The sequence below is a fragment of the Flammeovirga sp. EKP202 genome, assembly GCF_014534745.1.
Taxonomy (GTDB): Bacteria; Bacteroidota; Bacteroidia; order Cytophagales; family Flammeovirgaceae; genus Flammeovirga.
Genome location: NZ_JACVVP010000006.1, coordinates 57,672 through 115,342 on the forward strand (window position 1 = coordinate 57,672; position 57,671 = coordinate 115,342).

General features: G+C 33.9%; 43 protein-coding genes (1 of these 43 only partly in view). 14 read left to right on the plus strand and 29 right to left on the minus strand.

Annotated elements, in window-relative coordinates:
* Positions 1 to 449: 449 nt before the first annotated feature.
* A complete protein-coding gene (locus tag IC221_RS05000) occupies positions 450 to 1,424 on the minus strand; it encodes an AraC family transcriptional regulator (protein ID WP_188167915.1) in 975 nt (324 codons plus the stop codon).
* 305 nt (positions 1,425 to 1,729) lie between these two features.
* Here IC221_RS05000 and IC221_RS05005 point away from each other — a divergent pair, with 305 nt between their 5' ends.
* On the plus strand, positions 1,730 to 2,509 hold the full coding sequence (locus IC221_RS05005) for a DUF481 domain-containing protein (RefSeq protein WP_188167916.1): 780 nt from the start codon (positions 1,730 to 1,732) through the stop codon (positions 2,507 to 2,509).
* 88 nt (positions 2,510 to 2,597) lie between these two features.
* Here the strand turns inward: IC221_RS05005 and IC221_RS05010 are convergent, their stop codons facing one another.
* The 3 genes from IC221_RS05010 to IC221_RS05020 form a co-directional block, all read right to left on the minus strand.
* Complete coding sequence (locus tag IC221_RS05010) at positions 2,598 to 3,143, minus strand: hypothetical protein (protein WP_188167917.1); 546 nt, start codon at positions 3,141 to 3,143, stop codon at positions 2,598 to 2,600.
* A 68-nt stretch (positions 3,144 to 3,211) separates the two neighbouring features.
* A complete protein-coding gene (locus IC221_RS05015; RefSeq protein WP_188167918.1) occupies positions 3,212 to 3,601 on the minus strand; it encodes a hypothetical protein in 390 nt (129 codons plus the stop codon).
* Positions 3,602 to 3,687: 86 nt separating this feature from the next.
* Positions 3,688 to 4,731, minus strand: a complete 1,044-nt coding sequence (locus IC221_RS05020; RefSeq protein WP_188167919.1) for a LacI family DNA-binding transcriptional regulator — start codon at positions 4,729 to 4,731, stop codon at positions 3,688 to 3,690.
* Positions 4,732 to 4,905: 174 nt separating this feature from the next.
* Between IC221_RS05020 and galK the strand changes: the two genes are divergently transcribed.
* From galK to IC221_RS05040, 4 genes are all read left to right on the plus strand, one after another.
* On the plus strand, positions 4,906 to 6,066 hold the full coding sequence (gene galK, locus IC221_RS05025; protein ID WP_188167920.1) for a galactokinase: 1,161 nt from the start codon (positions 4,906 to 4,908) through the stop codon (positions 6,064 to 6,066).
* An 81-nt stretch (positions 6,067 to 6,147) separates the two neighbouring features.
* Positions 6,148 to 7,212 carry a UDP-glucose--hexose-1-phosphate uridylyltransferase gene (locus IC221_RS05030; RefSeq protein ID WP_044208907.1) on the plus strand — a complete coding sequence of 355 codons (1,065 nt, stop codon included), beginning with the start codon at positions 6,148 to 6,150 and terminating at the stop codon, positions 7,210 to 7,212.
* A gap of 82 nt (positions 7,213 to 7,294) precedes the next feature.
* Positions 7,295 to 8,326: a UDP-glucose 4-epimerase GalE gene (gene galE, locus IC221_RS05035; RefSeq protein ID WP_062616521.1), complete on the plus strand. Its 1,032-nt coding sequence runs from the start codon at positions 7,295 to 7,297 to the stop codon at positions 8,324 to 8,326.
* A 219-nt stretch (positions 8,327 to 8,545) separates the two neighbouring features.
* Positions 8,546 to 9,607, plus strand: a complete 1,062-nt coding sequence (locus tag IC221_RS05040; protein ID WP_188167921.1) for an aldose epimerase family protein — start codon at positions 8,546 to 8,548, stop codon at positions 9,605 to 9,607.
* 81 nt (positions 9,608 to 9,688) lie between these two features.
* On the opposite strand, the gene IC221_RS05045 is transcribed toward IC221_RS05040, so the two are convergent.
* On the minus strand, positions 9,689 to 10,225 hold the full coding sequence (locus IC221_RS05045) for a hypothetical protein (RefSeq protein WP_188167922.1): 537 nt from the start codon (positions 10,223 to 10,225) through the stop codon (positions 9,689 to 9,691).
* 140 nt (positions 10,226 to 10,365) lie between these two features.
* On the opposite strand from IC221_RS05045, the gene IC221_RS05050 reads away from it, so the two are divergent.
* From IC221_RS05050 to IC221_RS05060, 3 genes are all read left to right on the plus strand, one after another.
* Positions 10,366 to 10,755 (plus strand): hypothetical protein, encoded by a 390-nt coding sequence (locus IC221_RS05050; protein WP_188167923.1) that lies wholly within the window; start codon positions 10,366 to 10,368, stop codon positions 10,753 to 10,755.
* A gap of 169 nt (positions 10,756 to 10,924) precedes the next feature.
* On the plus strand, positions 10,925 to 11,482 hold the full coding sequence (locus IC221_RS05055) for a sigma-70 family RNA polymerase sigma factor (protein ID WP_044208914.1): 558 nt from the start codon (positions 10,925 to 10,927) through the stop codon (positions 11,480 to 11,482).
* A 9-nt stretch (positions 11,483 to 11,491) separates the two neighbouring features.
* Positions 11,492 to 13,777 (plus strand): serine/threonine-protein kinase, encoded by a 2,286-nt coding sequence (locus tag IC221_RS05060; RefSeq protein WP_188167924.1) that lies wholly within the window; start codon positions 11,492 to 11,494, stop codon positions 13,775 to 13,777.
* On the opposite strand, the gene IC221_RS05065 is transcribed toward IC221_RS05060, so the two are convergent.
* The gene (locus IC221_RS05065; RefSeq protein WP_188167925.1) at positions 13,772 to 14,161 is read right to left on the minus strand and encodes a DUF3037 domain-containing protein; all 390 of its coding nucleotides are present in this window, start codon (positions 14,159 to 14,161) and stop codon (positions 13,772 to 13,774) included. The two genes, IC221_RS05060 and IC221_RS05065, sit on opposite strands and share 6 nt — an antisense overlap.
* Positions 14,151 to 14,930: a HipA family kinase gene (locus IC221_RS05070; protein ID WP_188167926.1), complete on the minus strand. Its 780-nt coding sequence runs from the start codon at positions 14,928 to 14,930 to the stop codon at positions 14,151 to 14,153. The genes IC221_RS05065 and IC221_RS05070 overlap by 11 nt, the downstream gene beginning before the upstream one ends.
* 399 nt (positions 14,931 to 15,329) lie before the next feature.
* Here IC221_RS05070 and IC221_RS05075 point away from each other — a divergent pair, with 399 nt between their 5' ends.
* Positions 15,330 to 15,851, plus strand: coding sequence for a hypothetical protein (locus IC221_RS05075; protein ID WP_188167927.1), 522 nt, complete (start codon positions 15,330 to 15,332; stop codon positions 15,849 to 15,851).
* A gap of 79 nt (positions 15,852 to 15,930) precedes the next feature.
* Here IC221_RS05075 and IC221_RS05080 read toward each other — a convergent pair whose 3' ends face one another.
* From IC221_RS05080 to IC221_RS05125, 11 genes are all read right to left on the minus strand, one after another.
* Entirely contained in the window at positions 15,931 to 25,050 is a 9,120-nt protein-coding gene (locus tag IC221_RS05080) for a T9SS type A sorting domain-containing protein (RefSeq protein ID WP_188167928.1), read from the minus strand.
* A 973-nt stretch (positions 25,051 to 26,023) separates the two neighbouring features.
* Positions 26,024 to 26,227 carry a hypothetical protein gene (locus IC221_RS05085; RefSeq protein ID WP_188167929.1) on the minus strand — a complete coding sequence of 68 codons (204 nt, stop codon included), beginning with the start codon at positions 26,225 to 26,227 and terminating at the stop codon, positions 26,024 to 26,026.
* 257 nt (positions 26,228 to 26,484) lie between these two features.
* Positions 26,485 to 26,619 (minus strand): hypothetical protein, encoded by a 135-nt coding sequence (locus tag IC221_RS29735; RefSeq protein ID WP_255516012.1) that lies wholly within the window; start codon positions 26,617 to 26,619, stop codon positions 26,485 to 26,487.
* Between the two features lie 293 nt (positions 26,620 to 26,912).
* Positions 26,913 to 36,095, minus strand: a complete 9,183-nt coding sequence (locus IC221_RS05090; RefSeq protein WP_188167930.1) for a T9SS type A sorting domain-containing protein — start codon at positions 36,093 to 36,095, stop codon at positions 26,913 to 26,915.
* Positions 36,096 to 36,347: 252 nt separating this feature from the next.
* Positions 36,348 to 38,096, minus strand: a complete 1,749-nt coding sequence (arsA, locus tag IC221_RS05095; RefSeq protein WP_188167931.1) for an arsenical pump-driving ATPase — start codon at positions 38,094 to 38,096, stop codon at positions 36,348 to 36,350.
* A 94-nt stretch (positions 38,097 to 38,190) separates the two neighbouring features.
* Positions 38,191 to 39,276, minus strand: coding sequence for an ACR3 family arsenite efflux transporter (arsB, locus tag IC221_RS05100; RefSeq protein WP_188167932.1), 1,086 nt, complete (start codon positions 39,274 to 39,276; stop codon positions 38,191 to 38,193).
* A 30-nt stretch (positions 39,277 to 39,306) separates the two neighbouring features.
* Positions 39,307 to 39,927 carry a protein-tyrosine-phosphatase gene (locus IC221_RS05105; RefSeq protein WP_188167933.1) on the minus strand — a complete coding sequence of 207 codons (621 nt, stop codon included), beginning with the start codon at positions 39,925 to 39,927 and terminating at the stop codon, positions 39,307 to 39,309.
* A 31-nt stretch (positions 39,928 to 39,958) separates the two neighbouring features.
* Entirely contained in the window at positions 39,959 to 40,291 is a 333-nt protein-coding gene (locus IC221_RS05110) for a helix-turn-helix transcriptional regulator (RefSeq protein WP_188167934.1), read from the minus strand.
* 82 nt (positions 40,292 to 40,373) lie between these two features.
* The gene (locus IC221_RS05115; RefSeq protein ID WP_188167935.1) at positions 40,374 to 40,874 is read right to left on the minus strand and encodes a hypothetical protein; all 501 of its coding nucleotides are present in this window, start codon (positions 40,872 to 40,874) and stop codon (positions 40,374 to 40,376) included.
* A gap of 65 nt (positions 40,875 to 40,939) precedes the next feature.
* A complete protein-coding gene (locus IC221_RS05120; protein WP_188167936.1) occupies positions 40,940 to 41,452 on the minus strand; it encodes a transporter suffix domain-containing protein in 513 nt (170 codons plus the stop codon).
* Positions 41,453 to 41,492: 40 nt separating this feature from the next.
* Positions 41,493 to 41,990, minus strand: a complete 498-nt coding sequence (locus IC221_RS05125; protein ID WP_188167937.1) for a DUF1648 domain-containing protein — start codon at positions 41,988 to 41,990, stop codon at positions 41,493 to 41,495.
* A 198-nt stretch (positions 41,991 to 42,188) separates the two neighbouring features.
* On the opposite strand from IC221_RS05125, the gene IC221_RS05130 reads away from it, so the two are divergent.
* Positions 42,189 to 42,836: a peroxiredoxin gene (locus tag IC221_RS05130; RefSeq protein WP_188167938.1), complete on the plus strand. Its 648-nt coding sequence runs from the start codon at positions 42,189 to 42,191 to the stop codon at positions 42,834 to 42,836.
* A gap of 117 nt (positions 42,837 to 42,953) precedes the next feature.
* Here the strand turns inward: IC221_RS05130 and IC221_RS05135 are convergent, their stop codons facing one another.
* The 6 genes from IC221_RS05135 to IC221_RS05160 all read right to left on the minus strand — a co-directional run bounded on the left by IC221_RS05135 (position 42,954) and on the right by IC221_RS05160 (position 48,704).
* Positions 42,954 to 43,418, minus strand: coding sequence for a hypothetical protein (locus tag IC221_RS05135; RefSeq protein ID WP_188167939.1), 465 nt, complete (start codon positions 43,416 to 43,418; stop codon positions 42,954 to 42,956).
* Between the two features lie 334 nt (positions 43,419 to 43,752).
* Positions 43,753 to 44,067 carry a hypothetical protein gene (locus IC221_RS05140; RefSeq protein WP_188167940.1) on the minus strand — a complete coding sequence of 105 codons (315 nt, stop codon included), beginning with the start codon at positions 44,065 to 44,067 and terminating at the stop codon, positions 43,753 to 43,755.
* Positions 44,068 to 44,339: 272 nt separating this feature from the next.
* On the minus strand, positions 44,340 to 45,635 hold the full coding sequence (locus IC221_RS05145; protein WP_188167941.1) for an NCS2 family permease: 1,296 nt from the start codon (positions 45,633 to 45,635) through the stop codon (positions 44,340 to 44,342).
* Between the two features lie 102 nt (positions 45,636 to 45,737).
* On the minus strand, positions 45,738 to 46,562 hold the full coding sequence (locus tag IC221_RS05150) for a hypothetical protein (protein WP_188167942.1): 825 nt from the start codon (positions 46,560 to 46,562) through the stop codon (positions 45,738 to 45,740).
* Between the two features lie 282 nt (positions 46,563 to 46,844).
* Positions 46,845 to 47,153, minus strand: coding sequence for a DUF6150 family protein (locus IC221_RS05155; protein WP_188167943.1), 309 nt, complete (start codon positions 47,151 to 47,153; stop codon positions 46,845 to 46,847).
* Positions 47,154 to 47,318: 165 nt separating this feature from the next.
* Entirely contained in the window at positions 47,319 to 48,704 is a 1,386-nt protein-coding gene (locus IC221_RS05160) for a cation:dicarboxylase symporter family transporter (RefSeq protein ID WP_188167944.1), read from the minus strand.
* Between the two features lie 321 nt (positions 48,705 to 49,025).
* On the opposite strand from IC221_RS05160, the gene IC221_RS05165 reads away from it, so the two are divergent.
* From IC221_RS05165 to IC221_RS05180, 4 genes are all read left to right on the plus strand, one after another.
* Complete coding sequence (locus IC221_RS05165; RefSeq protein WP_188167945.1) at positions 49,026 to 49,517, plus strand: sigma-70 family RNA polymerase sigma factor; 492 nt, start codon at positions 49,026 to 49,028, stop codon at positions 49,515 to 49,517.
* Entirely contained in the window at positions 49,501 to 50,136 is a 636-nt protein-coding gene (locus tag IC221_RS05170) for a hypothetical protein (RefSeq protein ID WP_188167946.1), read from the plus strand. The genes IC221_RS05165 and IC221_RS05170 overlap by 17 nt, the downstream gene beginning before the upstream one ends.
* A gap of 42 nt (positions 50,137 to 50,178) precedes the next feature.
* Positions 50,179 to 50,751, plus strand: coding sequence for a trans-aconitate 2-methyltransferase (locus IC221_RS05175; protein WP_188167947.1), 573 nt, complete (start codon positions 50,179 to 50,181; stop codon positions 50,749 to 50,751).
* A 147-nt stretch (positions 50,752 to 50,898) separates the two neighbouring features.
* Positions 50,899 to 51,603 carry an AAA family ATPase gene (locus IC221_RS05180; RefSeq protein ID WP_188167948.1) on the plus strand — a complete coding sequence of 235 codons (705 nt, stop codon included), beginning with the start codon at positions 50,899 to 50,901 and terminating at the stop codon, positions 51,601 to 51,603.
* 73 nt (positions 51,604 to 51,676) lie between these two features.
* Here IC221_RS05180 and IC221_RS05185 read toward each other — a convergent pair whose 3' ends face one another.
* From IC221_RS05185 to IC221_RS05205, 5 genes are all read right to left on the minus strand, one after another.
* On the minus strand, positions 51,677 to 53,362 hold the full coding sequence (locus tag IC221_RS05185) for a glycoside hydrolase family 3 protein (protein ID WP_188167949.1): 1,686 nt from the start codon (positions 53,360 to 53,362) through the stop codon (positions 51,677 to 51,679).
* A 10-nt stretch (positions 53,363 to 53,372) separates the two neighbouring features.
* Entirely contained in the window at positions 53,373 to 53,651 is a 279-nt protein-coding gene (locus IC221_RS05190) for a hypothetical protein (protein WP_188167950.1), read from the minus strand.
* A gap of 539 nt (positions 53,652 to 54,190) precedes the next feature.
* Positions 54,191 to 55,282: a DUF2652 domain-containing protein gene (locus tag IC221_RS05195; RefSeq protein WP_188167951.1), complete on the minus strand. Its 1,092-nt coding sequence runs from the start codon at positions 55,280 to 55,282 to the stop codon at positions 54,191 to 54,193.
* Between the two features lie 138 nt (positions 55,283 to 55,420).
* Complete coding sequence (locus tag IC221_RS05200; protein WP_188167952.1) at positions 55,421 to 57,001, minus strand: sulfatase-like hydrolase/transferase; 1,581 nt, start codon at positions 56,999 to 57,001, stop codon at positions 55,421 to 55,423.
* A gap of 232 nt (positions 57,002 to 57,233) precedes the next feature.
* A protein-coding gene (locus IC221_RS05205) for a S9 family peptidase (protein WP_188167953.1) crosses the window boundary here: on the minus strand, positions 57,234 to 57,671 show its end. It continues 1,539 nt past the right edge of the window; only the last 438 of its 1,977 coding nucleotides appear in the window; its start codon lies beyond the right edge, outside the window — the gene reads right to left on this strand; the stop codon is at positions 57,234 to 57,236.

Genomic DNA, 57,671 nt, shown 5'->3' on the forward strand with positions numbered 1-57,671 from the left:
TAACAATAGTACTATGATCACTACATAATAACCTTTTATCTAATCTCCTTTTTTGCTTTAAAAATGGAGAAAGTCATACAATAAAATGAATGAGGAGGATTAGTCAAGATTCGCACATGAAGGTGCATATGTATAGCATAAAAAAATCATAAGGTAATAAAAAAATTCCAGCGTATTTGATGCTTAGAAGATTATGACTGAAACGGTGTCCTCTTCTTCAGCATTAATGTACCACTAATGTAAAAGATATTTTATTGTCCACAAAAATGTGTGGAATATTACATTCGTATTTTTAACATATTTTTTAATTTAATCGTATTTTATATTTAATTTTAAAAAACATAACCTTTAAAAACACATTTCACCATCACCTATACTCTAAAAAAAGTGAAAAGTTCAACAAAGTAAAATACTCTATTGAACTTAAGATAAGAAGTAAATAGTTGATTCTAGGCTAACATATATTCTGGATCTCTTTTATATTCTTTAGGAGAAATATTAAACCTTTTCTTAAAAACCATTGAAAAATGACTCGAACTAGAATACCCTAAATCTGATGCGATCATTGACATCGTTTTATTACTTTTCAATAACAATTCTCTTGATTTATTTAACCTAATATCTTGGTGATATTGATGGATAGTTGTTCCAAATACTTCTTTAAACAATACTCTTAATCGACTTTCACTCAATCCTACCTCTTTCGTGAGGTCATCAATTAACACAGGTTTATCGATCACTTTCTCCAAAATTTCTTTAGTTTTCATTACAGGCTGAACATTCAAATCCATTTCACGTACTTGTTGAGCCTCTTCCCTTTCATTTATTTTCATGAAAAACTCTGATATCAAATATTTCGCATAGACTTCAGACATTTCAAGGGCAAATAGATCTGTCTTATTGATTGAAAAGAAACGATCAAAAATTTCGATCATGCGAGGTGTAAAACGTTCCTGCAAGTAAAAGGAAGTATGAAAACTGTATTTCTTTGTCAGCTTCTCCGATTTTTTTATGTACTGCTCAAACTTGTCTTTTTTAATACGGATAATTATCATTTTCCTTGCCTTGCCTTTACTTACTTTCCATTCTAAATTGGACTGGTAATTCACACAAAATGCACCTAAAGCATTGAACTCAAAAGCCGATTCATCCTGTACTGCTGAAGGGTTAAGCATTCCTGAAATTGGGTTACCTAACGCTAATGCTATGTATTCCTTATTTTGAGTCTTAGGAGAAGCTTCAAAAATAAGATCTGAATACAAATCAAAATCAAACTTTAGCATCTCAAGATAATCTGTACTTTTATAGCCTTGAATTGTTCCTTTTGCCTTTTCATTGTTAAAATGAACAGTAGTATTGATCACTTTTCCATTAAAGACTGTAGCCCATTGATTTAAAACAGTAGAAAGTGTAGAGGTTTCCATATTTTTTTAAATGATAATTGTTTTTGAATTAGAATTTCACACATCTTGAACCACCTTGAGTGAGAAAATTATTTCATCACTATTACAGGTAGCATTATTAGTAACGGTAAATAACATTGTTACTTTTTGCAGAATTTGATCATCTTCTATCAAATAATGATTATCATCACCGGTTTAACAATTGTTTAAAGAACGTCACACTCTTTTTTAAACAATTGACCTACATCTACTTAAAAATTCTGTTTTTTAATTTGTAAAATACTTCTCTACTTTTGATGTATAATCTAATCTGAACATTCACTTCAATGCGATATTTACTGCTCTTCATTACTTTTTTAATTTCCTATTCTCTTCAAGGTCAAATCTTAAACATCGAAAAAACACGACTCGATGAGGGAGACTCTGTTCGCTGGGTGGGCAACATTTCTTTGAATTATAGATTAATCAATCAGCAAATAACCACACAAGGCGGAGGATTGAAAACGAACTTTGCAAGAGTAGGAAAAGTCAATGATTTAATCTTGATTACAGACCTCTCATTTCTGAACTCTGAAGGCTTTGATCTTCTTCAAAACGGATTCTTACATGGTAGAATGGAATTTCTAAAAAATAGAAGATTATCTTATGAGGTATTTACGCAACTTCAATTCGATCAGGTGAAAGGGATGAACGAACGCTTTTTACTAGGCGGAAATTTTAGGTACAGTCCCATTAAAAGTAAAAAAAGCTTTTTGGCAATTGGTGTGGGTACTTTTTATGAAAATGAGGACTGGCATTGGGAGTCAGAACAAGATGGAGAAACTATTGTTACTAAAGCAAGGCCTTCTATTGCTCGATGGAATACTTATATAACCTATAGGGCAGATTTTTCTGATAATGTATTCTTTAATATAATGTCCTACTTCCAAACAAAATATAGTAATGTTAGAGAGTACAGAATTAGTGTTTTAGCCAATCTCAATATCAAAATATCAAAGAAATTATACTTCAATAATAACTTTACGTTGTGGTATGAGAATCACCCCTATGTGCCCATCGATAAACTGAATTATAGCATTAAAAATGGGATTGGATACAATTTCTAAACCCTCTCATTCTTATAAAGAAAAAAGAAAAGCCTCTTCAATCTTAAATGAGTTGAAGAGGCTTTTTACTTTACAATATCTATTGCTTTTAATTCTCTTGAATATAAAAACGTACAACTTCACGTTGACGATTGATGTTTGTTGTCCCACCTGAAAGGCTATGCGACTCATATCTTAAGAGTAACCCCTCTTTTGAAACAATAAACTCAATCCATTTATTTGTTCCTTTAATATCCGTGGCGCCCTGTAAAAGTACTTTCACTTTGTAAGAAGACAAACCCAAGTAGCTGATCTCGTTAGCCTCTACTTTATTTGATGTATCCTCTAAATAGCCTAAAATATCTCTTCTGATTTTACTCTTGAAATACGGTAGTCCTAAATAATCAGAGTTAGCATTGTATACTTGCATGTCCCAATCTTGATTAATGAATTCTATCGCATAGAAATCATCTTTTGCGTGTACAATACGAGCCTCGATGTTGACATAATCTTGGGAACCAAAAGCTGTTGAAAGTACATCAACGTTATAAGGTAAGCCATCTGAAGAAGATTGTTGCAGTGTTTCTTTGATATCTTTTACTGGAGGTTCTACGAAGTAATTAAAAAGAAATGTAAGTAAAAATAATAGTTTCATCTGTTAATAATTTGAATGAAATTGACTTAAATAATATGTTTGTGATTAAAAATTATGCCTTTTTTGACTTAGTTTGTCTTGTACATGGCACCATTCCACATAAAGGTCAAACTACCAGCCTTTTCTATAACCACAATTTCTAAATTTTTATTTTTTTTATTTCTCCAAACAAGCTGAGTTTTCCCTTTTACAGTATAACCTTCCAATTCTTCTATCCTCTCCTCATAGCTTCTTAGGTTTTCATCAACAAAGTTAAGCGTCATGCTCTCTTCACTTTTTTTGTAATGTAAAACCACTTGTCGTGCAGAGATATTGATGCCATCATTGATCACTTCTACTATTTTTTCATTCATCTGACACCTTCCCCCTTCAAAATAAAAGTCCAAGAGCTTTTGTTGTGCATGTGAATTGAATGATATAAATAGAAAAAAGAATAGAATTATAGTGTGCTTATTCATACGTGTTATTTTTGATCCTACCAAATCTAAAAAAATCTTAAATGAAATAAAAGCAGTCACCCAATTCAAAAACTATTGAATCTGTATCAAGTACTTTCTCTCTCAATCAAAGAAATGGGTAGTTTTTTTAATATAGCCATAGGGATAAATATTTTACCTTGATTTTTTGCATCCTTCATTGCGTTCATTCGGTCAATCAAAAGGTTGGCAGCCACAAAGCCCATTTCTTGTGCTGGCTGATTAATAGTGGTCAATGATGGATTAAATAATTCTCCCATATCATCACCGGAAATTCCCATAACGGCAATTTTTTGAGGAATTTCAATCCCCCTTTTTTGTAAAAGGCGTATTACCCTAAAGGCAATTGGGTCATTCAAAGCCACAATAGCATCTGGCTTTTCTTTCAATACCATCAACTTATCCAATGCTTGCCCAACTGAACGGCGCAAATCCAAAGTAGGTACTATCAAATCTGCCGACGTCCCAAAGCCATTCCTTTCCATGGCTGTTCTATATCCTTTTAATCGTTGTTGAGAAATGTACAAATCCTCCGGTCCTGCTATAAATGCTATTCTTTTATACCCCTTATTGATAAGATGGTTCGTCGCTTGATAACCCGCCTCAAAATCATCTACAATAACTCTCGGAATAGGCAACTCTGATTTCGGTAAAATTCGATCAAAAACAACAATAGGCACCTCCTCTTCCATGGCTTTTTTAAGGTGTAGATCACTTTTCGTATTGAATGACAAAGAAATAAGAATACCATCCACTTGTCTATCCAATAAAATATCTATGCACTCTTTCTCTTTCTGCTCTTGTTCATCACTATGTACAATGATCAGATCATACCCCAAAGGTTTTAAGAATTGCTCAATCCCCAGAATAACTCTTCCAAAAAAAGGAACCGTTAATTCAGGTATAATCACTCCGATCAAATACGATTTCTTACTCGCTAACCCTGCCGCTAATACACTTTTTTTATAACCGATTTTTTCGGCAAGCTCCAAAACCTTCTTTTTGGTCATGGGATTTACGTCCTCCGCTCCTCTTATTGCTCTTGAAACTGTAGAGACAGAAATGTCTAATCTCCTAGCAATATCCTTTATGGTTGGCTTTCTTTTTTTCATACCCAAAATTACAAAAATCTCGAAAATAAACACGTCAAAAATTACCGAGAACGTTACCGGTAACGCTATTTTCGAAATTCATTAAGTGTTTATTTGTCCTTTAAAATAAAACCCATCATGTTTGAACCATCGAAATGAAATAAACGATATTTTTAAACTAAAAAATAAAGCAACATGAACGCTAAAGCTGTAGTAGCAAAATTCGAAGAATTATTTAATAAAGAACCAATGGTATCAAGAGCTCCTGGTAGAGTGAATATCATCGGTGAGCACACTGACTACAACGACGGTTTTGTATTACCCGCATCAATCGACAAAGAAATGGTTTTCGCATTAGCTTTAAACGGTACTGATACTGTTAATGCTTATGCATTGGACTTAGAAGAGTCTGGTTCTTTCGAATTATCAAACATTGTTCCTTCAGAAGGTTGGATCAACTACATCAAAGGTGTTGTTGCTGAAACAGCTGTAAAAGGTTTAGAACCAAAGGGTTTTGATGTTGTTTTTGCTGGCGATGTGCCTCTAGGAGCTGGTATGTCTTCATCTGCTGCTTTAGAGTGTGCATTGGCAACAGGTTTAAATAAATTATTCGAAGGTGATTTATCGAAGTTAGATATCGTGTTGGCTTCACAAATGTCAGAGCATAACTATGCTGGCGTAAAGTGTGGTATCATGGACCAATTCGCTTCTACTTTCGGTCAAGCCAACAAAGTAATCAAGTTAGACTGCCGTACAAAAGAGTATGAGTACCATAACTTAGATATCACTGGTCACAAATTGGTATTATGTAACACTAACGTGACACACTCATTAGCTTCTTCTGAGTACAACACAAGAAGAGAGCAATGTGAAGCAGGTGTTGAAGTAATCAAAGAAACTTATCCTGATATCATCAACTTACGTGACGTAACAGTTGATCAGATCCATGAGTTTGAAGGTAAAATGGATCCGGTAATTTATGACAGATGTTCGTATGTGGTTGAAGAAAACGACCGTTTAACGAAAGCATGTGAATTTATGGATAACGGAGACTTAGTGAACTTAGGTAAAATGATCTATGGTTCTCACGAAGGTCTTTCTAAGAAATATGCAGTATCATGTCCAGAGTTAGACTTCTTGGTGGAGCAAACTTTAGAAGATGACAATGTACTTGGTGCGAGAATGATGGGTGGCGGCTTCGGTGGCTGTACAATCAACCTTGTAAAAGAGGAAGCTGTAGACGCGTTTGTTGAAAGAATGACTAAAGCATACAAAGAAGGTATGGGTAAAGATCTTTCTGCTTACGTTGTTGTTATCGGTGACGGTGCAAGAGTTGAAGAGTCAGTTGAAGCTTAATTTATACTTATGAAAAGCATGTTTAGTCAAACTAAACATGCTTTAAAGAATTTTTTTTGACTAGGAAAACAAAAATCGAAAATGGAATTTAATTTTGAGGATCATCCTCACCGTCGATACAACCCACTTACAAACGAATGGGTACAAGTTTCTCCTCATAGAGCGAAGAGACCTTGGCAAGGACAAGTAGAAAAGATTGAGGAAGAGAAACGTCCTGAACATGATCCTTCGTGTTACTTATGTCCGGGTAATACTCGTGTCAATGGCGAAGTGAACCCTCAGTATACTGATACTTATGTATTCCAAAATGATTTCGCTGCTTTGTTGGAAGATGTTCCTACAGGCGAAATGAATGAAGGCAATGGTCTTTTCAGAGCAAAAAGTGAAAGAGGTTTGTGTAAAGTAATTTGCTTCTCTCCTCGTCACGATTTGACTATTCCTGAAATGGAAACAGAAGGAATCAGAAAAGTAGTTGACCTTTGGGCAAAAGAATATACTGAGCTAGGTGCTAGAGATTACATCAACCACGTACAGATTTTTGAAAATAAAGGTTCAGTGATGGGATGTTCAAACCCTCACCCTCACGGTCAAATCTGGGCTCAAGAATCTATTCCTCAAGAGCCAGCAAAGAAGCAAGTAAATCAAAAAGCGTACTATGACAAAAATGGTACAACTTTACTTTCTGATTACATTGCTCAAGAAATCAAGCAACAAACAAGAGTTGTTTATGAAAATGAGCACTTTGTTGCCATCGTTCCTTTCTGGGCAGTATGGCCATTTGAAACGATGATCGTTCCGAAAAGAGCAGTAAGCAGAATTACTGATCTTTCTGACGAAGAAAAAGATGCTTTCGCGGATGCATACAGAGCTTTAACGATCAAGTATGACAACATCTTCGAAGTTTCTTTCCCTTACTCTGCGGGTATCCACCAAGCTCCAACTGATGGAGAGGATCACCCAGAGTGGCACATGCACATGTGTTTCTACCCTCCTTTACTTCGCTCTGCTACAGTGAAGAAGTTTATGGTAGGTTATGAAATGCTTGCTAATGCTCAAAGAGATATCACTGCTGAAACAGCGGCTGCACGTATTAGAGAGCAATCTTTAGTACACTATAAAAGTGCTGTTTTAGAAGAAGAAAAATAACATTAGATAATTTATAGACTAGTAATGAACGATAATTGCTAGTCTATAATTTTATCATTAATAGAGTTAACAAATAAACAAAATGAAGATTTTAGTAACAGGAGGTTTAGGTTACATTGGTTCACATACCTCAGTGGAATTAATCAATAAAGGATTTGAAGTGGTTATCGTTGACAACTTATCAAATTCTGAAATTGGTGCATTGGAAGGTATTGAAAAAATCACTGGAACAAAGCCTAAGTTCTATGAGTTTGATCTTTTAGATTTTGATAAATTAGATCAATTATTCCAAGAGGAGAAGATTGATGGTATTATTCACTTTGCAGCTTCAAAAGCAGTAGGTGAGTCTGTAAATAAGCCAAGCCTTTACTACAGAAATAACCTTCAATCGTTATTAAACATCTTAGACCTAATGGTAAAACATGAGGTTAGCAACTTTGTTTTCTCTTCATCTTGTACAGTTTATGGTCAGCCAGATGTGTTGCCTGTAACTGAACAAACGCCAGTTCAACCTGCTTTATCTCCTTACGGAAATACAAAACAAGTAGGTGAAGAGATCATTAGAGATATCGTAAAAGCTGAAAGCGGATTAAAAGCTATCGCTCTACGTTATTTCAACCCTGTTGGTGCTCATGATTCAGCATTGATTGGTGAATTACCTTTGGGTGTTCCTCAAAACTTAATGCCATTTATCACACAAACAGGTGTGGGTATGAGAGCTGAATTGAGTGTATTTGGTGATGATTACAATACTAAAGATGGTACTTGTATTCGTGATTACATCCACGTAGTAGATTTAGCACAAGCTCATATTGTTGCATTAAACAGAATGATCGAGAGCAAGCAGAAAGAAGATTACGAATTCTTCAACGTAGGAACAGGTACTGGTTCTACTGTTTTAGAAGTAATCCAATCATTCGAAAAAATGTCAGGTGTAAAACTGAACTACAAATTGGTAGAACGTCGTGAAGGTGACATCGAAAAGATCTATGCTGACACTACTTTCGGTAACCAAGAGTTAGGGTGGCAATCTGAAAAGACATTGGATGACATGACAGGTTCTGCTTGGAAATGGCAACAACAATTGCAAGAAAAAGCTTTATCAAAGGCTTAGTAAAATAGTGTGTACGGCAAAAAAACTAAACATTTTTTTGACTTAATACTTGAAGCATTTTATTGTACAGGTAATTTCAGATGAATAGATGCTCTAAATACTTCTCTTAAATACTAAGAGAAGTGTTAGAGCCTATTCCTATTTAAAAACTCACATTTTAAAAGGGTCAATTCACTGATTTCTATATTACTACTAGCAAACCTTAAAAGTTTTAATGAAATGATAGACATAAAACAAATCGAAAAAGTCTCTTGGGGCAAAGTCAATGATAAAGAGGTATTCTTATATACACTTACAAATCAATTAGGCTCCCAATTAAAAGTGTCAACTTATGGTGGCATTTTAGTTAGCTTTTTAACCGCTGATAAAAACGGTGAAATGGCAGATGTTCTTCTTGGAAAAGATTCTTTAGAAGACTATTTAGATAACAGCTGCTACCTTGGTGCAACTGTTGGACAGTTTGCAAATAGAATTGCAAAAGGTAATATCTCTATTGATGGAGTTGAATATCAATTGGCAACAAACAATGGTCCTAACTTCTTACACGGAGGTGATGTAGGATTTGACCGCCAAGTTTTTGATATCGTAGAAGAAATTTCAGAAGGTAGTGTAAACTCAGTTGTCTTATCACATACAAGTCCTGATGGTTTTGAAAACCTTCCTGGTAATGTGACATTGACACTAAAAATCTCATTGACTGACGAAAATGAAGTGATATTGGATTACAGTGCAACTACTGATAAAAAGACAATCGTAAACTTCACTTCTCACCCTTATTTCAACCTTAAAGGTGAAGGAGAAATTTCAGATCACACTTTAAAACTAAACTGTAATTTCTATACTCCTATTGATGAAACTTGTATTCCTACAGGTGAAATTGCTACGGTAAAAGGAACTCCTTTTGATTTTACAGAAGAAAAAGTAATCGGTAACGAGATTGATGCTGATCACGATCAAACAAAAATCGGTATTGGTTACGACCACAACTTGGTAATTAATAAGCCACTTAATGAGTACGGATTAGTAGGTGTTGCTTACGAAGCTACTACTGGCCGTGCAATGGAGGTTTATACTACTGAACCAGGAGTGCAATTCTATACTGGTAACTGGCTTGAAGGTGAGCTTGGTAAAAACCAAACGCCACTTATCAAACGTCAAGGTTTCTGTCTGGAAGCACAACACTACCCAGACTCTCCAAACCAACCACACTTCCCTTCAGTGATTTTAAATCCTGGTGAAGAGTACACTCAAAAAACAGTGTATAAGTTTGTAGTAAAGTAGTTTTTACTTTTCAGATAAAAAGAAAGTCCTGATTCTAATCTAACAGAATCAGGACTTTTATATTTATCTAAACTACTGACCTTAACCTTTGTGGAGTTTTGGTCTTCTTTGAATGGTTTCCAAATAAGAAGACACATTTAATACACTAGAATTAAGTTTATTTTTAGTTGAAGCATAAAGGTTAAGCACCTGTAATTTTGCCTCTTCAATTTTTTGTTCTTTTGTTTTCATTTTTTTTAGCTGTTCATAATCTTCAAAAAATCTTTCTTCCTCAATTTCAAGGATTGTATTAAAAAGAGTTTGTCCTTGTAATATGTTATTATAACCACTGATTAGGTTTGAAACTTCTCTCTTCTTTAATTTAATTCCATATTTACTTTTTAATATTTCAGCTGACTGTTCTACAAAATCCTCAGCTGTCATATTAAACTCTACACCTTTTAAATTTCTCAAATCCTTCATAAACCAATAAAATGGTAACAACGCCCATTGCGGTTCAAATAATCTTCTTGTTAACCTACCAGTATTAAATTCTAACATAGAATTTAATTCTTTGATATATTGACTATGGATTAATTTATAAGTTATTGTTTCTTGATTTATGTTTTGATTTTTCATAGCAACCCCTTTTTAAGTTAGAAAAATACACTTATTTGTATTTACTTTTTATATTGAACGAAAGGTCAAAATAAAGGGTTGAAGAAAGAAATATAATAATCCTTAAAGATAGTTAAGCACCAAATTATAATTGAACTAAAATGAAAATCACCGCAGATCATACCTATATTATTGTCCATTTTGATATTCATCAAAGTTGGGATTTTTTCCAAATCATAGGTTTAAATGAAGACGAGTCTAATGCTCTTCATCAACAAATTGATCACCTCCTATATCAAGCAACATTAAATGAGCAGGAAAATGACTTCTTGGCCATTGAATATATCATAGCTTATGCATTTGAGAAGAAGTTCTCTTTATTTAAAAATTATCCAAAAGAATTTTTTGATAATATGACTGTAGAATGTGATGGGGAGACACTCGACTTTATTATTGATCTCTCTGAAACCATTGTGAAAGAAGCTGCAGTACATTTATTGAAGAATCTACTCAAATATGATTTATTTGAATACCAACTGCTTACATCATAATTGTATTACATTAATCTGTATTTAATGATTTTGTAAAAGAATTAACGGTTATCAAATTTCTCCTATTAGAGAAAAAAATAATTTCGTAATGTTATAAACCTAAAAATAATTATATTATGGCTAAGGTTTATCTCTGTCTTAGTTTTTCATTCTATTATAATACTTACACATGAACAAAAGAGAAGTTTCACAATTACTCAACCAGCTTGATTTACCAAAATCAAAAGAACAACTTTATCCTATTGTCTATGATAATCTTCATGATATTGCTGAAAAACTATTTCATAGAGAAAGAGCTGATCATACTTTACAACCTACTCTTCTTGTCAATGAAGCTTACCTGAATTTAGTGGATCAAGAACACATCAACTGGCAAGGGAGAACACATTTTTTTGCGGTAGGAGCTCAGGCAATTCGTAGAATTTTGGTGCATCATGCAAGAACAAAAAATGCTCAAAAAAGAGGTGGTGGAGAACATCTTTTAGAACTCGAAGAAGGTATTGCATTTACACCTGAGAAAGAGGGTATGGTACTTGATATTCATGAAGGCTTAGAGCAACTTTCTAAAATTCATGAAAGACAAGCAACTGTTGTTGAGTTGAAGTTCTTCGGAGGTTTGAAAATGCAAGAAATTGCTGATGAATTAGGTGTTTCCATCAAAACAGTTGAAGTAGACTGGAAAGTCGCAAAAGCGTGGCTGAAGAAATTTATGAAAAGCGATCTATAAAACTACTCTATGTCACAATCTCTGCACGAAAAAGCATCTAATATTCTAGCAATGGTAATGGAGCTAGAAAAGGAAGAAGCAGTAAAGGTTATTCATGAACAGTGTCAAGATGATCAAGAGCTTCTGCAGGAAGTCATAAGTCTCTATCAGGAATTTACCACTTATACACCCCAAAAGAAGGAATCATCTCATCAGTCACATATACAACCCAATAAAGAGGATCAAACCACATCTCTGTACGGGAAAATTTCTAATCACTTACTGAAGAATAAGAACTCCCGTTTGATTGTAATCTTATGTGGCCTTGTTATATTACTGGTTGTCGGTTTTTGGGTTAGAAAATCTATTTATTATGGTGTTTTTAATCAAGAAATTGAAGAAAAAACGGCACAAATCAATGCTACTTCTACCATTATCAATGATTGGGTGGAGAACGAAAAACGAAAAGTAAAAGAGATTGCGACTACAAAAATATTAAAGGATTTTGCTATTGAAATTGATAGTCTTCAAAGACTCGAAATTCCAGATAACGAGTATTTAGAAAAAATTAAACCTTATAATATTACCATTAATAAATTGAAAGAGATTATGGGGTTTGACTTTATTTGTCTTCTCCATAAAAATGAATTGAAGATTACCTATAATACTTGGAATTCAAGCACTAATGAACTTTCCCCATTGATCAATAAGTATTTGAGCAAAAAAGTTTTTGATTACCATAATGAATTAAAGAAAGGGAATACGATTTTCATACCTCCTATTCATGTCACCGAATCATTACTTGAAGAAGATTCCGTTATCAATCGTGACTCTGATTGCGCTACAGGTACACCAATCTATAACTATAAAAATGAAATTGTAGGTTATGTCTTAACAGTTACCTTAGCAAAAAATCAATTTTCAAACCTCTTTAAATCTACTGTTTACGGGCAATCATCAGAGGCATATGCGCTAAATCAAGAAGGATTTATCATCTCTGAAAGCAGATTTACAAAAGTACTACAAGAAAAAGGATTCTTAAACTATGGCTCTTCTATCTATCACCTTCAAGGATTAAACCCAGGGGTGAATGTAATGGAAGGTGAAATACCCGAAATCGAAGTTATCAATTGGCCTTTGACTGCTACATCTTTGAAGTTTTATGAATACTATAACGGTATTATTCAACAAAACAGTGGTAGTATACATCATATTTATAAAGATTACCGTGGTGTGGATGTTATTGGTGTATGGAAATGGCTTGATGATTTAGGGTTTGGTATCGTTTTGAAGGAAGATGCTGCTGATGCTTTAGTGATGATACAGAAAATGGATTGGGTACTTGGGGTATTGTATTTTATTATCTGTCTTTTGTGTTTTCTGTTGTACCATTCAAATATTAGAATTTTACGTTTTAATTCTAAAATCAAAAAACTTGGTCAGTTTGCTATCGTAGAAAAAATTGGTGAAGGTGGATTTGGGGTAGTGTATAAGGCGGAACATGCATTGATAAAAATGCCCGTTGCGATTAAACTATTAAAAAAAGAATTCAATACAGACGATAATATAAAACGGTTTGAAAGAGAGGTTAGGGCTACTTCCACCCTTAAACACCCTAATACAATTAAAATTTATGATTATGGAATTTCTAATGAAGGAAATTTCTATTATGTAATGGAATTCATAGAGGGCATAACACTTGGTAAAATTATAGATAGAGATGAGCAGTTCCCGATTAATAGAGCCGTTTATATATTACTCGAAGTGGCTTATAGTCTCAGAGAAGCTCATCATAAAAATCTAGTGCACCGAGATATTAAACCCATGAATATTTTATTATCCAAACAAGGTGAAGCTTATGATCAGGTAAAACTTTTGGATTTTGGGTTAGTAAAAGAACTTACTCCGGATAGTGAACAAACGGCCTTTCATAAAGTAGGAGGAACACCGCTTTATATGGCACCAGAACGTTTGAGAGATCCAAAAAATAGTGACAGTAAAGTAGATATCTATTCTCTGGGCATTCTTGGCTTTTATATGCTTAATGGCCGATTAATGATCGAAATCCTTTCTCAAAAGGTATTATCAGGTCAAGAAATAATTGAGGCTAGAGAAATTCAAAAATTAATTGACCGTGAAGATATACCTGAAGATTTATATTCGCTCCTAGTGCAATGCATTCAATTTAATCCTGAAAAAAGAATACAGAACATTGATACTTTGATACAACATCTTGAGAAAATTGCTGCTCAAACCCCTTGGAATAAAAAACAAGCTTATGATTGGTGGAAAACCTATGATATCTACATATCATAAGACATATTTTTCAAAGAGTCTTTCCAGAATGACCTGAGGCTCTTCAACACATAAACCAGGATGTACTTTTGAAGATTGAATTAAAGTAGACCTTGTAGCGGTTAACCATCGGAATCGACTTGGTAAATCTTGCTCACCAATTACACCTCCCTTTGATCCTCCTTCACAAATCAATTTCCAAGTGTTTAGGTAAGCTTCTATCTCTTGTTTTTCAATATCAATTAAGTCAAAAGCATTGAGTCTCTTTTCATTTACTTGGTATTTGAGATCAAGAAACTTTAACGGTTTACTAAACAGTATAACACCAACATTAATAAACTCCTCTCTTTCAACTTTTGGCATAAAACGGATGACCGCATATTCATACACTTGTTTATCTTGCATTCTTCGCTTCTTTTGTTAGTTGATCTAAATTTGAAATTCTTGTATTCAATAAAGTAGTGTAAACTTTTTTACGTTCTTCAATACTTGCATCAATACTTGGATCTGACAACCAATCATCGGGCAACAAAGATACTATTCCTTCTATAATATCAGGTGTCAATAATTCTTTTAATTTTTCATTTGCCTCATCTAATTTCGTTGCTTTTGAAAGCAATACATGATCTTTAATCATTGGAAATGTTCTTTTCGCATGATCTTCCCAACCATTCCAGGAGTGATGAAAATAAAGACTTGCCCCATGATCAATCAACCATAACGCTTTGTTCCAATTCAATAAATTAGTGTTTCTATGTGTTCGATCAATATTAGTGATAATACTGTCTAGCAACACGACTTTTGATGCAGCTAAAGGATCAGCAATTGAGACCAAAGGATCATAAGTAATGGCTCCGCTTAAATAACTCATACCCAAATTGAGTCCTTCACTAAATTTTAATAGATCTTGAATTTCCTCGTCTCCTTCCGACTTACTAAATGTATCTACAAGATGGATAAAAACCAATTCTGGCATATTCAAACCAATTTGACGAGCCATCTCACCACCAATGAGTTCTGCAATTAATGCCTTGACACCCTGCCCTGCTCCTCTGAATTTTATCACATAATCAAATCCATCATCAGCTTCTACAATCGCTGGAAGAGATCCTCCTTCTCTCAAGGGAGTGACATACCTCGTCATATTGACGGTTCTTATTTCATTATTATACATAGAATATTATAATGGGTTTATTCTCATAAAATTGATGAATAAATATAAGTAACAAAGTTGATAAAATAGTGAATAAAATACTTCTTGTATAAAGACAAAAAAGGTTGAATAAGTAAGATTTTTAGAAATCAAGAAAGTACGCAACTCCGATTACAAAATTGTTTCATTACTATCAATAAAGTTTAATAGAGCCAGCTTCATATGATTTTAAAAAAATAACATTTATCATTTATAAAAATGAATCATGCATTCTATATTTGCACTCAGAAAGCAAACATAAATTAAGGTTAGTATAAATTATTCACTTCAAAACTGCAATCTATTTAATTGTAATACATTTTATTACTAATCAAAATTAATGCTCTTTATTCTTTAAGTTTAAAACTAATTAAGCAAATTATGAAAAATCTATTTTTAACAATTTCACTTCTTCTTGTAACTATTGTATCATTTGCACAAGATGGCAGAAGTACAGGATTCATCAAAGTAACTGGCATTCTGCCGACGGAATCGGAATATCAGAACTTAGGTTTTGGTGTTGGTGCATCATATGCTCAACACTTATCAAAAGCAAATTATCTATACTTTGGACTTGATGTAAAGTATTTCACAGAAGATTTTGAAGGACAAGCCAAAAGTAAGAATTATATTATTCCTGTTACTGCTGGGTATATGTTTCAAGTCTTAGAAGGTGCTTATGTTCGTGCTGGTGTTGGATATTCTTACCTAAGTTTCAAAATTGAAAGTGATTTTGGTGATTTCAGTGGCTCTGATTCTTTTGCTTGTTTAGATTTAGCAGCAGGATATCAGTTTGCAAATGGGATGGTTGTACATGGTTCGTTTATGCCAATCTTTGGAGAAGAAACTCTTAATGTTTTTGAGTTAGGTCTTGCCATTAACTTAAGTCCTAAATCAATATAATTGAAGTCTTATAAACACAAAACACCTTGTTCGTCATCTATGTTGAACAAGGTGTTTTTTATTTAATTGAAGTAAAAATTTATTCTATGATTACTCTTTTTGAAATGATTGTTTCCCCAGATTTCAACCTCAATAGATAGACGCCTCTTGGTATATCATTGATTTGGATCTCTTTTAACTGATTCTCACCAAAGGTCCATGTGTCTTCTAACACTTTATAACCTAATGTATTAAACAATCCAATCTCAACATCTCCTTTCCACGACTTCAATATTAAGTTGACTTTTTCTCCTTGAGTTGGGTTAGGATATACAGTCAAAGCAGCTACGGCATTGCCATCCTCCATATAAACTTGTTCGGGATCAAAAACTGTTTCTGTTCCATCAAAGTCTCTTTGGATAAGTCTGTAAAATGACAACTGATTCATCACTGGGTTCGTATCAATATATTCATAATCTAAACGAACACTTGAATTTCCTGCTCCTTCAATTGTAGCCAATGTACTCCAATTTTTTCCATCAATAGAACGTTGTATCTCAAAATGATCGTTGTTGACTTCAGAAGCTGTAGCCCAATCCAATATTACTTGCTGCTCCTCTGATATTGCATCAAATGAAATCAACTCAACTGGCAAGTCCGTCGCATCATCAATGGTGGCAATGGCAAGAAATTTCTCACTGAATGATACCGTTTCCGTTTCAAAATAAGTTTCTGTATTATGTAATGGATCACCCGCCTTTTTCCATTTTGGAACACCTAAATCCAAGTCATTCCAAATTGCTAAAATATAATTAGGGCTTCTTGTTAAAGCACTGTAGTAAGCAAAAATCTCTGCCTCACTTTCCTTCGAAAAAGGAGCATCTCCTTCATCTAAATCCGTTACTCTCCATTGGAACTCAGAAGATACATTAGCGATGCCAGTGTCAGTGTCAACGCTATCTTCTACAACAGGTTTAAGTAACTGACCATATTCCACGGTCCATGTTTTTTCAGCTGCACCCGTCACATTATTAGTATAAATAAGAGCTAAAGTTCGTAAGTCACCTTCTCCTCCTACAGGGAAAACAAAACTATCTCCCACATTTAGTTTTTTCGAGAAAGGGCCAGTGATGTAAGAGTTTCCTGTAACATCGCTTGAATTACCTAAGAACAACAATGATCCATCATCATTTCCCATATTATTTAATACGGAATTTAACACTAAACTCGATACCTCTTTGGTATTACTTCCTGCTAAAATTACCTGTCCACTAGATTTATTAATTTCTAAATTATCAAGTGCTCTTCCGGAAGTATAGTCACCTGTAAATGTTTGGTCACCTGAAGTACCATTAAACGTTAATGTTGAACCCGAGAAAGATGCCGTTGAGGTACCATTATCGGTGAAGTTACCTCCTATTGATAATGATGCACCTGTAGATATTGCTATTTCTGAACCAGTATTAAGAGTAATATTATTTTCGACATTCAAGCTCGAGTTTGTTACCGTTAAAATTCCCTCGGTATCAACAGTTAAGTCTCCTTTTATTATCAAACTACTTGAAGCTATATTTAATGAAGCTCCTGTACCGTTGTTTATATCACCAACATCAACTGTAACATTACCATTTGCTGTTGTTGGTGTATTGATGGTCAATTTACCATCACTATCAACATTAATATCATTCAGAATTGAAGATGTTGTGAGGTCAAACTCTACATTACTAATCGATAATTCTCCTGTAGAAATATTCAAACCATTACCTCCTGGAATCTCCCACTCTTGTCCTGTGCCTGTTCCAATCAATGTTAAACTACCAATTGTCAATTTATTATTATTGACCGGTGCATTCAGATTAAGAACCGGTGAATCTGCATTACCTTCTACAATTATTCCACCACCAGAAGTAAAGAATGGTTCCCAATTTGCATTTGGCATTTGACCAACTTTGTCAGAATTCACAAAGAATTTTACTTTACCACCACCTTCAACAGCATCAAAATTGATTTGTCTATCATCAACATGAATTACCAAAGTACCTTCAATGATTGCCTTATAATAGGTCTTAAATCCTAATGTACCACTTGTTGTTGTTTCCAAATTAGTCCCTGATGGCACCTCTAAAATAGTTCCTGAAAATAGAGTTGGCGAAACTTCATCTTCCAATTTTGTATAAGTAACACCATTGTCCTTAGATATTTCCCATTTATCAGTGGAAACATCATTCAGTACTCCATCTGTTACTCCTGAAGCTAATCTATATCTAATTATATCATCTGGAGTTGATAAAACATCTCCAGCAAAATAATCTCCTGTCACTAGACTTGTTGCTAAATCGATATCAATTCTATTATTGGCAATATCCAATGTTTTTTGAACATTTTTCTGAATTTCCGCATCATCATTAATGATGATCCCAATGTAATCTGCTTCTGTACCGTTGATATTAGAATTATCATAATACAGTGAAATATATCTATCATCTGGAACAGTAACATCAGCTTTTGAAAATTCAATTCTCCAATATTGATCTAATGCTTCATTATTATCTCCTTGGTTTTCAGCAACAGTGTGTCTTGTATTAATAGGTTTCACTACAAGTTCAGCCCCATTATAATCACCAACAAGACCTACAGGAGCATAAATTCCGGAATAACCTATTGGGAGTAATTTTTCACTTGAGATCTCATCGTTTGGTAAAACAATTTTCACACCTTGAGCATTACTACTACCACTTAATTGAATCATATTATTTGCATTAAAAGCAGTAGTTGCTGTCAAGACAACGTTTGTTCCGAGATTTAAAGTAAATTGATCAATATCCAACACACCATTTGTAAATACAATCTCATCAGCTACTAGATTGAGGCTGTTTGTTAAACTAATACCTGCTGCATTATCAATCTCCAAACGGCCCAAACTACCCGTAATGTTCATATCTTGAGCAGAAGATCCATTCATCTTTATACGTCCAGTACTTGTAGTAGAATGTGTACCAAATACTGATAATACACCTCCAACATTGATAGTTTGACCGTTGTCAGATAAAACGCCAGTGTTAATAGTTAAGTCTTCTAACACTGTAATGTCTTCACCCATTGTAACTGTAGCACCATCTGTGTCAATGACCAATTTCTGAGTGGTAATAACATTACCTCCACTTATGATTTGATCATCTGTACTATTTAAAGTAATTGTAGAAGTTGAGGCGTTGATCGTTCCATCATTTGTAATATTTCCGGCACTATTAAGATCAAAGCTATTCAGGTTTAATGTTGCTGTAGAAGGTATACTCATATCACCTATCATAGTGATATCATTGATAAGTGTTTCCACTGTAACATTAGAAAGTAGCACTAACTTTCCTATTGTATTTACAAATTCAGCATCTATTGACTCAGCTGAGGTATTTCCTAGTTCTATCACTGCATTCTCATTCACTGAGGAAGATGCGGCATCTAAAGCTATTTTTCCTGAGAAAACATTGATCTGACCTCCACTGAAGTCAAATGTTGAAGCACTACCTAACACTTCAAATGTACCTCTTGTTGCACTATTAGGATTGCCAATTAACCCTGCATCGAAAGTACCTCCAGATTGGGTATAAGTGACGTTAGCATCATTTGCTGCAAGATCTCTTCTTAACTCAGAACCTACAACAATTGAACCTGCAGATAATTCTATCTCACCACTTGTTGCATAAATTATTGAATTTTCATCTCCAGCATTTGCAATATTAAAATTACCACCAGAAACGGTTAACTTACCACCAAGTAAAAAGTTAGCATCATCACCAACAACATTCACTGTCCCTTGTTGAAGTGTCAAACCTGCAGTTGTTGGCATCACCCAATTAGAACCTGATACTGCATAAGGTGTAATATTAATCGCACTATTATTAAGCACTAATGTACCATTAGATAATGTGATCAGTTCTTCTGTAGTGACGTTTGGAAGTGAAAAGTTTGTATTAAATGTAAATGTAGAGTCTTGATTGGCTCCTTTATTCATTACAATTTTATATAATTCAGGTGTAAGGGGCGAAGAAGGATCATCAGTGTAATAGTTGTCAAATACTCCGCTTTCTGTGCCTTGAAGCTCTAGTACAACACGGTTTTCAGTAGTTGATTTTAACAAACTAAACTCAATAGCATCTTCACCACTCTCTCCTCCATCTATTTGTGGAATAGTAATATCGCCGTTCACTATCAAAGTATGTTCTACATCATCTGTACCAGTCACCAAAAATTTATTTGAAGCTGAAGCATTCGTCGATATAGTATTTTGAAGATTTAGATTACCTGTATTCACTGTTATAGGAGTGCTAGAATTTACTTCAATTGCTGCTTCTCTAAAACCTCCAACATTAATATTATTTTCTACATTAATAGATTTATCTAAAATCAATGTTGATCCATCTACCATCAAAGATTTGAATTCTACAGGTTGACTTACACCTGCCGCAAAAGTAAATTCATTATTAAAATTACCTCCTCCCCATAGTCTAACTGAAGGGTATTTTGGGAATTCAGGTATTTCCATATCAGAATTATTACTTTGAATCATAATCTCACTTCGTGGTTCACTTAAGAAATTATTTAAATCTTGACCATTTAATGTAGCACCCTTGTGGATTCTCAAAGAACCTACTTGTTCTACTACATCTACAGTTAAACTTCCACTTGATAATCGTATTCTTGCCAAATCGGCCGCCTCTAATGTTGCTGTCTCATCAGAATCAAATCGAATGACTGCCACTTCAATAGCAGAATTAATTACCACCCTATGACCTCTTGTTTCAGATGGGCTACCATATCTACCGTGACCTACAATAATGATATCACCTGCAGAAGGAGTTCCTTGAGTACTGAACGGGTTACCCGTGTTTTTCCAATCAGGATTTGTGGTCCATCTTGCCGTATCATTCCAATTATCATCTCTTGCAACTGATACATTTTCAACGTTAGAGCTATTTTCTGCTGTACCCCAAAAAGAATAAAATACAGTTAATTCTCCGGTAAACTTCGAAGCTGCTCCAGCAGTATAAAGTGAGTTGTAAGCAGGAACTGCATTGGTTGTGAAAATATAATCCGTTTCAGTAGCATCATTTCCATCAGTATCAACTGCTGCTGCTACTCCTAGTGATTCTCTTGATTTATTTGGAACCTGAATCTGTACTCTAGCAGGTACAAAATTCGCTTCGTCATCATTTACCGTATCTAAATCTTCCGAATTGTATTTAAAAACACCTGCCACATCCGGAATATTTGCTCCATATCCATAAGTGGTTGTTTTCCACCAATAATTTAAAATCTCATCATCTGTACCATCTGTAGTTAACGTAGCCACACTTCCATTATTTGTTGCTAATTGTAAAAACCCATCTTCTGCTGGTTTATTTGAAACTGTAAGCGTAGCAGGTGTAAATTTATAGGAATCAGCGACAGGTGTATCAAAATCAGAGGCCAATGGGTAATAGTAGTCTCCATCACTTGTTACTTGATAAGTAAGACCGCCGTCTGTATAATTACCTGCTCCTACCAACATACGTTTGTCGGCTACATTATCAGCAAAATTATTGATCCCACTTCCATTTTCATCAGAAATACCTTGTGCCCCAACTACAACTCCATATTCATTTGCTTTGATTACACCTTGTTGCCAAGTTAATTTTGAAGCGTAAATGATATTGGATAATTCTACACCATTGGCATTATTTAACCATAAGTGAGCAATACCCACATTTGTAGTGTCTGAAATCTGAGGATCTGCCAAGTCATAACTTGAAACAATACTCTGAGATGACCCTGCCGATCCATTTATCATTAAATGACCTGCTGATGAGGCTTCTCCAATTCTTCCTTTAAAAGTCAAATCGCCTTCAACTTCTATTACATAATTTGAATAATCGAATGTTCCTTGAGTCAAGGATAATGATGATAATACCTTTAGTCTTGTAGCACCAATTGCTGAAGCACCACTAAAATCTCTTACTTTAAAAACATCTGATGCATTTGGCAAATCAATATTTAAATGATTTATACTGTAGGCTTCATCTGTATCTCTAATATCAATATAATGATCTACTCCATCACCATTGAATGTTAATTTATTATTCGACCCGATATTAAGTTGAGTATCATTATACAGAGTAAGGTCACCACTAATTGTTAAATCATAATCACCAATTTGTAAATTACTGTTTTCCTCAATTACAAGGTGACTTAAAATTGTAAGATCTCCATCAGTTGAGATTGGATCTCCAAACGAACCAATACCATCTGATAAGGTGACATTTCGAAGCGGATAGTCTGTAGTAACCGTTAAGTTATAAAATGGAATAGACGAAGTAAACTCTACATTCCTATCAGAGTTTATATCGAAAATAATCTCACCACCAGTGACATTATAAAAACCATCACCCATTGCAAACTTTGTTAAATATTGAATATCAGTATCTTCATTATGAATGGTAATTGTACCACCTGACATATTAAATGAATTGGTCTTATATGGAAGTGAAAGTGCTGCAACAGTAGTACCAGGTACATACCCATAGATTGTCATTTCTCCTCCTGTCATTGTCAATGAACCTTGATGATCTACACCTAAAACTGAAGTTTTAAATTGATTTAAGAAAACTTCTCCACCTTCTTGTACAAAATACCCTCTTTCTCTTAGGGTTATACTATTTTGACGTCCATTACTAGTTCCATCTCTATTTAAACCAATATTTAATCTACCTCCTGTCACCAATACATTACCATACACAGTTAATGCATTTACAGCTCCAAAATTTATATCAGCACCGTCATCAATCCACAATCTACAGCCAAAACCTAAGTCATAATTTCCTGAAGTACCCGCATAACTTGGAACATAAATATTATTACCAAAATGAAGTGTTCCATATTTCAAAACGAACATGCCGTTACTTGTGGTCATAGAACCATTAGTTCCGCCTGTACTTCCATTGTCATGTTCATTGTAACCATACATCTCAAATCTTCCCTCAATATCAGCACTGATATTGAGGTTATAATTGTCAGAAGTTCCTTTATCCACAACAATTTGATATAAAATTGTTGACCCGTTACAGATTAAATCTTGATCTTTTTGATCTGCATCAAAAATTAATATCCCATATTCTCCTGCAAGGTTATCTGATAAATAGGAGTCCAATTCTGTAAGGTAGGAAGCTGATCCAAATGTAAAAGAATCCTTGATATCTGCTCTGTTTGTTAATGCTACTTCTCCTGAATTAAATAAACTACTTTTCAGTGTGATATTATGGATGACGTCATCCGTTCCAATGCCTAGTGTTGCTTGAGGCAAAACTCTCATATTACCATTAACTGTTAAATTTACAGCTGTATTTGAGTTATCACTCGACCCCAATGTTATTTTACCCTGAGTTAATACTAATGAATCTGTTAGAGTAAGGTCGGCAGTAATAATAAGTTCATCACTTGCATTATCCATATCGATATTTACATTATGATAAGCATAACTATTCGTCAGTGTCACTCCCGTACCATTAAATTCAACCGTTCCACCATCTTCTGTTAGAAAACCACCTTCATTTATTGCATTTGCAGGGCTTGGAAAATTATCAGCATTTAACTTTATAGTACCTTTACCCTTAACAGCTAAAAAATTATGATTTACAGTTGAACCCACTACAAGTGTTCCCCCTTGATTAACTTCTAAATCACTAGCAGCAATATTATCGGAATCTAATGTGATCACTCCACCTGAAAGGATAAAAACATCATCTGTTGAGGAGGGGTATGTACTTGTGCCATCTGCGAATCCCGATGGGTTTCTTGTCCAAATATCAGTATCCGTCCAATTACCTGTACTTTTAGTGTAAAAGGCATCTGGAGCAGTTGAAGCCAAAGTGTAAAAGCCATTACCATTTACATCATACTGTGCATCCGTAATTGTAAATGAAACTTCATCTGAACCTACAAATGAAGCAGATGGTCCTGCTACAACCGTATAGGTAGAACCATTATCAGACGAATAGACTAAAGAATAATCCCCTGTTACTCTTTCTGGACCGCTACCTGTATCATAATCGTTTGGTTTTCCTTCATAATTTTGAACATTGAAGCTTAAAGTTATATCAAGATCTCCATTCTTTTGTAAATAGAATTTTTTAGTCCAAACACGGGCATTTATAGGTGCAAAATCAAAAGTTAATCCTCCTTCGTCTGTTTCTCCCATAATAATATAATCACCATCTGTAGTATTCGAAGTGGTTAATGCTATTGAGTTTGAGGGGTTACCTCTGTCTGGTGAATAATCTCCTCCATCATTACCATATACAACAATATTCTGATTGGGGGTAGTATTATTATTGAATAATTCATCTGTATCAGATAGTTCTGCATGCGTAAGGCCATATTTCGTTGTCAAATAGTCATTTACTCTTAATCTGGTCACGGGGTCAAGACTACCTCCTGCTGTTTTATTGTATACTATAACTTCTGCTATGTAACCATCCCATCCTAGATTTGAATCTTCATCTGCTCCACCGACGGCTCCAAATTTATGAGTATTTGTATTATCAGTGTTCTTTTGTAATGCACTTAGTAATCCAGCATTTGATGTATAACTTGTCTCATTAGATGTATTTCTTTGTATAGAAATCAAGCCCCAATTATCACTTATGGGCCATGTTTCAATATCAGTGTTATTAATATTATTATCAGGCCCTCTAACATAGAATCGAGCATTATTCCATTTACCATAGAGTGATCTTGTTGCATTACCACCAGCGTAGAAACCAACGTCACCTGTTGTTCCGTTAGCTTTCAATACTATAAATAATTCATAATTTTCGAGCTGCAATTCCACAATGTTATTAGACGCATCTCTTAAGATTAAACCTTCATGATCTGTAGAAGGAAAAAGGATAGCGGGTTGGGAGTTAATCTGATTTGTTTGGTAAACAATGCCATTCTCGTCGTTGTCATTATTCACATAATAACCGTTACCTGACTGATCTTGCCATTTATCTAGTCTTAGAACGCCAGAACCTACATCTGTATAGTCATCAGATGTAATTTGGTCAGCCTTCAACCAAAGCTCTAAACCATCAGTTGGAATGTCATTTTGAGCATAAAATTCGTAAGTTAATGTCAAAAATAGAAACAGAGAAATAACACCTTTAGGGTGCCTAAAACAGTAATTGAGAATGGTAAAATGTCGCATATTTATTTAGTGTAAGTCTGTTGCAAACTTATAATGTTGTTGCATCATGATTTTGCAGCAGATATTTATGACTAAAAGCATACTTCAACCCTCAATCATTATTGAAAGGTTATAGTATTTATCAAGCCATGTTAATTTCAAATTATAATCAGAGTGTTAATAAACTTCAGTAAAGAATACTTTTTAATTGAATGTAATTTTCAGTGTTGAGTATATTAATGAAATGGAAATTACTATTTACACAATTGCGAAGAACAATTGTATACATCATTAAAGTGTTTAATTAGGTGTAGAATAAATTGATATACATAATTAGTATTTAGGGTGTAAACTAGCCTCATATAACTTATCGAAAACGATAATTATAATATTAGATGCCAGAGTAATTTTACTCAATTAGACCTAACAAATTTTAAGGCTCAGAATAAAGAACTCAAAACGGATAAATATGTTTTGAAAAGATATTAGTGTAAAAACCTATGTCATATTACACATATTAGTTATTGAGTTGAATAATATAATTTTTGGAGTAATGATTCTATTAATTACAATAATCCTGTTTTTTTTTTAATTATTAAAATATTTACAATTGTTTTTAACTCAAAATTGAACTTTTAGACAAAAAAATATAATATACAACACTCATTTAAAGCAACTTACATTCATTTCTTACGTAATATCCTCCTTTTTAATACATGAGTTTCATCGAGTAAGTAAAACCTTAATAATTATCCATGATGAAAATCTATTCAATGTTATGTGCGCTTTTAATAATTTCTCAATAAGATCTACTAGAAGATCAATTCCATAATTATAGTTAAAAGGTAAAGAGTTCAAACTAGTGTGCGGAGAAAATGATTACTAGAAAAAGAAAACAAGGGATAAAAAAATAGACCATACATAAATTTATGAATGGTCTATTAATTTGCAGAGTGTACAAACTGTGTAAAGTTTCACTTACTACACCTCACCTCTACTTCTTAGGGAGATCTTTTTTCTTCGATTTGTTTTTCGGCTTTAAAAGATTACTCACCCTATCATATTCTTTTTTAATTTTTTTATTATCAGGGTCAAACCGAAGGTCCATTTTTAGTTTTTTATGTAGCCTTTGCAGTTCCATCTTTTTAAGAAACCTCGGATCATCTGTTCGGCTAAATGTCTTTTTTTCGTTTTTCATGGCTAAATATAAAAAACATCTTTTAAAAAGCTGTATTTTAAAATTAGAATATCTTTGTTGGCTTCCTCCCCAAATATTTTCTTTAATCTGTAAATAATTGATCTAACGGGAAGTGTACATAACTGCTGTTTGTTTATAAGGAAAATATGTTGAAGTTTTGATTTGGGTTTGAAGATAAGAAGCCCCATAAGTTTTTTGAAATTGTGGGGGTTGGTATTTTGTTATGATAAGTTGAAAACTTATACAATAGGTCAGTTCTAAGTAACACCTTCGGCTTGATACTGAGAACAGTGTGTACCAAATAATATAGTTGAAAGAGCCAAACCTGTAAAATGGAGATATGTATTCTGATAAGAACAAGTTAACCCAACTAACCCTTTAGCCATAGGCATTTTATTAGTTGGTATATTTTCTCTAAACATTCTCTATGTATTTATTATAAGAGAACGATATCTAATAACTAATAAACCTTTGCGCTTTAAACGCCCATAATGTTTCCACTAGTGTCTCAGACGTCATGGGTATTGATTTATCTGAGAGATCGGCCTATCACTATCAATGCCTATGTTAGTGAAACGTTTGTTATGAGAATGAATTTTTGTTTACTCTGTAAAGTCATCCATAAAAAAACACCTTGCCCAAACTGAATTGAGCAAGGTATTTTAAGTGGAACTTATTTTCCTTATTATTCGATAATTACCCTTTTCGATTTTACAGTTTTACCTGATTTCAATCTTAATAAGTAAACACCTCTTGGTAGATTACCAACTTTAAGTTCTTTAGTCTGACTATCTCCATAGGTCCATTGGTCACTTATCACTTTATAACCTAAAGTAGTGTATAAACCTATTTCAACATCTCCTTTCCATGATTTTAATAATACGTTCAATTTACCATCATGTACTGGATTTGGATATACAACTAAACCTGCTTCTGCAGCATTTCCTTCGATTAATACAGGAACCGGATCAAAAATAGTTTCGGTACCATCAAAATCAGTCTGAATTAATCTGTAATAAGACATTTGATTCATCACTGGATTATCATCGATAAATAAGTAGTCCAAACGAACAGATGAGTTACCTGCTCCTTCTATCCTACCGATACTACTCCAATTCTCTCCGTCTATTGATCGCTGAACCTCGAATCCATCATTATTCACTTCTGAAGCTGTAGACCATTCTAGTTTAACTTGAGATACTTCTGCAATAGCGTCAAATGAAATTAATTCAACTGGTAAATCTGTTGATTCATCAATTGCCCCAATCGCTAGATATTTTTCACTAAAACCAACGTTAAATGTTTCAAAATAATCATCAGTATTATGTAAAGGGTCTCCAGCCTTATCCCATTCTGATGAACCAAATAATGGGAAAGGATCCCAGATAGCAAGAGCATAACTAGAACTTTTCCCTAGTGACTCATAATATGCATAAACGTCAGCATCACTAGATAAACCTGATTCTCCATGAGCCATATCCGTTACTCTCCATTGATATTCTTTTGATACAACAGCTATGTTTATTCCATCCACAATCGGTAACCTTAAGTCAGTGGTATCGGGAGAATGTTCTACCGTCCATGTTTTCTCAGTACCGGTTACAGCATCTGTATCGTCTTTATATATGACCTGAAGCTTTCTCTGAGATCCACTTCCACCAACTTGGAAAACAAAACTTTCGCCCTCATCCATTTTTTTAGAGAGAGGACCATCAACATAAGAGTTACCTGTCACATCACTAGTTTCACCTAAAATAAGAAGTGACCCATCAAAATTTACTGTATTATTCAACACAGAATTTAAAATCAACTTGTTAATCTCTTTAGTACTACCACTATCTAACAATACTTCTCCACTTGATTTATCAATTTTTAAATTATCAATTGATTTACTATCAGCGGAAGTGAAATTACCACTGAAGTTTTGATCACCTGTTGAACCATTAAATGTAAGAGTGGCACCTGTCAAGTTTACACTAGATGTTCCGTTATCAATAAAATCACCACCTAATGCTAATTCAGATCCAAGACTTAAATCCAAAGTAGATCCACTTGCCATTGTAATATCATTATCAACCGTCAAATCAGAAGAGTTTTCTAATTTTAGAGTACCTATAACATTACTACTCCCTTTAATATTGAATGAGCCCGCTGAAACATTAAATGAAGAACCTGACGCAACACTAACATCTGCATTTGCAACAGAAGAAGAGGAAGTGTTTGAAGTAAATATTCCACCACCTTCGATAATGATGTTATTTACCGTTGAAGGAGTTCCAATTTCAAATTCAACATTATTTATAGTAAGGTCTCCCGATGCCATATTTAAACCATTACCATCAGGTAATTCCCAAACTTGATCAGAACCCGTACCAATTAATTCAAGGCTTCCTATTGTAAGCTGATCATCACTTACTGGTGCATTTAAACTTAATAGAGGATTGGTAGCATTACCTTCAACAATGATACCTCCGCCAGAAGTATAGAAGTCTTCCCAGTCTGCAAATGGCATTTGCCCAACTGTATCTGAATTGATATAGAATTTAACTTTTCCATCACCTATTACATCATTAAAAACTATATCTCTATCTCTAACGTGGACCTCTAATGTACCATTAATGATGGCTCTATAATAAGACTTGAAACCTAAATCACCTAAACTTGTTGTTTCAAGATTTACTCCTGCTGGAACTTCTAAAATAGTACCTGACGTTAGAGCGGATCCCAAGTCAGAATAACTTCCACCACCATCAGTGGATACTTCCCATTTACCAGAACCGACATCATCTAAACTTGCATCCGTTACCCCATCTTTTAATTTATATCTAATGATATTATCAGGAGTAGCATCATCTTCGGCTGCAAAATAATCACCTGTAATCAATGGACTATTTAAGTTGATCTTGATTTTATTGTTCGTTAAATCGTCACTTAAACCGTCTGTAATATTAATAGGTTTTCTAATATTCGCATCGTTATCAATAATAACACCTTGATAATTACTCTTTGTTCCTTTTACGTTGACAGCATTAAAATATAATGAAACATATCTTTCTTTAGCAACTCCTTCTTCTGAGAATTCAAATCTCCAGAACTGCTCTAAAGCATGATCAGTCACTCCGTCATTAGCAGCAACTGTGTGCATTGTATTGATTGGTTTAATTACAGCACTTGCTCCATCAAAATCACCAAAGAAACCAACTGGAGCATAAGTACCAGGATAACCAATTGGAATCACTTTTTCTGTTGCAATTGCATCTGATGGTAATTCGATTTGAACACCTTTAGCATTTAAACCTCCGTTCAACTGAATCATATTATCTTTATCAAATGCTGTGGTTGCCACTAACGAGATATCTGATCCTAAGTTCAATCCAAAGATATCAATGTTCAATACACCATTTGTAAATACGATTTCTTCAGCTACTAATGCAATATTATTTTCTAAATTGATTCCATTTGAATTGTCTATTTCCATACGGCCTAAACTTCCAGAAATATCAATTGATTGAGCACTTGAACCATTTAATTTAATTCTACCAGTTCCGGTTGTAGTATGAGACCCTTCAACATTCAGGTTTCCTCCCACATTAACAGTATTGTTATTATCTGAGAAAACACCTGAAGTAATGGTTAAATCATTCGAAACTGTGATGTCAGCATTCATAGTTACTGTAGAACCTTCCGTTGCTACAATCATATTTTGAGTCGTAATTGCATTAGAACCCGAAATAGATTGGGCATTTGAACCTACCATACTAATCGTTGAAGTTGAAGCATTCAGTGTCCCTTCATTTGTAATACTTCCAGCCGTAGATAAGTTTCTACTATTTAAGTTTAGTGTTGCTGTAGAAGGAATCTCTAGATCACCTGCCATTTGTATATCATTAATAACAACATCAGCGGTAACATCTGCTATTAATTCGATCTTCCCTACTTCATTTGCTAACTCAACATCAATTGTTTCAGTTGTAGAATTATTACCCAGTTTAATTTCAGCACTTTCCACTACTGAAGAAGTGGCTGCATCTAAAGCAATTTTTCCAGAGTGAACGATAATTTCACCACCACTAAAATCAAAAGATGATTCAGTACCTAATACTTCAAATGTACCTCTTGTGGCACTATTAGGGTTTCCTTGAAGACCCGTTGTGAAAACACCTCCGGATTGTTTGTAATACAAGCTTGCGTCATTACTTGCTAAGTCTCTTCGTAATTCCGACCCTACATTTATCGCACCTCCTGTTAATTCAATTTCTCCTGTTACAGAGTACACAATTGAATTTTCTTGACTTGCATTTGATAAATTTAAAGTACCACCGCCTACAGTTAACTTTCCACCTAATAGAAGGTTTGATCCGTCTCCTGTAATATTTACAGTACCTTGATTGATTGTTAAACCAGCCGTTGAAGCTAAATCCCAAATAGAACTTGCTACTGCAAATGGAGTAATATTAATATTACTATTATTGAAGACCAAAGTACCGTTTTCAAAAGTAATTAGCTCCTCAGTCGTAATACTTGGTAAAGTGAAGTTCGTATTAAATGAAAAAGACGGATTTTGATTTGTGCCTTTATTCATTTTTATCTTATAAAGTTCAGGCGTTATACCAGCATCTGAATAAAAATTATCGAAAACTCCATTTTCTTGACCTTGGAACTCTAAAACAACTCTGTTTTCAGTTTCAGATTTTAACAGGCTAAACTCAATTCCACCTTCACCATCTTCATCAGCATTTTTTTCAGGTATAGTGATATCTCCTTTTACAATTAAAGAGTGCACGATATCATCTGTACCTGTCACAAGGAACTTATTAGCGGTTGATGAATTTGTAGAAATTGTATTTTCCAAATTAATATTAGAAGTCGTTATAGTTATTTCCGAAGCAGAATTTATTTCCAAAGCTGCCTCTCTATAGCCTCCAACATTGATTGAATTTTCAACCTCAATCGATTTATCAAGAATCAATGTACCTCCATCAATCATCAACGACTTAAACTGAACAGGTTCATCAACTGAAGAAGCAAATGTAAATTCATAATTATAACTTCCTCCACCCCATAGCCTTACTGAAGGATATTTTGAGAAAACAGGAATTTCCATACTTGATTCATTACTTTGAATCATAATTTCACTCCTTTCTTCACTCAAGAAATCATTAATATCTGTTCCATTAAAAGTAGTTCCTTTATGAAGTCTTAGTGAGCCAATATCTTCTATTACATCAACTGTTAATGAACCATTCTCTAATCTAATTCTTGCTAAATCTGCTTTTTCTAACGATGCACTTTCATGTGAATCAAAGCGTACAATACCTACTTTGATATCTCTAGGAGATGAATTAATAATCACTCTATGTCCTTGAGTAATTGTGGCTTTAGAAGAGCCATGTCCAATTACTACAATATCTCCTTCCCCAGGGATTCCTTGAGTACTAATTGGGTTACCATCTGTAATCCAGTTAGGGTTAGTTGACCAACGTTCAGGATAATTCCAATCTGCTTCATTAACAATTTCTACAAAACCATCAGGAATACTACTATCATATTTATTTGTTTTTGATTCATGACGATTGGAAAGACTTCCATCAGGATTATCCTCTGCATATCCTCTGTAAGAATAATAAACGGTTAATTCACCTGTAAATTTAGATGCACTACCAGCAGTATATAATGAATTATAGGCCTTTACTGAAGGAGAAGGTTTAATTGTGATCGTATAATCAGTCGCATTTGCATCACTTCCATCAATATCAACATCATCTGTATCACCTAGACTTTCTCTTTCTTTATGATCAGCTTCTAATTGTACTCTGGCTGGAACATAAGTTGAAGCATCAGCTACAATATCTTCTTGGTGATACTTAAATACCCATTCTACATTTGGTTCGCTGCCTGAGAAATTATGATTAGTTGATTTCCAATAATAATCCAACAAGTCATCAGTAGTTCTATCACTTGTCCAAGTCGATAAATCTCCATTATTTGGGGCCAATTGAATAAAACCTTCAGCAATATGATCTTTCACTGTTAAAGTGGCTGGAGTAAACTTATAACTATTAGCCACCGGTGTATCAAAATCGGAAGCCAGTGGGTAAATAAAATCTCCGTTATCTTTTACAAGATAGGTTAACCCTCCATCAGAAGAATTACCCGAGCCCACAATCATTCTTTTATTAGTGACATTGGACGCAAAATCATTAATCGGATTACCTGCATCATCAACGATTCCTAATTGACCAACTACTACACCGTATTCATTGGATTTGATAATACCTTGCTGCCATGTTATTTTTGTTCCATAAATAATATTGGACAACTCTACCCCATCAGCATTGTTTAACCATAAGTGAGCAATCCCAACATTCGTCGTGTCTGCAATTTGGGCATCTACTAAATCATAGCTCGATGATATTTTTTGTGCAGTACCTGCTGAACCGTTTAAGATAATATGTCCAGGAGAATCTGATTGACCTATTTTACCTTCAAAAGAAAGATCTCCTTCAACTTCAATAACATAGTCTGTATAATCAAAAATACCCTGAGTTAACGATAATGAGTTCATTACTTTCAATCGAGTATCTCCAACGGATGCATTATCACTAATATCCCTTAATTCCAAAACATCAGTAGCGTTTGGTAAATCAATCACAAGGTTATTGATTTCGTATGGAGTGTCTGTATCTCTAATATCAATATAGTGGTTCAACACATTACCTTCGTCATCTACACTTGAACCATTGAATGTCAATGTATTATTCTCATCAATATTCAGTTGAGAGTCATTGTATAATGTCAAATCACCACTAATAGTAACATCAAACTCACCAACTTGTAAATTACTGTTCTCTTCAATTACCAAGTGATTCAAAACATTTAAGTTACCCTCATTTGGTAAAGCATCACCAAACGTACCTGAACCATTAGTTAAGGAAACATTTCTTGATGGATAATCCGTTGTTACGGTAAGGTTATAGAATGGAATCGAGGAAACAAAACTTGCATTTTTATCTGAATTAATATCAAGTACAATTTCACCACCTGTTACATTGTAAAAACCGTCTTCCATTGCAAACTTCGCAAGGTAACTTACAGTACTTCCTTGATTATGGATTGTAATTGTACCTCCTGACATATTGAAAGAGTTCGTTTTATAAGGAAGAGAAAAAGCAGCTACATTACTTCCGGGAACATAACCATAAATTGTCATTTCCCCACCTGACATTGTAAAGGAACCTTGATGATCTACACCAAGATTTGATGTCTTTATTTGATTTAAGAAAACTTGTCCTCCTTCTTGTACAAAATATCCCTTTTCTCTTAATGTAATACTATTATGTTTTCCATTACTTGTTCCATCACTATTTAAACCAATATTGAAACGCCCACCAGTAACTAAAACATTACCATACACCGTTAATGCATTAACAGGTCCAAAATTAACGTCAGCACCTTCATCAACCCAAATTCTACATCCAAAACCTAAATCATAGTTATCAGGTGTGTTCGCATAACTTGGAATATAAATATTTTGACCAAAATGAATTGTACCGTATTTCATTACAAACATACCATTACTAGTCGTCATTGAACCATCCGTTCCCCCTGTACTCGCATTTGCATGTATATTGTAACCATACATCTCAAAAAGTTCTTCTGATCCTGCACTAATATTCAAATTGTAATAATCTGAAGTACCTTTATCTACCACAATCTGATATAAGATTGTTGATCCGTTGACTATTAAATCTTGATCTTTATTATCAGCATCAAACGTTATGATTGCATATTGACCAGACAAGTTGGTTGAAAAATAGGTTTCTAAATCCGTTAAATAGTCTTCCGATCCAAAATCTTCTGTAATTTTTGCTCTGTTAGTTAGAGCAATTGTTCCAGAATTATATAAACTACTCTTTAAAGTAATATTATGAACTACATTGTCTGTTCCTACCCCTAGAGCACCATTACCAGCAATTCTTACATTTCCATTTACTGTAAAGTCAACAGCTTCACCTGTAGCATCACTAGTACCTAATATAACTTCACCTTTAGTAATTAAAAGAGAGTCATAAATACTTATCGGGCTTGAAGTATCTAATATGAGCTCATCTGAAGTATTATCTAGGTTAACGTGAACTATATTATAGGAATGACTATTTGTTAGAGTTCCACCTGAACCAATAAATTCTACAATACCTCCATCAGATGTAAGAAACCCACCAACTCCGGTGGCTGTAGAAGGAGAAGGGAAATTATCACCCTCCACTTGAATTATACCTTTTCCACTTAAACTTTCAAATGTGTGGCCTGTTGTATTACCTACAATCAATTTTCCTCCTTTATCTACAGTAACATCTTTTAAAGTAACATTATTATCATCAATTGTCACTACATGACCTGATTTGATGATAACATTGTCTTCTATTCCAGGAGTAAGATTTAAACCGTCAGATGCTCCAGAAGGATTGGTGGTCCAAATGGGATCATCCCATTTACCAGTACCTTTTGTATATAAAGCTTCAGGTGCTTTTGATGCTAAGGTGTAGAAACCATCCCCATTCACATCATAATCTGCATCTGACACGGTAAACTCTACAAAGTCATCTCCATTGAAAGAAGCATTTACACCATCTAAAATAACATATTCTGTAGCATTGTCTGAAGAGTAAACTAAAGCATAATCCGCTTCACTTCTTTCGGCTCCATCGCCTGTATCATAGTCATTTGGTTTTCCTTCAAAAGTCTGTACATCAAAACTTAGGGTAAATTCTAAGTCACCATTTTTTTGTAAATAGAATTTCTTAGCCCAGATTCTTTTGTCCTCCGGTGCGTTTGTAAAAACCAAACCTGATTCATCTGTTTCTCCTACAACTAAATAGTCATCATCAACAGATGAACTAACTGATACATCTAGCGTTGTTGAAGGATAGCTGCGATCAGGTGTATAAACTCCCCCATCATTACCGTGTACAACAATATTTTGATTAGGAGTTGTATTACCATTGAAAAGTTCATCTGTATCAGAAAACTCTTCGTGAGTAAATCCATACTTCGCTGTTAAATAATCATTGACTCTCAATCTAGTCACTGGGTCTAGACCTGTAGTTTTATTATAAATAATTACTTCAGCAATGTATCCGCTCCATCCTAAATTAGTATCATTATCAGCTCCACCAATAATACCTAATCTATTATCTCCGGCATCGCTTGAATTGATAGGTAAGTTTGTAAAAGTTCCTCCATTTGCCGTAAAGTCTGTTTCATAAGATGTATTTCTTTGGAAACTTACTAGCCCCCATGCAAATTTATCAGGAGCTATCGGCCAAGTATAAATATCAGTATTGCCGCCACTAGACTCTTGTGCACCTCTCATGTAGAACCTCTCACTGTTCCACATACCATAAAGTGAACGAAAATTATTACCTCCAGCAAAAAAACCAACATCAGTATCACCAGCTGAAGTTGCTTTTAATACAACAAAAACTTCATAATTTTTAAGCAAGAAATTATCCCCTGAATGTCCCGTTAGAGTTAAACCTCTTTGAGATCGACCAGGAAACAAAACAGCAGGTAATGTTGAATTCACAACATTATTTTCAATGACAATATCATCCTCGTTGTCATCATTGTTAAAGTAATAACCAGTATTGACACCTGTAATGGTGTGTGACTGATCGGCCCAACTATCCACTCTAGTGGTTCCATCACCATTGTCTGTAGTTGTCAAACCTACATCGGCTTTTAGCCAAAGTATTAATCCATCGCCAGGAATTTCATTTTGGGCAAAGATGTCGATGGTGAATAGAAAACATAATAATACAAGAAAGCCCCTCCTTTTAAAGGAGGTAAAAACAGTAATTTGTAGCATATTTAGTTATTTAGTAGAGTATATTTTGGTCTTGAAAAATAAAGTTTTGCAATGAATCTATTTAGAGCAACAATTATAATTCACATTTTATAAAACACATAGTAAATCAAAAATCTCCTTTTTTTTTTAATTTTTAAAATATTATTGAAGATTTTTTCAAGTTTAGGGAACTTTTTTCTTGAATATAAAAATGGCCTTATATTGAGGTAATGTTACTCAATATAAGGCCATTGCAGCGTAAATGATTATTTATTACACCAACTGAGACATTATTTGTTCCTCTAAAATAAAGTCAATTTTGAAAGTTTTATTTGTTGAAACAGATGTCACTTCCGAAATAAGCTTTTGTTGATGTTTTCTTTTTTCTAATAAAATTGGATCATAGAACTCATCACCCGTTGGTAAAGACTGATTCACCACCCATGCATATGGAATAATACCCGCTCTCTTCAAATCATCTTGTAAACTCTCTGCCTCACGAATTGGAGTGGTTTCAGGTAACGTCACCAAAACAACTTTAGTAATCGTTTGATCTTGAATCATTTGATAAGGCGTATGTAGTTTTGATGCATCAATATTACTTTGTTTTACTACCTGTTTGTGATAACTTCCTGTAGTGTCAAGTAATAATAATGTATGACCTGTTGGGGCAGTATCGACAACGACAAATTGTCTCTTAGCACTTCGTATTGCTTTCGAAAAAGCATGAAAAACAGCAACCTCCTCAGTACAAGGTGAGTTCAGATCCTCTCTAATAAGCTTAATTTGATCTTCCGTTTTACCTACACCTCTTTGGGCTACCGCTTTTTCAATATAGATTTCTGTTTCGGCTTTTGGATCAATCCTTTCCACTTTTAAAGTTTCAGGCAAATCAACAATTTGACCTGTGTAATCTTTTAAATGTGCAGCGGGATCAGTCGTTGTAAGCGTTACTAAATGTCCTCTTTTTGCCAACGCAATTGCAATCGCAGAAGCCGTGATGGTTTTGCCGACACCACCTTTACCCATAGTCATAATTAAACCATGTCCATCTTTCTCAAGATCATCCACTAAATCATTAAACGCGGGTGTATTACTTTGCTTTACTTCTTCTATATTTTCGTTTTCAACAATCTCTTGTTGTTTTTCTTTAGAAAAAACAGATCGCAGTTTTTCTAAACCAAGGATGTTATAAGGAAGTAAAGCAAATTCCTCCTTAGGTAAATGGGCTAAGTCAAGGGGAATATTGTCTAGTTGCTTTTTTGCTTTATTTGCGATTTCAATAGCATATTGATCCGAAGTATCTATGGGAGAATAAATACCATTGAGTAACAAACGTTGGTTTTTCATTCCTAAATCAGCTAATTCATTAGCCGATCTAGCCGCTTCTTTTAATGATGTTTCTTCTGCTCTGGCAACTAGATAGAATGTAGTTTGTTTCGGATCTTTCAAAACCTCCACTACCTCTTTGTAACGTTTATGGTTACTTTTTAATGCAGTAGATGGACCTATACAAGAGGCTCCTTCATTATGATCCAAAAAGTCATTCCATGCATCAGGTAACTCTAACAACCTTAATGTATGGCCGGTAGGAGCTGTATCAAAAACAATATAATCATAGTCTTCTGGATTTGCTTCTCCAGAAATGAATCGTGTAAATTCATCAAAAGAGGCAATCTCAACTGTACAAGCACCCGAAAGTTGTTCTCTTACTTTATTTTTGTATGTTGGAGTCGCCAACATCCCTAAAGAAGATATAGCTCTATTCTTATAAGATTCTCCAGCTTCTTCGGGGTCAATATTGATTGTTGATAATGTGTCTAAATCAGGGTGTTTTACGATCGTCTTATCACCCACTTCTGTTGCTAAAACATCAGTAAGGTTGGATGCTGGGTCAGTACTAATAAGTAGCACTTTTTGTCCTTGATCAGCTAATTGAACCGCTACCGCACTTGATAATGAAGTTTTTCCTACTCCCCCTTTACCAGTGAAAAATAGGAATTTTGTATCTCTGAAGTCCATATGTCAAAAGAAAGTAATCTAACCTTTATGCAGGGTTATGATGATAAAAATTCCCATCACAACATTACATAAAAATTAGATCACTTTTTGTTATTTATTTAGTATAATACTTTTTTCTAAACCAGAAAGCCAAGTTGACAAGTGCAATCAATGCTGGAACTTCTACTAAAGGTCCAATAACACCTGTAAAAGCCTGTCCTGAGTTAATTCCGAACACACCAATTGCGACTGCAATAGCTAATTCGAAATTATTTCCTGTTGCAGTGAAAGCAATCGAAACATCTTTTTCATAATCTGCTCCAAAATATCTTGCCAACATGAAACTCACCACAAACATAAGTACAAAGTAGATCACTAACGGAATAGCAATTCTAACTACATCCATTGGAATCTCTACAATCATTTGTCCCTTTAGAGAGAACATTACTACAATAGTACTTAGTAATGCAATCAAAGTAACTGGTGAAATTCTTGGAACAAACTCTTTTTCAAACCACTCTTGACCTTTTGCTTTGATAAGGATTTTACGACTTAAGAAACCTGCTAAGAAAGGAATACCCAAGTAAATAAAAACACTTTCAGCAATCTGGCCCATTGTGATATCTACTACAGTACCATCAAAACCAAATAGAGGAGGAAGAATTGTGATGAAAACGTAAGCATAAACACTGTAGAAAAGTACTTGAAAAATACTGTTCAATGCAATAAGACCTGCTGCGTATTCTGAACTTCCTTCTGCTAAATCATTCCAAACTACTACCATTGCAATACATCTAGCTAATCCAATCAAGATTAAACCTGTCATGTATTCTGGATAATCATGCAAGAAGATTAATGCCAAAGCAAACATCAAAATTGGACCTACAATCCAGTTCAATACTAATGAAACAGTAAGTACTTTTACATTCGTAAAAACTTTACCCATCTCTTCGTATTTCACTTTTGCTAATGGTGGATACATCATCAAAATCAAACCAATAGCCAAAGGAATGTTGGTTGTACCCACTGACATATCATTGATTGAATCGGCTACAGTTGGGAAGAAATATCCTATTCCAACACCAATTGCCATAGCTAAGAAAATCCAAAGTGTGAGGTAGCTATCTAAAAAGGATAACTTCTTTGGTTGTTTTTGAGGACAAAGTGGATCTTGTTCCTCAATTTTTAATTCTTTGTTCATTTTTTGGAAGTTTTAAATCAATTGAACCGATTAAATAACAGAAAATGCATATAACAATTCTCTCGCAATTTGACGACATCTTTCATCGTACTTCTCTTCCTGCTCAGGAGTTCCATCAAATGCTTTGGGATCTTCAAATGGTAATGAGATTCTAGTTGCTCCAGGAATAAAAGGACAATTAGCATCTGCATGACCACAAGTCATAACAGCCCCAAAACCAGATTGAGCATTAAAAGAATGATCATACTTTTTTGAAAAACCAATGATAGCAGGTTGATTTTCATCGTACTTAATTGCATATACAGGGTTTGCTTCATCAGATAATTTCTGAACGCTTAAACCTGCTCTTTCTAAAGCATTTGCTGCAGATGGGAACAAAGCTGTTGCTTCAGTACCTCCAGAATATGCAAATACATCTGAGAATCCATAATGATAAGCCGCTACTTGAGTCCATACTTGAGACAAGTGACTTCTTCTAGAGTTGTGGGTACAAATTAGAATCAAGTTCGCTATTCCATCTTCTGCTAACTTTGTTTTCACAAAGTTGGAGATTACTTCTAAAGCTTCTTTTCTTTCATCTGAAATTAAATGAAACTCTTCTTTTGCAGAAGCAATGTACTGCTCTAATGTTGATACCGTAGTGTTTTCCATTTTTATATATTCTATTTTAAAATAATTCAAACTAACAAGCACAGCTTTTACCTGGTGTAATCTGATCTGATGAGGTATTGAAGAATACTTTTATTTTATCCCATACGTCATCATTGATACAGTACGATATACAATTTCCTGTAATTGTACCTTTGATTAGACCTACTTTTTTCAATTCTGAAAGGTGTCTTGAAACTGTAGATTGAGCAAGTGGCAAATGATCTACTAGATCACCATTGATACAATCTGGACTATTTATCAAATATTCCATGATAGCTAATCTTGCAGGATGCCCCAATGCTTTTAATATTTCTGCCATTTGAGTTACTTCAGGAGTAAACCCATCTACTTTTGTTATTCCCATATCGCAATATTACGATATTAAAATATAGAATGTTGAATTTTCTATGTTAACAAAAAGTAAACGAACTATAAATTGATGAATATCACCACGGTAAAGTGTAATTTAGATCAAATGAGAGGCTGTATTCATGTTGTGTGATATTATATTCTAAGGAAGAAGTAATTGAGATTACATGCTTTGGAGTTATTTTTAAAGTATATGTGGCGGATAATCCTGTCGACCAGTCACCATTAACAAATTGGTATTCTTGCCTTTCATTTTCATTATTCATAAAGCCTTTGGCAATACCTGAACCAATAGACCATTTCTCATTAATTTTATAGCCAACTGTACAGGCAAAAGTTAGGTTCTGAAGGTATCTATTTTTATCTTTTTCTTCATCCCACATCAAGGCAAATCCTGTCGAAAAGCGTGTATTCTTTATTGATCTTGAATAGTCAATACTAAATCCATAAAATGGATTTTCATTGGTCATATTAACACCCCTACTCATTGAAAAAGAGAAAGCATTGTATTTTTCTTGAGCACTCGTTATAGTGGTCAATACTATGAAAGAAATAAGAAGCAGTATTTTTTTGATCATAACACTCTAGTTTATAAACATAAATGTGTGTTAGATCATCTTAATCCCTATGCGATTGATAATTATTAATCTTTATTCTTATCCGGCAATTGCCACTCCTCCCATGTGATCAAATTGAGGAACTTTGTCGTGAATTGATGGCCGCCTAAAAAAACAAAGGCCACAATAAATAGCACATCAATGATCAAATAATAATACCACATCAGTTGATCAAGGTGAAATTGTTCGATAAAACCAGGAATATATAAGGGAACTGTCAGAGAAATAAGCCATATAAACATAATGACAAGAGCAAGATTATATTGTGACTTTGTTGCAGGGTACCTTCCTTCGGGGAGACCTAATAGCCTCTTTATTCTATTTTGTACCATGGTTATTCCTTTTTTGCCGGCTAAAGCTGTCCCTATTACTAAAAACACCTCTGGACCACCTACCATCAATAATGCCACTAATGAAGAAGTTAATGTGGAAGAAAGATTTAAAAATGGGACAATTAATCCAATTAACGGAGAAACAAAGCCCGTGATAATAAAGACTATTCCAATTCTATTTCTAATTGATGTTTTCTTTGAGCTCATAGTTACATCTTTTTTTTAATGATAAGGTTCAGACTATACTTTATTCATCTTTTTGACTTCTCATCACTTTAACTAAATAGATGATGATAGGCGCAAAAGTTATGATTAATACAAAAGGTAAAAAGAAATTCCCCAACCCTTCAGGATTTAAAGAAATGCTCTTATAAACGATAATTAAAAATACAATTAGAATTGAAAGCTTCAAAAAACGTATAAACCGAGTTGAAAGGGTATACTGATTAAACGCATTTTCCTCAGTGATTTCAACTGGGTAATTAAAAGTATGTGGATATTTATTCAAAATCGTTAGCAATAAAAAAAGTAATAAAGAAAAAATAGGTAAACCGAATAATGAACTTTTGGGACCATAGCTATCAGGAATACCTTCTGCGTTAAAGTGAATGGCAATTTCCTCTGGTAAATCGTTGTACACAGCTAGAGGTAGAATCCATGTGATGAGTAAAATTGCGATACAAACTAACTCAATGGTTTTATCTTTTAGTGATAATGAAATTTTGATTTTAGGTTGCTTTTTCATGACACGAAATAGTTTAAAAGAGAAAGGAACTTCTATATATACGTCTTTCCTAATGTAAATGTCTGTTAATAATAGTCAAATTAATCACTTCTTGTTCCATTCTCTTCCCAAAATCATAAAATATCAAGGTTCAGGTTTGTGAAATTCAAAAACATCATACTATATTTGACCTATCAGTCAAAAACAAATTTTTAAACTATGAAATTAAACTTAAAATTAACCCTCAGCTTTGTAGTGGGCTTATTAATGATGGGCTCTTTATCTTTTGGACAAGAAAAAGCCATTTATGAAAAGTATGGAGTTGTGGTATCATCACTTCAACCAGGTCTTGAAGTCGGTGATGACGCCTTCGTTTTTGAAGGAAAAAATCAAGACAACAAGAAATTTGACCTTGAAAAGGCTTTAAAAAAAGGACCTGTTGTCATTAATTTCTTCCGTGGAAGTTGGTGTCCCTATTGTGCGAAACATTTGATCAATGTCAATGATTCGTTAAGCATGATTGAAAAAGCTGGTGCAACATTTATTGCCGTTACTCCAGAAACACAAGAACGTTTTTCAGCCTTTGCCTCTAAAAAAGGATTTAACTTTGATTTAGTTGGTGACCCGAAACTCGACATTATGAACGGCTACCAAGTCACTTTTGACGTGAACGAGGGATATCAAACCATGTTGAAGAAATATGAAAATGATTTAACGAAAACAAACGCGATTAAAAAAGCGACATTACCAGTACCAGCTACTTTTGTGATTGGTCAAGATGGTAAAGTTATTGCAAGACATTATGATCCTAATTACAAGGACAGAATGAGTGTGAAAGATATATTAGCTGCTTTAGAAAGTATTTAATTATACAAAACAGCACAAACAAAGAGGCCTTCCAAAACAAATTGGAAGGCCTTCTTTATGTGTGCACCTCTATGTTTAAAATAGAGCCAATGAAAAAAGTTTATCTATAATTTTTTCTTAATACTTATTGTCTGAAATTTTCCAAGTAGCAGTAGAGTGCGTTCTTGGTTTATAATTCAGTTGATTACTTGTCAGGGTAACGTTTTGCACATAATTTCCTGGATCTGCAATGGTCATCAAATGATTTATTTCAAAACCATGAATTACTGAATAAGAAGCATCAGTATTGCCATCTTCTATTTTTTCAAGAATAATCTTATCAATTTTAGCTGTAGAATGATCCGTTTCATGAAAGAATACTTTCTTGGCAATCAATATTACTTTTTTTGTAATAGAGATTTCACCATAACTCTCATGAGACATATTTACATAAATACTATCTCCATCTGAGGCTTGATTAATGGCGGCCTGCAAGCTACTAAAATCTGCATTTTTCGATTGATTACATACATAGATAGCCTGAGCATTGATTGAAGTACAAATTCCGAAGAATAATATAAGGGTTGTTATCAGATTTTTCATAAGTACAATAGTTAAAGGGCGAGAATTTAGATATGAAATAACGAACACAAAACATGCCATACACATCTGTTTATCAATACAGTACAAAATTATGCAGAATACTTAATATACACCATACCCATAAATAGGTATTTTGTAAAAAAGAAAACTACTATCAAAGTAATCCAAAATGATTCTCCCTTATTGTCTACTTCTGGATTGTTTGATAGTAGTAAGATCTTGTGGGCTCTAAATCACGGTTAGCACATTGAAAAATAGGTATGGGTTATGAAAGTTTTTGAAGGAAAATTTTAGTATTCAATGCTATGCTGTTCAAACGCTATCTATTACAATTTTATAAAGAAACCGTAAATCGATGATTTGGCTTCAGTACCTCGTCTTTATATTTCAACTGATGATAACCTTTCACTGTATCTACCAAATCCCAAGACCAATTCACTCCTGCGACTTGAGAAAGTTGCTTTGATATACCAAAATATGTGGCACCCCTACCTACATTAATGGTATAACTATTAGCAATAATTTTTTTATGCCTTAATTCTTTAGACGATGTCTTTGAAGGTGATGCACTAGGAGACGTTTCAGAAATAGCATTATTAGTGAAGCTCAATAAGCACATTATCAACATGGTAATTATGAAATTTCTCATTATATATTCTATTTAAATTACAAACTCTTTTTAAAAACAACCCTTTGTGATTGTTTGATAGTTCAAATTTATATAATGATTATTTTTTAAACAAATTAAATGTTTATTTTTTTATCATTAATTGCAAATATTTTAAACAGAGTACTTTATAAAGCTTATTTCATCAAAAAATAGACAAAAAAAGAGGTATCAAATTAATGATACCTCCTGGAAAGCGTTCTTTCCTTTTTTGCGCATGCGCACTTAGGCAGAATACTTCGATATATTTTGAATTAACCAACTATTAAGTTGATTAATGATAATGTTCCTATTACATACATTGCCACTGGCAATTCCTTTCCCTTACCTCCCATCAACATCAGAATGCAATAAGACAAGAATCCAAAGGTAATACCCATTGAGATACTATACGTCAAAGGCATCATAATAATTGTTAAGAAGGATGGAACAGCTGTTAACATGTTGTCGAACTTGACTTGTTTGATGTTGGAAAACATATAAACTCCAACCATCATTAAAGCGGGTGCTGTAGCATACGAGGGAACAATCGAGGCCAAAGGTGCAAAGAATAATGCTCCTATCATAATAATTGCCGTAAAAACTGATGCTAAACCTGTTCTTGCACCACTTGCAATACCTGATGCAGATTCAATAAAAATGGTTGTTGTACTTGTTCCAATTACCGAACCTACGACTGTTGTGGCTGCATCAGCCTCTAAAATCTTCTCTAATCTTGGCACTGAACCGTCTTCTTTCGTTAAACCGGCCTGATTTGAACAAGCAATAATCGTAGAAAGTGAATCAAATAGATCTACGAACATAAATGAAAAGATAGGACCAATAAAAGCAAATTTTAAAGCGCCCATAATATCCAATTTCATAAATACAGGCTCAATGGAAGGAGGTAAACTTACAATACTTGATGGCAACTCTACATACCCTAACGTAATACTTGAAAGCGTAATAAAAAGAATACCGATCAAAATTCCTCCTGTAACTCGTTTATATTCCAAGAATGCTGTAATGATAAAGCCAATTAAAGCAATGATTACTTCTGGTGTAAATTTACCTAACGTTACCAATGTAGCAGGATGATCAGTGATCAAACCCATATTTTTCATTCCTATAAATGTAATGAACAAACCAATACCAGCTGTAACACTTATACGCAGTGACAATGGAATTGCATTGGCAATTTTTTCTCGAACTCCAAGAAATGTCAATAGTACGAAAACTACACCTGAGATAAAAACAATTCCCAAAGCCGTTTCCCAAGGTACATTGGCCCCCATAACAATAGTATAGGTAAAAAATGCGTTTAGTCCCATACCTGGCGCCATCGCAAAGGGCATTTTACCCCAAAAGGCCGCTAATAATGTACCGACAATACCTGCTAATAATGTAGCAGAGAATAAAGCGTCTTTGTCCATCCCTGCTTGTGACAATATATCTGGATTGACAAAAATGATATAAGCCATTGTGAGGAAAGTTGTCAAACCTCCAATGAACTCTTTGCTAACTGTTGTATTGTTTTCTTTTAGTTTGAAAACTTTATTAAGAAATTCCATGATCTCAATTTAATGATTCTTAGTATAATTTTTTGGCGATAATGTTTATACAAAGAAGAGGAAATGATTATTTAACAAATTGATAAAGAATGAATTGACCTATTAGAATGTCAATCTCACACATGGTTGTGGGACAAATGCATTTGAATTATTTGCCGCTAAATCCTTATTGAAGTGCATGTAAATGTCCACACCAAATTCTAATTTAGTGTTTTTGTCATTTTTGAATACGGTATTTCTACCTACATCAAATAAGAAACGAGTTTGAGAAATAAAATCAGTTCCCATGTCAGTACTTCCAAACTCTGCTCTATTGGTAGCATTTGGAATTAAATCAAAGAAACCTTGCATTCTGAAACCTAGTTTTCTCCATAATGGAAGATCAAAAACACCGGTGAATTGTACTGCATCATGTCTGATGTTATCCGTTCTCCAATACGTTGATAATTTTAAAAAGCCTCCTTTTGGAGCTTTGAAAGTAAGACCTACACCAGCAAGCCCTGCCATAAAACCATTGCCAAAGTTGAGCTGTCCATCAATCGACACATCTGCAACTGGGCCAAAAGAAAAATCTTTGCCTGTTACACCAGATAAACTCACCCAAGGAGAAACCTCTGAATATAAACGATAATTTGCAGCCCCTTCATCCGGGATTTCATTATCAAAACCAGTCATATAAAAGCCACTAGGTGCTCCCATGTAATTTACAAAACCATATACACCACCCCATTTTGTGACGGTTGTATGGTCTAAGGTAAAGAGGTTCATCCCTCCATTTTGAGGATTGGCTCCAGTAACATAATCGGTATTGTTCCAACCGTATGCATATTCAATAAATGTACTTGAAAAGTTTTGAGCTTGTGAGTTGTAAGATGCGAACAAGCTAACCATCAATAAGAAAGGCAGTAAAAGTTTCTTAGAAACCATTATAAAATTAGGATAAGACGTTTTTTAATACATTCAGAATTTTTCTGAGTGGGTAAGAAGATGGTAATCGCCAATACATCTTTCATTACAATACAAATATCTTATTAAAATTTCAGATTCTACAATGTGTTATATTACACTTCTTTACCTTTACTATACATTGTTATATAAATAAATATTAAAAAGCTTTATTTATGATTCAGAATAAGGGTTTTGAAGTAATTTCTTAAAGAGTACTAACATTCGTTAATGTTCTAAACCGTACTGAAATGATGCTTGAACTCACTTAAAATAGACCTTGTAATCTGCCTTATAAGACTCTGACGTAATATAGATTTTCAAATCAGCTTTGTACAATTCATCAACTAAAATCCAATCGGCACTTGTCTCCCATGATTTGGAGGATATTACTTTATCTGCCTTGTAAGCTTGATCAACAGCTATCACTATATAATCCGCTTTCCACTGTTCAGTTACGATGATTACCCATGGTTTTTCTGGTGTTATTTCTCCAGTTGATTCACAACTGAAAAGAACAAATAATGAAAACAACAAGCAGGTCTTTAATAATAGATTTTTAAATATTGGCATGGATTCATATTGCTTTTCTAACTAATAAACTCAATCTAATGCATTCATCTATATCATTCCATATTCATTAAGAATTGTATGAATTAAAAAGAACCCAATAAAAAACCTCTTACTGAAATTTACATTCCAACAAGAGGTTTTTTCATCTATAAAATTATAAATGAATTAGGAAGCTTTATTAAATACTTCCATATCCATTTGATTTTCCTTTTTGGAAATAAAAGTGGCGGCAGAAGACACACCAAATATATTCGTTGCGGTACGTCCCATATCAATTAAGGAATCTACAGATAACACAAACGTCAATACCATACCCATTACTTCGGGTGTAATACCCATAATAGTCATTGCGGTAATGGCTGCAAATGAAGCTGTCCCTGGTAAGCCCGCAATGCCAAATGATGAAATCACTACAGAGATAAACATTGTAATCATCACTCCGGGTGATAAAAGGTCAATCTGTTGAATACTCAAAGCATTTGTCACACCTACAGAAAGGATAATCATAAATACTGGCCACATCGCTCCACAAGCGTTCATTCCCATTGTCGTTCCAAGAGAGGCTGAGATGTTAGCTGTCTCAGTATCTACCCCATTTCGTTCTATAAGTGAATTGATTGTAACAGGAAGTGTCGCTCCAGAAGATTGTGTAGAGAAACCAGTGATTATCGCAGGCAATAAATTTTGAAGATGCTTGACAGGGTTGTTACCTATACCTATTTGCACAAGAAGATGCATCACAAAAATCAAAGACATTGTCAAATACGATACACCAATAAATAGTGCTAAATCACCAAAAAGTGTAGGTCCATTTTTTGATACCGCAATCGTCATCAAAGAGAAAACACCATAAGGTGTCAATTTGATGATGGTCATTGTGATGGAGTTGATTATTATTTTAGTACTATCTAATAACTTTATGATCATCCCCATTTCCTCAGGCTTACGCTTTTCCATTCGACGAATAGCCAAACCAATTAGAAGTGCGATTAATAACGTACCAATAATGTTATTTTCAGAAAATGCTTCAAAGATCGAAGTAGGTATTTTTTGAGTAAAACCATAAATCACTTTCCCCAATGAGGCATCACCAATACTTTCAATTCTATTGGCATAACCTTGAGCAATATTCCCTTCAGAAAGTTTTGTAATATCAATCAACGAAGTAAAATTAAACACATTGGCCATTACAAAAGCAATTGATGCAGCACCTGTAATTGACACCACAAAATAGGCGATCACCTTCCCTATTCTGTTTCCAATATTTGATTCTTTATTCAAATTTACCAGTGTTGATGTGATACTGATAAAAACAATTGGAACAATCATTAATTTCAGAAAACGGATATACACATTGGATACCGTTTTCATATAGTATTGTAATTCTTGGTAAGTTTCTTTAGGTAAAAATTCAAAGAGACTCCAGCCAAAAACAATTCCTAATCCTATAGCTGAAAGATTACGATAGTGAAATTTAATTTTTCTATCCGATAAAAGTTTTAAAACACCGAGGAGGCCCACAAAAGCTATTAAAGCTATAACTAAGTACATGTAATTTATTTTTGATAATCTTTAATCGACAAGAAATGTAATGAAAAAAATCTATAAATAATTATAATTAGTAATTGTTTACAGGCAGAGGTTTTAGTGAAGGTAGAAGAGTCATTGTATTTATTGCATCATAGTACAAAACATGTACAGGTGTTTAGGTGCATCTATCGAGACAAAAGTCCTGAAGTTTAACTAGAAATACATCACTTTTGTATTGTTGATATCTTTATCACAAACCTATGCCTACCATTAAAATGAAAAAAAAATTACTCTAGGTGTAATAATTTCAATTTTGAGCCACTAACCAAATAAAAAAGAATAGTGAGCAGTGATTTTTATACAACATTTATTCAGCCTCATAGCGGAATTATCATCAAGATATGTCGTGCATACACGAATACACAAGAGGACTTTGAAGATTACTATCAGGAGGTTTGTCTTCAGATTTGGAGAAGTAAAGACAATTTCCAGAATAAATCAGATTGGTCTACTTGGGTGTATCGTTTGTCGGTAAATGTCTGTCTGACATTGTTGAAAAAGAAGAAAAACAATGTTCAACATTTTGCCAGCGATTATTTACCTCCTGAAATAGAGGAAGAAAGTAAAGCATTTCAAGACGAGGACCTCTCTTTACTTTATGATGCTATCCGTAAGCTCTCAGAAATTGATAGAGCTATTATTCTTCTTTACTTGGAAGAAAAAAGTTATCAAGAAATTGCTGAAACATTTAATGCTACTCCCAACAATATTGGAGTTAGAATCAAAAGAATTAAAGAACGCTTAAAAAAATTATTACATGGAAAAGTCAATTGAAAACATCTGGAAAAAAGGTTTTATTAATCAAGAAGCATTAGTTGCACCTAAAATTAATGCACTGTATGAAAAAAAATCAATTCATTTTGTCGACAAGTTTATTCGAGATTTTAAGATTAACCTATGGGCTATTGCATTATTTACAATAGTTCCTCTAATACTTAGTATTATCGGAAACGTTATTGTGCTAGGTATTATTATTTGTGCTGCACTTTTGTATCTTGTCTATTATGGGCACCAACAACTAAAAGCACTCAATGGATTAGAAAAAACGAATACAAGTTATGATTATATCATTCAATTTGATGCTTGGTTGAAAAATATAATTAATGGTTATACTAAAATTTATAGATTCGTTTATCCATTAGTACTTATTATCTCAACTTTGGGAATTTGGGAAACATTTTTGAAGGACGAAATAGTAAAACATTACGAAGCTTCAGAATTATTATGGGGCATGCCCAAATTTGGTTTGCTGATGGTAGCAATTGGAGCTATTCTACTTTCTGTTTTTGCAAAAAAAATATATTATTTCGATATGAACTTGATGTATGGTTCTCAATTTAGAAAACTAAAAGAAATGATAGCAGAAATGGAAGAGTTAAAAAATGAAGAATAAGAGCATGTTTTTAGAACATCTCAAAAACTAAAATTAATCTAGATGGAAGGAACGTATTATTTAAGTAAAGAAGGAGTTGAAGATTATGTCAACATGGCCAAGGAAGTCAATAGTGAACAACTAATTGAAAAATTAAAAGAACATCTAGCTGCACAAAGTATGTTGTTGGAATTAGGTTCTGGCCCTGGAACAGATTGGAGAATTCTTAGTCAAACTTTTACAGCTGTTGGTTCTGATTATTCAATGGAGTTTGTAAAATACTTAAAGAGAAATAACCCTGCTGGTACATTCCTACATCTTGACGCCATTACTTTAGATACATTTCTTCGTTTTGATGGCGTTTACGCCAATAAGGTCATGCAACATCTTACGGATGAGGAAATCAAAAAATCATTAGAAAAACATAGCGGTATTTTGAATAAAGAAGGTATCATTTGCCACTCTTATTGGAAAGGCGAAGGTGATGAAATCTTTAAAGGTCTTTTTGTAAATTATCAAAACGAAGAAAAACTTCAAGAACTCTACGAAGAGCATTTTGAGATTCTAAAAATTGAAGTTTATAAAGAATTTGAAGAGGATGACTCTATTGTGATTCTTGCAAAGAAAAAGCAATAAACAGCATTAAGGTTTCAATTTAATAAGGTGATTTCAACTGTATGAAGTCACCTTTTTTTAGTGATATTGGTTAGTGAAAAATTATATTTTAAGTGTAATATTTACATATATAAATTAATAACCAAAACAACCTAAAATCATAAAGCCATGGAACCTGATATTTATAATTACCTGATAGATATAGAGAATAGACAAGTCAAAACTCCTGAATCAAAAGGAATGATTGTCACATTGTCTCGAAAGTTTGGAACAAACATCAGACCTGCTGCTGAAAAATTAGTAAAACAACTAAATGATGATCAAGTAGGTTTTGATATGCTCAAAAGACCTTGGAAGTTAATTGATAAAACCGTTTTATATCAAATTTCAAAAGAACTCAAAGTAGGTATCGATAAGCTGAATGAATTTGTTCCTATCCAAAACAAAAGCATTTTTGAACAAATCATGTACGGATTGGATATCTACCACAACAAATTAGACGATAACCTGAAAGATGCTTTACAAACTGTAGTCAACTCTTACCTTGAAAGAGGCAATGTGGTCTTCCTTGGTAGAGGTGCAAGCTTCTTTGCTCAAGGATTAGATAACAGTTTAAAAATCAAAGTAAAAGCATCTGATCAATATAGATCAACACAATACGCTTTAAAAAACGATCTTCCTAAAAATTACGCCATTGAAGTGGTGAAACGAAAAGCCAGAAAGCGTAAAAACTTCTTGAAATTTATATCCCAAGCTATTCCTATTACCTATGATGAAATTATCGATAGAGAACATATCTCTAACGATGCTCTTGCTGATGAGCTTTATACTCTTGTCAAAATGAAAGAGTATGAAATGCTCAGAAATGTTTAACGTTTAATTACACAACACTTTTTTGACATCAAAGATCCTAGTATGCTAAATCGTTTCGGTTTAGCATACTTTTTTAATAGCCTTCACCTTGCCTGTAAAATTGGGTTGAAACTGGAAGTTTACCCATTGTTGTTTCTCCAAGTAAAGCCTCAAAGACCGCCTTTTGCTGATATAAACCATCTTGATATGCCACAAAAATATGGTCTACTTTTTCAACCTCATCTAATTCGTCTAGAGCATAAGCATTCCCAAAATATAAAAGTGTGATTTCAGTATCCCCCAACCCACTTACTAGATTCTCTCTCACTGCTTCATGAATATCAAAATGATTGAAAGGTTTGATATTAATACCATGAATGGATACAATAACTCTTCTATAAGTATTCAATCGGCAAAGGATATCGTAAAGGTTGTTTTCATCCTCATCAGAGTTCCACTGATAGAAATCTCCATATTCAGAACATTTCTCCCTCAGAAACTCTTCTTCCGTTTCATTGATTCGTTTTAAGTGGTGCACTACCTTATCACGTTCAGAAACTGTTTTGGTTTTATTTTTTATTTGAAGAAAAGCAATCTCACTGTTTTTTTCAAGTGCAGTGAAAGGTGACAAACCGATTTGTGTTATTGTCGCTTTTACCAATTTTTGATTTAATTGATATGAAGCTTCAGAGTGTAGATCTTGTTCCAATTGATGGATGGCAATAGGTTGATAATGATCTAACCCCACCCACTTTTTCATCGCCAATAATTTGGTAACGACTTGATCCAATTGTGCTTCAATCCAACGACCTTCATGAATGGCATCTTTAATTTTATGAAAGCCATTCTCTACATTTTGGCTGTTCGTAATGATATGGTTTCCTGCTAAAATAGCTTTCAAATCAGCCTCTCCATTGTGAAATGTATTTGTAATACCCTGCATATCTAATGCATCAGTAATTACAAGACCTTCAAAACCTAATTCATCAAATAAAATGGAACTTAGTACTTTTTCAGACAAAGTAACAGGTACCCCTTCTTCTTTTTCCCATGTCGGAATTGATAAATGTGCCGTCATGACACTACTTAATCCTTCCTCCATCAATTTTTCAAAAGGATACAATTCTAAGCTTTTTAGACGCTCATCAGAATGTAGCAAGACAGGTAAAGAAAGGTGAGAATCCACGCTTGTATCACCATGTCCAGGGAAGTGTTTAGCATTATCAAGTACTTGTTCTGATTGCAAACCCTTCATATAGGCAATACCTTTTTGGGCAACAAGCTCTTTATTTTCACCAAATGATCGGTAATTGATAACAGGATTTTTAGGATTATTATTCACATCGACAACTGGCGCCAATGGTGAACAAACTCCTAAACGCTTACAATCTTTGGCAATCTGTTTTCCCATTTGGAAAATCAAATCGTCATCTTGAATTGCTCCTAAAGCCATTTGATAAGGGAATGTTGTACAACCCGTCAAACGCATTCCTAATCCCCACTCTGCATCAATATTGATAAAAAGTGGAACCTTAGAAACCGCCTGATATTGATTGGTCAAACTAGCTTGACTAACAGCATCACCTTGAAAAAAAGTCAAACCTCCTAAATGATAATTTTTGATCAATTCTAATACTTCAGTGGTATGGCTTTCATCACGGTTAGAAAAACAAGCCACTTGAAAAAGTTGACCGATTTTTTGATCTAAACTCATTGATTTCAGGGTATTTTTCACCCATTCATCATTAATATGATTGATAAAAGGAGGTTTCTTGTTCATAGAATACTATTTATTTTAGGAGTTGATTTTCTTTCAACAAATTTCTCTTGATCTGAATAATGTGCTGTTTTAATACTTTTTCTTCTACAGCAAAACCTCTTTCTCTTCTCTTCTTCAAAAACTTTCGAATTTCTACACCTAGCTTTCCTTGAAGATCCAATTCTTTATGTCTTGCTACACAATGATCAAAACGTTTGGAGATGACATCCTTTGTACCTCTTAATTGTTCCGCTTTGGAAATCTTCTTTTTAAAAACTCCCTTTTTTAATAATGGCTTTTTCTCTAACATACACTTTCTATGATCAATAATGATTACAAAAATAAAGAATCTAAAACAATTAAATATGAGAACAAAAGCAAATACACGACAAACTAAGTTATCGTCAACTTTCAATCCATCTTTCTACAAACATTTATAGGATCTACTTTCAAATTTCCTTCCTCTTCATTTTTGTCTTAACACAAAAACGAAGCAAAAAAGTCAAGGCTTTGAAGTCAAAAGCTAAATTCCATTTCTCTCACCTAAATGATTTTAAACTCGCTAAAGCTCGAACAAGAAAATCATTTTAACGGCTCAATACATGAAATTCTTAACGCTTTTCCCTTCAAGGCCGGGGGAGAGACTACGAAATGATTGTCTAATTACAAGTCAAAAGAAAAGGGTTTTATAATCCTCTTCTATAGTGTAGTACTGTAGGGACGTTTTAGTAAAACGTCCTCGCGAACCACAATACACTACCATTTACCCTTTATAAAAGTAATTATATTAGTTAACGAAAACTTAGTTTACAATGTATTTAGTTGATGCTTATAAAAGAATATTTCAGCTTATTCTCCTAATGCTATTTCTTTTGTCTTTTCACTCAGATTGTCAATATTTTTTACAATCCCTTTTTTGAATACATCTTTAATAAAGAAGTTTTTAAAGACTTTCTTAAAGATTGACTTTGCCTCTAAATACACTTCAACGATCAGTTTTGACCTTTGTGCGTTAATAGGTTGAAAAGTATAAAATTGATATACTTTATCCACAAATGGGGGGCCGTCTGTCATCTCTCCATAAATCAAACCTGAAGCAGCTGAAGCATCATTTTTAGTGACCGTTACAAAATTTAAATGTTTACCATTGATAACGCATGTATGCTCAGTCCCTAAGCGGGTCACCTCATGTTCATTATAAATAAATTGATCAACACCTTCAGCCCATTCGTATCTTCTCGCATAATTTGAAACCCATTCAATTCCTTCCTGTGCATTGCAATAAAGCTCTACCTCGTAAGTTATATCTGCGGATCTATTCAAATCGACTTTCTGAGCTGTTGCAAAAGGTTTGAGTTTAAGGTGATCCTTATCTAGTATAGAATAAAGGTATTTTACAATCTTATTATCGTATTCGTTTTGACCTTCTTGAAAATCAAAAAGCTTGCTCTTATAATGAGCCGGTAACATAATTTCATTGGCCAAAGCATCACTGATCAATATATAATTATCACTATTGACATCATTTTTCATTAAGCGATGTGCCTCAATCGCCTCGGCACCAAATGGTTTTCTTTTATTTTGAACCGTAATAAATTCTACATCTCCACAATGTACAATTATTTTCAACTGCAATTGAGGAGCCGTGGTACAAGCCATACACGGACAAACTCTATTCTTCTCTAATAATTTTAAGTGAGAATAAAATGCTGTAAAAGTATTTTCAATCTGAGCGAGTAATTGTTCTAAAGAAGGCATCTCTTCTTTAAAAAAAAATAAAGCATCCCCCTCTACTTCTGCCAATTCCAACCCAATGGTATTGGATTCAATCATGACCTCTAATAATTCAGCAATAACGTGTTGTGAATGCTGCGCTTCAGTGGTCTGAACAAACTCGGTGAAGCCTGAAATATCAGGTAGAAAAAGTAGCGTTTTTGCCATTAAAAAGTGGTTGATATTATTAATAAGATGAAGATAGGTGAAAGAATTTAGTTTTAAAGCGCTATTGGTAATAATAGGTCACAAAAAAATCCTCCACAAACAAATGTTCATGGAGGATTCATCTTCGGCTCATTCAATCTATTGGGCTAATTGAATAGGGTAATTCGCCTTTTTGATCAGTTTTTTCATTTCAATTACTTTAGATGAAAACTCTGAAGCAACATTTTTCTTTTCATAAGGATCGTTTGTTAAATCATAAAGTGCCCATTTATATACACTAGTATTATTAGCATAATCACTTGCTTTCACATCTTTCTCATTCACCAATTTCCAACCTTCTTTGATTAAAACATCTCTTGCTACTCCTGTTGTGTTTTTGAAGAAAATATAATCATGCTTTTGTTGTTCACCTTTATCAATCAATGTTGGTAGATAGGAAATACCATCTGTTTGTTTTATTTCTCCATGGATCAAATCAGCAATAGTGGGCATAAAGTCATAATCCGTAATTACTAAATCACTCTTTGTAGATGCTTTTATTTTGTTTGGCCATTTAGCGATGTAAGGTAGATGAATTCCGCCTTGATAACTATGCCTTTTCATTCCTCTTTCCCCTCTTGTACCGTTAAATATATCTTCTCCTCTGTGATGACCATCCCAAAACTCTGCCTTTTTTTGAGGTTTCACAATGGCTTGATTAAAAGTATATGTATCATAATCATAAGTCAAATTTGGATCGATGCCATTGGGATTGACCGTTGTATATGATTGGATTTCATGTCCATTATCACTGGCAAAAACAATTAATGTATTATCAGTTAGACCCAACTCTTCTAATTTTTGAACTATACTTCCTACCGATTGATCCAATTTATGAATCATTGATGCATAGACTCTCTCTTGTTTGGTCCACCCCTCTTTGTTTTTGTATACATAATCTTTTGGAGCGATAGAAGCAGGTCCGTGAGGTAACTGAGTTGCATAAATCATGAAGAAAGGGTCTTCTTTCTTATTTTCAATATAGGTCAATGCTTTTTCTAACCAAATATCTTCCGAATAAGTCATGCTATCTTCACCAACTAATAGGCATGTTGGAGATTTTTTAGTCACTTTGGGATTATTAAGAAGTGGGATTTTTTTACCATTTTCAAAATAGTGGGGTGGATAAAAACTCCAACACATCACCGCATCTAGTAATCCACAATGATAATCAAAGCCGTAGCTATCAATCATTTCTGAGGTATCAGAATACCCAAAACCTAATTTGCCAATGTAAGCGGTTTTATATCCTACTTTTTGAGCCATTTGCCCAATATAATAATGCCCCTCATTCTGTTTTCTATAGATCTTCTTATCAAAAGTTGCCTGATCTATTAAACCTGCCGCCAATTGACATTGTAATCCACCAGGAGTAGGCATAGGAGCATGAGCATTATTCAAACCTGTTAAAATAGATGCTCTGGCAGGTGAACATACATTTGAGCCATAGGCATTTGTAAATATCTTTCCGTCTTTCGCTAACTGGTCAATATTAGGTGTTCTAATTTTGGTTTGACCATTATACCCTAAAATACCAGGACCGAGGTCGTCAGCATAAATAAGGATGATATTTGGCTTTTGATTGTTAATTTCTGCGGTATTTTGTGATGCTTCGTGAACACATGAAGCTCCACTAAATAAGAAAACAAAGAGCCAAAGAAATTGATGATATATTTTCATACTATAGAGTAATTACTGAATAAATGAAGGTTTGCTGATTAGGCCATCATAGGTGATGATAAAAAATGATATCTCATCAAGATCTACGTATATGAAGTAGGCTTGATGAGATTTACACACTGGATCGAATGTTAAGCGATAGCGTCATTCGTGTCCTACAGATCAGTAGAAATCTCCTGATTTCTTAATACTATAAATATCCGAAAACTTAGTTTACAATGTATTTATTGACTTACTGAGAGCTGTCTTGCTTTTCTAGTTTTACAGACTGATCAATGGCATCTTGAAATTCATTATCAAAATTGATTACCTTTTGAAGGGATTGATCATTTCTCTTTTCATGAGGATAGAAACGGCGCCATTTTGAATAGTCACCACCAACCCATTGAATTGATTTTAATTCTGGTGATTCACCTGACCATCTATCATCTACTTTAAATTTACCTTTTGCTTTCCAAGCTGCCTGTAATGATAATTCCGTCAACTCATCCCAGTCTTTTAATGGCTTACCTCCTGTTGTTTTAAAATCAGATGCTACTAACTCAATTGTATTTAAACCTTTGTTGGGTAATTCTATAACTGCCGTATACTCTTCTTTTCTTCTACCTGTATAAGACAACCACTGATTCGTAACTATCTCTACTGAGATTTTATTATTTGCTTCTGTTGT

Bases quoted from the DNA above. Each gene is read 5' to 3' on its own strand.
- IC221_RS05000 (WP_188167915.1), bottom strand. From the start codon at position 1,424: ATGGAAACCTCTACACTTTCTACTGTTTTAAATCAATGGGCTACAGTC.
- IC221_RS05005 (WP_188167916.1), top strand. From the start codon at position 1,730: ATGCGATATTTACTGCTCTTCATTACTTTTTTAATTTCCTATTCTCTT.
- IC221_RS05010 (WP_188167917.1), bottom strand. From the start codon at position 3,143: ATGAAACTATTATTTTTACTTACATTTCTTTTTAATTACTTCGTAGAA.
- IC221_RS05015 (WP_188167918.1), bottom strand. From the start codon at position 3,601: ATGAATAAGCACACTATAATTCTATTCTTTTTTCTATTTATATCATTC.
- IC221_RS05020 (WP_188167919.1), bottom strand. From the start codon at position 4,731: ATGAAAAAAAGAAAGCCAACCATAAAGGATATTGCTAGGAGATTAGAC.
- galK (WP_188167920.1), top strand. From the start codon at position 4,906: ATGAACGCTAAAGCTGTAGTAGCAAAATTCGAAGAATTATTTAATAAA.
- IC221_RS05030 (WP_044208907.1), top strand. From the start codon at position 6,148: ATGGAATTTAATTTTGAGGATCATCCTCACCGTCGATACAACCCACTT.
- galE (WP_062616521.1), top strand. From the start codon at position 7,295: ATGAAGATTTTAGTAACAGGAGGTTTAGGTTACATTGGTTCACATACC.
- IC221_RS05040 (WP_188167921.1), top strand. From the start codon at position 8,546: ATGATAGACATAAAACAAATCGAAAAAGTCTCTTGGGGCAAAGTCAAT.
- IC221_RS05045 (WP_188167922.1), bottom strand. From the start codon at position 10,225: ATGAAAAATCAAAACATAAATCAAGAAACAATAACTTATAAATTAATC.
- IC221_RS05050 (WP_188167923.1), top strand. From the start codon at position 10,366: ATGAAAATCACCGCAGATCATACCTATATTATTGTCCATTTTGATATT.
- IC221_RS05055 (WP_044208914.1), top strand. From the start codon at position 10,925: ATGAACAAAAGAGAAGTTTCACAATTACTCAACCAGCTTGATTTACCA.
- IC221_RS05060 (WP_188167924.1), top strand. From the start codon at position 11,492: ATGTCACAATCTCTGCACGAAAAAGCATCTAATATTCTAGCAATGGTA.
- IC221_RS05065 (WP_188167925.1), bottom strand. From the start codon at position 14,161: ATGCAAGATAAACAAGTGTATGAATATGCGGTCATCCGTTTTATGCCA.
- IC221_RS05070 (WP_188167926.1), bottom strand. From the start codon at position 14,930: ATGTATAATAATGAAATAAGAACCGTCAATATGACGAGGTATGTCACT.
- IC221_RS05075 (WP_188167927.1), top strand. From the start codon at position 15,330: ATGAAAAATCTATTTTTAACAATTTCACTTCTTCTTGTAACTATTGTA.
- IC221_RS05080 (WP_188167928.1), bottom strand. From the start codon at position 25,050: ATGCGACATTTTACCATTCTCAATTACTGTTTTAGGCACCCTAAAGGT.
- IC221_RS05085 (WP_188167929.1), bottom strand. From the start codon at position 26,227: ATGAAAAACGAAAAAAAGACATTTAGCCGAACAGATGATCCGAGGTTT.
- IC221_RS29735 (WP_255516012.1), bottom strand. From the start codon at position 26,619: ATGCCTATGGCTAAAGGGTTAGTTGGGTTAACTTGTTCTTATCAGAAT.
- IC221_RS05090 (WP_188167930.1), bottom strand. From the start codon at position 36,095: ATGCTACAAATTACTGTTTTTACCTCCTTTAAAAGGAGGGGCTTTCTT.
- arsA (WP_188167931.1), bottom strand. From the start codon at position 38,096: ATGGACTTCAGAGATACAAAATTCCTATTTTTCACTGGTAAAGGGGGA.
- arsB (WP_188167932.1), bottom strand. From the start codon at position 39,276: ATGAACAAAGAATTAAAAATTGAGGAACAAGATCCACTTTGTCCTCAA.
- IC221_RS05105 (WP_188167933.1), bottom strand. From the start codon at position 39,927: ATGGAAAACACTACGGTATCAACATTAGAGCAGTACATTGCTTCTGCA.
- IC221_RS05110 (WP_188167934.1), bottom strand. From the start codon at position 40,291: ATGGGAATAACAAAAGTAGATGGGTTTACTCCTGAAGTAACTCAAATG.
- IC221_RS05115 (WP_188167935.1), bottom strand. From the start codon at position 40,874: ATGATCAAAAAAATACTGCTTCTTATTTCTTTCATAGTATTGACCACT.
- IC221_RS05120 (WP_188167936.1), bottom strand. From the start codon at position 41,452: ATGAGCTCAAAGAAAACATCAATTAGAAATAGAATTGGAATAGTCTTT.
- IC221_RS05125 (WP_188167937.1), bottom strand. From the start codon at position 41,990: ATGAAAAAGCAACCTAAAATCAAAATTTCATTATCACTAAAAGATAAA.
- IC221_RS05130 (WP_188167938.1), top strand. From the start codon at position 42,189: ATGAAATTAAACTTAAAATTAACCCTCAGCTTTGTAGTGGGCTTATTA.
- IC221_RS05135 (WP_188167939.1), bottom strand. From the start codon at position 43,418: ATGAAAAATCTGATAACAACCCTTATATTATTCTTCGGAATTTGTACT.
- IC221_RS05140 (WP_188167940.1), bottom strand. From the start codon at position 44,067: ATGAGAAATTTCATAATTACCATGTTGATAATGTGCTTATTGAGCTTC.
- IC221_RS05145 (WP_188167941.1), bottom strand. From the start codon at position 45,635: ATGGAATTTCTTAATAAAGTTTTCAAACTAAAAGAAAACAATACAACA.
- IC221_RS05150 (WP_188167942.1), bottom strand. From the start codon at position 46,562: ATGGTTTCTAAGAAACTTTTACTGCCTTTCTTATTGATGGTTAGCTTG.
- IC221_RS05155 (WP_188167943.1), bottom strand. From the start codon at position 47,153: ATGCCAATATTTAAAAATCTATTATTAAAGACCTGCTTGTTGTTTTCA.
- IC221_RS05160 (WP_188167944.1), bottom strand. From the start codon at position 48,704: ATGTACTTAGTTATAGCTTTAATAGCTTTTGTGGGCCTCCTCGGTGTT.
- IC221_RS05170 (WP_188167946.1), top strand. From the start codon at position 49,501: ATGGAAAAGTCAATTGAAAACATCTGGAAAAAAGGTTTTATTAATCAA.
- IC221_RS05175 (WP_188167947.1), top strand. From the start codon at position 50,179: ATGGAAGGAACGTATTATTTAAGTAAAGAAGGAGTTGAAGATTATGTC.
- IC221_RS05180 (WP_188167948.1), top strand. From the start codon at position 50,899: ATGGAACCTGATATTTATAATTACCTGATAGATATAGAGAATAGACAA.
- IC221_RS05185 (WP_188167949.1), bottom strand. From the start codon at position 53,362: ATGAACAAGAAACCTCCTTTTATCAATCATATTAATGATGAATGGGTG.
- IC221_RS05190 (WP_188167950.1), bottom strand. From the start codon at position 53,651: ATGTTAGAGAAAAAGCCATTATTAAAAAAGGGAGTTTTTAAAAAGAAG.
- IC221_RS05195 (WP_188167951.1), bottom strand. From the start codon at position 55,282: ATGGCAAAAACGCTACTTTTTCTACCTGATATTTCAGGCTTCACCGAG.
- IC221_RS05200 (WP_188167952.1), bottom strand. From the start codon at position 57,001: ATGAAAATATATCATCAATTTCTTTGGCTCTTTGTTTTCTTATTTAGT.